This is a genomic window from Ruegeria sp. CDSC045, from assembly GCF_059610725.1.
Genome location: NZ_JBXWOE010000006.1, coordinates 1 through 57671 on the forward strand (window position 1 = coordinate 1; position 57671 = coordinate 57671).

Sequence of the window (57671 nt, forward strand, 5' to 3'; positions counted from 1 at the left end):
CCAATCTCCTGAATCGGCTTCTTCTTCGCCTCACGCGCAATTTCGATGTCAGATTTATAGCTCATTGGGTTTCGGTCTCCCTGCATAAAATAGGCCAATAGTGTTCCAACCAGAACGGCAAGGAGCCGAACCAGATTCGCATATATTTTTCTTTAAAGTAAATATTTATTCCCTAGGGTCAATATGCGAGTTTAACACTCCCTGAAAGTGCTACTCGATTCATCATTAGGAAACAGAGGCTGGCCACAGCGATCAGGCGTATCTTTTCCGACCCGCGCTGAGACCAAGCAACCAATCTTCAACGATGCGCTGCTCTGGGAAAGCTTTGTGAAGAGGCCTTTTTAACAGGTAGTATCCGGACTGTGTTCGCACTGATGCGCCCTGAACCGGTCTGACCAAAGTGCCGCTTTCAAGCAAAGGATCAACAAGATGGGCCCAACCCAATGCAATTCCCAGTCCATCGACAGCTGCCTGCACTGACAATGGATAGGTATTGAACTCCACTGCCTGTTCCATCGAGGAGGTCGATACCCCATTGCCACTGAACCAAGTGCGCCATGTCATCCACTCTGCATGGCCACTGGCCACTTCAATAAGGTCCAGTTCCGGCAGCGCAGATATATCTGCCGCCTTGGGGTTGCTCTTGAGATACTCTGGGCTGCAGACCGGAAATACGGTTTCTCCGAACAAAAGCTGTGCCTCGTATCCCGGCCAATCGCCATCTCCACGCAGGATCGTCAAGTCCATCGAATCCGACAGGCACTCTGCGTCGCTGTCAGAAGAGACCAGCGAAATACGGATGCGGCCATTTGATTTGTTGAACTTGCGAAGTTGCGGCATCAGCCAAAGAGAAGCGACAGAGTTGGTGGCGGAGATCGATACCGTGTTGGCCTGATGTTTGGCCAGCATATCCCGGCTGACATCCCGCATCAGGTCCAGCGACTTCTCCACGGTTGCCAGCAGGATGGCCCCTTGTTGGGTAAGCGAAACAGATCGGTGCCCTCGCACAAACAACGGCACATCATAGTGTTGCTCTAGCAACCGCACTTTGCGGCTGATCGCCGTTTCAGAGATGTTCAGAACCTTACTGGCCTGCGCAAAGCTCTGCGCCTTTGCGGCAGCTTCAAACGCCAACAAATAGTCGAGCGGTGGAAGGACTTTCCCTGTGACTGAAGTTTTCTTTGGCATTTCAGAGCGGATTCCCGAACTGGACGTTATAGCGATCGAAAAACATTTGGCCTCATCTGCTGGCAATCGATCAGGCAACTAATTGTTAAGATAGCAAAAAGTCGGGTTAGCCTCAAGAATTTATAGCCAAAGACCCTCAAATTTCTGTTCTGCGTCTGGGGCGATTCTGCGCAGAATGCACAAATTCGGGGCCGGAAGAGTCCACAACCTAAAAAATGAACATCACTCAGGGAGCAAACATGAAACTTACAAACCTCCTTTCTGCTGCAACTTTGGCAGCAGTAGCGGGAACAGGGGCGACTGCAGAAGACAGCAGCGACCCGATCGTGATCCCAATTCACAATTGGTCCAGCCAGATCGTGATGTCGAACGTTGTCGGCCTGATCTTTGAAGAGATGGGCAACAACGTCGAATACGTCACCACCGACAGCCAGGCGGTCTATGAATCGGTGCGCCTGGGCGATGTGGCGTTGGAGATGGAAGTCTGGGAAGGCGCGTTTGGCGCGTCCTACAGGGCGGCATTGGAAAAAGGTGGCCTGCATGACGCAGGCGATCATGACGCCGTTACACGTGAGGATTGGTGGTATCCCATGTGGACCAAGGAATCCTGCCCGGGCCTGCCAGATTGGAATGCATTGAACGACTGCGCACACCTGTTCGCGACAGCCGAAACCGGCGACAAGGGTCGGTATCTGGATGGTCCAGTTGACTGGTTGAAGCACGGTAAAGAACGCGCCGAAGCACTTGATCTGAACTTTACCGTGATCAATGCGGGTTCCGCCGCAGCCCTTTGGGCCGAGATTGGCGCGGCTGAGGCCGACAAAACGCCGGTACTGGTTTTTAACTGGACGCCAAACTTTGCCGAAGCCGTCTGGCCTGGTGAGTTCGTTGAGTTCCCAGCATGGGAAGACGGATGCGACAAAGACCCAGCCAAGGGTCCTAACCCGAATGCGTTGTATGATTGCGGCAACCCCGCCAAAGGTTACCTGAAAAAGGCAGCCTGGGATGGTATGAAAGACAAATGGCCGGCCGCGTATTGCGCCCTGACAGAGATTTCTTTCACCAATCCGCAGATTGCCGAGATGGCGAAGCTGGTCGATACTGATGAGCTTGAACCGGAAGAAGCCGCCGAAGAATGGCTGGACGCCAACCGCGCTGTCGTCGATCCTTGGATCAGTTCCTGCAGCTCATAATCCCGGCTACATCCACCGAAACTGGCGCGGCCTTGACCATCTGATCGATGCAAGGCCGCGCTCAACAAGAAAGTTAGGCAGCCATGTCCGCCACAGCGCCTGTCATCTCAGCCAAAAATGTATGGAAACTGTTTGGGCACTCGCCAGAGAGCTACCTGAAGTCCATGCCCGCTGGCCGCGGTTTTGATGAAATCCGTGCAGATGGGTATATCGCCGGTGTCAAGGATGTCTCGATTGAGGTTGGCCGTGGCGAAATGCTGGTCATCATGGGTTTGTCAGGGTCAGGCAAGTCGACGCTGGTACGTTGCTTCTCGCGCCTGCACGACATTACAGGCGGAACGATTGAGGTTGAAGGTCAGGACATCATGAGCCTGAGCGAGCGCGATCTGATTGAATTGCGCCGAAACAAGATGGGCATGGTGTTTCAGTCTTTCGGACTGCTGCCACATCGCACGGTTTTGGACAACGTGGCCTTTCCGTTGGAAATGCGCGGACAAGATCGTCATGATCGGCGCGAACGCGCGCTGGAAGTCATCAAGTTGGTGGGCCTTGAAGGTCGGGAAGAATACTTCCCACGGGAATTGAGTGGCGGCCAACAGCAAAGAGTGGGAATCGCCCGGTCGCTCGCCATTGAACCCGATATCTGGTTTCTGGACGAGCCATTCTCGGCGCTTGATCCACTGATCCGCCGCGAAATGCAGGATGAATTCCTGCGATTGCAAGAGATGCTGAGCAAAACCATCGTTTTCATCACGCATGATTTTGACGAAGCACTACGTCTGGCAGACCGGATTGCAATCATGCGCAACGGCGCGGTCGAACAATGTGACACCCCCGACAAGATTGTGATGAACCCTGCCACCGAGTACGTGGCCAAGTTTACCGAAGATGTCGACAAGGCCCGGGTCGTACATGCCAAAGGCCTGGCAAAACCTGTGAACGGTCATGCCTTGGAGGGCGCACCAATCAATGGTGGATCAACCATTCACGAGCTGGCGCGAGTTCTTGTCAACGATAACCGCATTCTTTTGCCGGTGGCGGATGACAAAGGCGTTGTCACCGGTGTTTTGGAACGTGACGCCGCATTGAATGTTCTGCTTGGAGCTGAATGATGGCGGCGCTGTCCACCGAAGTACCGGACACTTCAGACGGGACGTGGGGAAAAACCAGAGTCCTGACTACACTGCTGGCCGCCGCCTTCGTGCTGATCGTTGCCAAAGCTGTCGGAGTTCTGCCCGAATGGCTAAACCGCATCCCCGAAGCCGCGATTCCGCCGACGGCGCAGGTTCTGGATGCAGTCTTCTACTTTATCCAAAATGATCTTGGCCTGATCTATGTCACACGATTTATCGCCGAAGGTCCGCTTGAGTTCCTGCTGGATACGTCAGCGAACCTTCTGGAAGGCAAGCGCCGTTGGCCCAATCTAGGCCCGATCCCATGGTCCGCAATCGCCGCAGTGGCAGCCGTCGTCGGCTACGCCGTAGGTGGTTGGCGTCTGGCCGCATTAGGCGCGGGAACCTTCATCTGGACGGCCGCAATCGGGCAGTGGAAGATCGCCATGCAGACGATGTCTGTCATCGTGGTTGCCGCACCGCTGGCGTTTCTTTTGGGCTTGATACTGGGCATCGCCGCCTGGAAATACCGCTGGTTCGAGCGGATGCTGAAACCCATGCTGTCCGTGCTGCAAACCCTGCCCTTCTTTACGTATCTCTTGCCAGCAGTGATCTTTTTTAAGGTCGGACCGACAGCTGGGGCCGTCGCAACAATTACTTTTGCCATCCCGCCGATGATCCTGATGACCACTCTGGGCTTGAAAAAAGTCAGCCCCGAAGTGATCGAAGCAGGCCAGATGTCTGGATGTACCAAATGGCAGATGTTGCGCCACGTCTACGTTCCAGCCGCGCGGACCGAGGTTCTGGTCGGCGTCAATCAGGTGATCATGTTGTGTCTTGCGATGGTTGTTCTGACCGCCTTTATCGGAATGCCCGGTCTTGGCGCGAAACTGCTGGCGATGATGGGTAGTTTCAAGCTGGGCCGTTCTTTCGAGATTGGCGTAACCATCGTCCTTCTGGCTGTCACGTTGGATCGGATGTCAAAGGCCTGGGTCGTCAAACAGCCAGTGCACTTCGAACGCGGCACCCCATGGTGGAAGCGCCACCAGATTTCGCTGGTCGCACTGGGTCTGTTTGTTGGGTTCACTCTGCTGTCTCAGGTCTTCCCGATCCTGGCCGAAATTGGCCGCAAGCAGCATCTAAGCCAGGGCAAGGAAATCGACGTGGTTATCAAGTCGTTCCTGGCCATCGACATGATCAAAGGGACAACCGAATGGTTGCGCTGGTTTCTGAACGTCAAGGTTCTGATTCCATTCCGGAATACGCTACTCGCCATTCCAACTCCCGCGTTCATCCTTCTGGTTGTTTCCTTTGCTTATTGGGTTGGTGGCCGAAAGCCCGGCATCTACGCAGCAGTCTTCTTTACGATTGTCGCGTTCTCGGGCTGGTGGGATCGGTCGGTTATCACTTTGTATACCGTGATCTCGGCCGTTGCGCTGGCAACCATGATCGGTATCCCCCTGGGCGTTGTCGCAGCGCGGTCCGCGCGTTGGTCCAAGAGCATTTTGCTGGCTTGCGACACTGCGCAAACCTTCCCCAGCTTCATTTACTTGATCCCTGCGATCATGTTGTTCGGGGTCAATGATGTCGCGGTTGTGTTCTCGATTCTGATCTTCGCCGCCGTCCCGCTGATCCGGTACACCATTATTGGCCTCAGCAACGTGCCGCCGGAAATGACCGAGGCAGCAGATATGTCCGGCTCGACCCGCCGGCAAAAACTTATGTCGGTTCAGTTCCCTCTGGCGCTGCCAACTATGGCGGTCGGGTTTAATCAAGCCATCATGTTCGCCTTCTTCATGGTCATTATCGCGGCCTTCATTGGAACGCAGGATCTGGGGCAGGAACTTCAACGAACTCTGGCAGGTACCGAACTGGGCAAGAACTTTGTGCTCGGCATGAATGTCTCGCTGATGGCGCTTACCTTCGACATGGCGATCAGCAGCTGGGCTGATCAGCGCAAAAAGCGGTTGGGGCTCGACTAAGATGGCACAACAACAGAGCGCACGCACCGTTATCCGCTTCGATGACCCCGGATTTGTCCGGATGCGGATGGACGGCCTGCCCGATGCGCAGGTCTGGTGGAAGAATATCAGTTTCGATGAAGAAACCGGACAAGGCAGCTATCTGATGAAGATGGCGCCAGGCACACGTTCGAACCCTCATGTCCATTACGGGCCGGAAGAGTTCTTTGTGCTTGAGGGCGATCTGACCGACCACGACGGGTTTCGATATCGCAGCGGCGATTTTGTCAGCCTTGCTGCCGGGTTCAGCCACTATTCGCGAACCGAGGCGGGATGCCTCTTGGTGGTCACCCATCGCGGTGCAACCGAAGCCATTCAGGAAAACACACTATGAATGTGAAGCCGGCCTTCGAAGTTCCATTCGAACGCAGCGGGGTTCTGGTCCCCGGCCTTCCGATCCTGCCGCATGGAACGGAACGCCACCCGATCCCCGGAATGGGGTCGCGCGCGGTACCGGTGTCCAAAGGCGATACCATCACGCTGCTGGATCGCGATGGGATGCAACCGGCTGAGATGGTCTTCTTTTCCCCTGACCGAAGCTCCGATGCAGCCATGCTGGGCACACAGGGGCATGGACGGCCCGAAGGTTTGATCACAACCCTCGCAAATGGATCAGCATCTGGCAAAAAAGTTCTGCGTGCATTGGAAATCGCGGGCTTCGACATCGGAAAAGGTGACGCAATCCGGGCATTCGCTGGCGGTTCACGCCCGGGCGACATGGTGCATTTCGTGGCGGAAAGCGATGGTCTTTTGATTGTCGCTGCACCAGGCAAGGCTATGCGCCCCGAGGACAACAACCCTCCTACGGATATCATCTTGTACATCCAGCGCTCAGCGCCCGGATTGGAAAAGCCCGATGTCGGACCACCCGATCCGCTGGCCGATCCGCTTAAGGATTTCAATATTCAGCCGGGAAATGCGCACTCATACGAAGTGAAGGCCGGTGAATTCATCCAGATCGTCGATATTCGTGGCCGAGAGTGTTCCGATTTTCAGGCATTCAGCCGCCGCGCACTGGATCAGGGGATCGAGCGTGAAATCGACCCGACAACAACACGCAGCCTGATGGGCAGCTTGTATCCTCAACCCGGGATTTTCTCAAAGTACTGGTCAGTAGATCAAGAGCCTCTGATCGAAATCGTTCAAGATACCTGTGGGCGCCATGACACGTTCGGTCTGGCCTGTACGGCGCGATATTACGAAGACCTTGGCTATCCCGGCCATGTGAATTGTTCGGACAATATCAACAAGGATCTGGACCAATATGGCATCAAGCCGCGCGGTGGCTGGCCAGCGATCAACTTCTTTTTCAACACGATGCTGGATGACACCAACGCCATTGGCATGGACGATCCGTGGTCGCGACCCGGTGACTTCGTCCTGCTGCGCGCCCTGACCGATCTGGTCTGCGTCAGCACCGGCTGTCCCTGCGACATTGATCCAGCAAATGGCTGGAATCCAACCGATATTCAGGTGCGAACTTACAAGGCGACCGAGGATTTCAAAAGATCCTACGGCTATAGAAAATCTGCGGAGGCGGATGTGGAAGAAACCAAGAAAACTGCGTTTCACGACTGCTTTGCACGGCACACCCGTGATTTCGTCGAATATAACGGCTATTGGCTGCCCAACACGATGACCAATCATGGCGCGATTGCCGAATATTGGGCTTGCCGGGACAAGGTTGCTGTCATGGACCTCAGCCCGCTGCGCAAATACGAAGTCGTGGGACCTGACGCCGAGGAACTGATGCAGCTTTGCGTGACCCGCAACATGAAAAAGCTGAGCGTTGGTCAGGTCGTCTATACGGCTATGTGCTATGAGCACGGCGGCATGATCGACGATGGCACCGTCTATCGTTTGGGTGAGACGAATTTCCGCTGGATCGGCGGGAATGATACCAGCGGATTGTGGCTGCAGGAACAGGCCCTCAAACGCAATATGAATGTCTGGGTGCGCAATTCAACTGATCAATTGCACAACATTGCGGTTCAGGGACGGCATAGCCGCGAAATCCTTTCGAAAATCTTCTGGACCCCGCCTCAGCAACCGACGATCGACGAACTGCCGTGGTTCCGGCTTTCGGTCGCGCGGGTTGATAATGTGCAGGGGACATCTGTTGTGATCTCCCGGACGGGCTATTCCGGCGAGCTGGGATATGAAATCTTCTGCCATCCCAAGGATGCCGTCGAAATCTTTGATCGTGTCTGGGAGGTGGGCCAAGAGTATGGCATTGCGCCTCTGGGCCTGGCCGCATTGGACATGTTGCGGATCGAGGGCGGTCTGATCTTTGCCGGGTCAGAATTCGACGATCAGACCGATCCGTTCGAGGCCGGCATCGGCTTTACTGTGCCGCTGAAATCAAAGACCGACGACTTCATCGGGCGGGCGGCGATAGAGGAGCGCAAGGCCCACCCACACCGCAAACTGGTTGGATTTGAGATCGAAGGGGGTACTGTCCCCTCACCCGGTGACTGCGTGCGCGTTGGGAAAGCGCAGGTCGGAGAGATTACCAGCGCGATGAAATCACCCATCCTCGGCAAGGTCATCGCTTTGGGTCGGATTTCGGTTACCCATGCCATCGTTGGAGCGGACATCGAAATCGGGCAGCTGGACGGCCAACAAAAGCGGTTGAAAGCCAAGATCGTGCCATTCCCGCATTTCGATCCAACAAAGGAACGTGTGAAGGGAATGTACGCAGAAGCGACGGTTTCGAACGCTGCAGAATAGCCACGGTGGTGTGACATTAACTTCTACCCGACCAAGGAATGCTGATGCTCGGACCTCATGCAACTCGAGTAGTGGCTTTCCAGGTCAAATGCCTCTGGGCAGTGATATCGGATTGTTAAGACTGAGCGGTCGGCCACGAACCACTGCAAGCCTTATTGCTTGGGTACCAATCAAAATAGTCTTTTGCTTCAGTGAGCTTTCGAACGCGTGGCTTTGCGCGCTTCCCGAGTGTGCCACTGAGATTTTGAAACAACAAATTGGATCCGCTGAAATGCCCTGCGGCATCGCCAACAAAGCGTTTCTACCGGATAGCGTAACATGTAGGGGCTAATTCCACTTGTCCCGTCACAGAATTCATCCGCAAATATAATGACGTCCATGCCGCATTCGCGAGCAAGCTTGGTGAGAATGCTAACCCACCGCCAAACGGTCCTGCATCCTGCCCGAGGCCATCGCGGACAGAGCGACCATTGTTGCGGCTGTTCCCAGAACCATTGCCAAACCACCGATCTGGTAAGTGAGGCCAGACAGCACTGTGCCCAGCAATCGGCCGGCCGCGTTGGCCATGTAATAGAAACCGACATCCATCGTGACCCGCTCGGCCTGAGAAAAGGACAGGATCAGATAGGAGTGCAGCGAGGAGTTCACGGCAAAGATCACTCCAAAGATCAGCAAGCCGATCACCAGCGTAATGGTCAGCCAAGTGGCGGGCCCCGAGGACAAAGCCACAGCGACGGTCAGGGCGGCAGGCACGCAGAACAGGGTTACGGCCCAATCGCGTGCGGCGCGGATTAATTGGGGCTCGGACCGGTCAGAGGCGCGCAGGATCTTTGGGGCGCTGGCCTGAACTGCGCCGTATAGGATGATCCAGGCCGCCATGAATGTCCCGATCATGAAAAAGGCCGCTCGGTTCCCGGTTTCGGACCCGTCGGACAATACCGCATAGAAATAGATCGGAATCCCGACCACAAACCACACATCGCGCGCGCCAAACAGAAACATGCGGGACAGGCACAGCCAGTTGATATTGGGGGATTTCGAAAAAACCTCAGAGAATTTTGCGCCTTTACGCCCTTTGGGCAGGCCCGGCGGCATGAACAAAATCACCGAAATCAAGATGACGCCCAGAACGCTGGCCATGGCCAGGACAGCCCAGTTAAAGCCAAACGTTGCCAACAGACCTGCGCCCAGCAAAAAGCCCAACCCCTTTACGGCATTCTTGGACCCCGTCAGAAGGGCCACCCAACGAAACAGGCCACCATCCTCGGTCGGAGCCAGCAGTTTCACAGCGGATTTCGATGACATCTTGGCCAGATCCTTGGCCACGCCGCTGGCACCCTGAACGATCATGACAAAGGCCACTTTGGCAGGAATTGCCCAATTAGGGTCTAGTTGAGTCAGCAACAGCAGCGCCCCCACCTGCAGGCCAAGCCCCGCATAGAGTGTCGAGGTCAACCCAAACCGAGCCGCTAGCCAGCCCGCCGCCAGATTGGTGCCGATGCCGGCGATTTCATACAGTACAAACAGATAAGCCAGCTGGACCGGAGAGAAGCCCATCGTATGAAAATGCAGCAGCACCAGCATACGGAGTGCGCCGTCGGTCAGCATGAATGCCCAATAGGCCGCCGTGACCGCGATATAGGCGGACAACCCTTCGGGCTTCTGGGTCACAGGGCTGCTCCGACCATCAGGGCGACGTCGACCAGACGGTGCGCGTATCCCATCTCATTGTCATACCAGGCGTAGATCTTCACCTGTGTGCCATTCACCACCATGGTCGACGGGGCATCGATGATCGAGGAGCGCGGGTCATTGGTATAGTCTGTCGAGACCAGAGGGCGGGTCTCATAACCCAGAATACCCTTCAAATCTCCATCGGCGGCTTCTTTGAAAAACGCGTTGACCTCTTCGACGGTTGTTTCCCGCTCCACTTCTAACACGCAATCGGTCAGCGAGGCATTCAGCAGCGGCACCCGGACCGCGTGGCCGTTCAACCGGCCTGTCAGCTCGGGGTAGATCAAGGTGATTGCCGTGGCCGAGCCGGTGGTGGTTGGGATCAGCGAATTCAGAGCCGAGCGCGCGCGGCGCAGGTCTTTGGCGGGTCGGTCCACGATGGTCTGCGTATTCGTCACATCATGGATCGTGGTCATCGACCCGTGCCGAACGCCCAGATTTTCGTGGATCACCTTGACCACCGGCGCCAGGCAGTTGGTGGTGCAAGAGGCAGCCGTCACGATGTGATGCGCGCTCGGATCATATGTGCCTTCGTTCACGCCCATCACGATATTGGCGGTCGGGCCATCCTTGACCGGTGCCGAGACGACAACCTTCCTGACGCCTGCATCAAAATATGGCGCCAGCTTGGTCTCGGTTTTGAAGGCGCCAGTGCAGTCAATCACCACGTCGACCCCATCCAGTGGCAGCGCGTTCAGGTCGCGGGTACCGACAAACGGCAAGCGCATACCCTCTATGGTGACGCTGTCTTTGTCATAGTCAAAATCGGCATCCCAACGGCCATGAACCGTGTCGAATTCCAGCAGATGCGCATGCATTTCCGGATCACCGACCCCGTCATTGATCCAGGCGATCTTCGCGCCTTTCTCCAACAGGGGTTTCAGGGCCAGCTTGCCCATCCGGCCAAGGCCATTCACGGCGAAGGTAGTCATAATGTGTCCTCATCGGGTGTTCGGGCGATATCATCGACGGCAGATTGCAAGGCGATCCGGTCGAGGCTTTCGACCGGCAGAGCGGCAAAGGCCTCAATCCGACGCCTCAGCGCACCATAGGCGTTCTGGAAGGCCAGGCTCTTCTCGGCCTTGGTGCCGGTTGCCTTGACCGGGTCGACCACCCCCCAATGTCCGCTGATCGGCTGCCCATCCCAGGCCGGGCAATCTTCGTTCGCGGCCTGATTGCAGACGGTAAAGACGAAATCCATCTCGGGCGCGTCGGGGGCGGCAAATTCTGACATATGTTTCGAGCGCAGGGTGGATACATCATGCCCTTTGTCCTTCAGGACCTTCACCGCTATGGGGCTGAGCCCGGATGAGGGGTGTGTGCCCGCAGAATATGCGGTGAAACGCTCATCCGCCAGCGTGCGCAGGATAGATTCGGCAAAGATCGAACGGGCGGAATTGCCGACGCACAGGAACAGAACATTATACTTCCGGCCCGCTGGCCTGTCGCTGGTTTTGCCGGACGGGAGGCAGATTTCCGGACGTCCACGGCAGCAATCGTTCAGAAGGTAATCCAGCATGTGTTGCACATTCTTCATCTCGATCGAGTAGAGCAAAGAGGTGCCAGAGCGATCCTGCCGAACCAGCCCCGCATGGCGCAGCGCGTTCAGATAGTTCGACAGCGTGTTGGGCTTGATCCCCAGCCCCGAGGCAAGCTCGCCCGCCGGGACGGTGTCGGGAAAGCGTCGCATCAACATGCGAAACACCGACAGCCGTTGCGGGTGACCCAAAGTCGCCAGTTGTTCTGTTGCTATAATTTCCATATTTCATGAAATATAGAAATATATAACTGCAGTCAACCCGGTTCCTATTTCCAGTGCGCGCCGGACCCTCAATGAACGGTGATAACAAAATGCGGAAACAGGTGCTTCTGAGGTCATGAAACCCGGGGTTTCACCGCTTGCAAGCACCCGCACAAGGGTTTAAACGAGCCTCGCTTGCCTCAATAGCTCAGCTGGTAGAGCAGGTCCTTCGTAAGGACAAGGTCGGGGGTTCGAGTCCCTCTTGAGGCACCATTTTTTCAACTAATTCAATAAATTATGATTTCTTGGGACATCTAAATCATCCTGTCGTGATTAGCTTTGGTTACTCGAACTGTAGACGGTCTCTGACTTTACCTAGCACTCTGTCGTCGCCAGGACAGTACAGCCGCCGCAATATCAGACTCTGGCTCCTCTCCTGCCCAGCGGTCCCAAAAGTCGATGGTTGCACTGTTTGGTTTGTATCTAGGCTCTCCTACTCGGACTCTGGTCGGCAAAAGACTCGCATCACCAACAACTAGAGCTTCACCGACATCGAGAACGGGCAACAGGTCCCCAAACCCGCCTAGACTATCTGGCAATAGTCGTCGGATAACGCTCTGGTCATCACCATTCGTCAACCGCATAGCGACCACGTTGTTGCACTGGCTCAAGACTGTCCTGTTCACCTCCGACGGACGCTGACTAATAACCACGAGCCCAACACCATATTTCCGGCCTTCTTTGGCAAGGCGCTCAAAAATGCCCACGGAGATATCGTCAACTCCGTCGCGTCCCGCTCGTTCAGGAATGTAGAGATGCGCCTCATCGCAGAACAAAGCAACAGGGTGACGCTTCTCCACAGGGGTCCATTGGGTAATGTTAAAAACCAGCCTTGCAAGAAGGCTCACCATCAATGGCAGGATGTCAGAGGGAACTTCCGAAAAATCAATAATCTTGATACCGCCGCAGTTGCCAGCCTGTATTCCTCGGCTTGCAGTCAGTGCGCGGGCCAGTCTTGGCAGCCATTCCATATCCATGCATTCTGCGTGCGGTTGAAAAAGAAAGCCAAGACGACGATCTAGATGCTTTGCCTCAAAACGGGCAACCAAGCGGCTCAATTTACCATTAAAATCGCCGGCTTTCGTTGTATTTGCCTTTGCACCTTCCACGCGTTCTGTATCAAGGAATTTTAAGCGCTCCAGAACTTCGCCGAGTGGAAATGGAACTGGGCTATCAATTGTGAAATTGGCCAAAACTTCTGCGTGATTTCCGTCAGTAAGATACTTACGCTTCGCGTCCGTAATGCTGTTGGCCATCACCATTGCTTGGTTGGGTGCGTTCTGATCAGAACGATCAACAAATAGAGAAACCATGGCTTCATATCCAAGAAGCCAATAGGGTAGGTAGAGAACACCGTCATCAAGCCCTTGATCTTGATCAAGATCGCCCGGGCCAGCAACGCGCAAGTGTCGAAATTCCTCGCCATCGAGCGTCCTATATTCGCCATGAATATCAAACAATATGGCATTGGCCTGATTCAGGTTGGCTACTTGGTCCAGCATGCGTGCTGTCGTGTACGACTTGCCCGATCCAGTGCTGCCAACGATTACGACATGACGCTGAAATAGCCGGTTTCCATTCAGAAATGCTGTTGCATCCTCGTCGAGGGTGTATTTCCCAAGCTCAAGCTGCGGCCCATCACCCGTTACATTAGAGATGACCTGCATGAAGTCTGTCAGACGTTTACCTTCTAAGGCAAAGCAGTTCGCGTCAATTTCTGGCACAGTTTCAAGTGTTCTTCGAAAGATGTTTTCCAGCAACCCCTGCTTGTCAATCAAGGTGCCAATCAATGAAACACGCACCAAATTGTTCTCAGGTAAATCAATGACTTCGTCTGTATCGTCCTTTGATTCTTCTGGCGTGATTTCGGGTACTTTGCGTGTGATCCTCGACACCACCCCGACCAAGTGTTGCCCTGCTTTGCTACTCTGAAGCGCGACCAATCGATTAACCTGAACTCGCTTTAGGCGCTCAAGTTCATCAACTCTCACAACGACTACCGCCGTATCCACGGCAATAATCTTCCCTAAAGCTTCACCATCATCATAGTCAAAAATTGCCACCCAAAAACCTCACAAAGCCATCTTGTTAAAACTATCAAACGACCAAAGATCAGGCTGAGCGATGCTCATTCCTTCGGGGTGCTCCGGCAGAAACACACGAGTTCCGTCGCCGTCCCTCTCTAGCGCCATGTATGCCTGCCCTGCACTATCAGCGAGGAACCCTTTGGCTTCATCCGTTAGTGTACGAGCCAATATCACGATTGGGACATTCCGTTGTCTGCACTTTTCAACGATTTTCGGCTGAATATGCCGATCACGAAAACCGTATCCTACACAGAGGAAGGATTCCGCTTGATCCAGTGCTCTGTCTGCTCCTTGGATGGCAGACCGAAAAGGCTCGTCGTGTGTTCGCTCATATTTACTGACACCTGGCGTCACGATCAGCGGTTCAAAATCCTCTGGCAGCTGTTCAGAAATCGGTAAAGATACGACGCGACCACGATTGTCGACGAACCAATCCAACGAACCATGAACCTTCCATATTCTGACCGTTCTTGCCGCATGCGCGCCTCGTCGAACAGATACGGGATTGCCGCCCTCACGGTTTTGAATGATCCCTGGTGCAAAACCTGTCGCGTGAACGTATCCCGCTAAGTCAGAGGCATACTCAGCCACACGGTCATAATTTGGGGTTACAATATTTGTGACCATGTGAGTGCTCTTGAACATTCCCTGAAGTAAATCAGAGAGGCTAAAATGCTCCTGCCCACGTGCAGCCCGCCCCATCAAAGCAATGTCATCTTCAGCAATGGCCTGCCAAGTAAGCGCTACAATCTTTTCGACAAGACTTAGCGGTGCAGCAGTTTTCAGAAGAGCTTCTTCTAGGCCATCATCGTTGGCTAAAGCGGCTCTGATTAGAACCCAAGCATCGGTTTCTTCGCCTTCGTCAGGCTTGATGCGATCTCGAAGATACTGGGCCAGATCGCCCATGCCTCGTAGACCATGAACAACCGATGCCCCGCTGCCCAAGATGACGACTGGGTGTTGCTGAAGGCAGCCTTGGGCTACTGTTGCAATCCTCTCGATGATTTTCTCTTCTTCGCTCACAATCTGATCTCCGCGTCGGGATTTCCGGCAGCGAGCGCGTTCATCCAGGCAAGACAAAGCTCGCGGCTTCGAAACTCACCGAAGGCGTCTTCCTCTAGTCGTTCAACGATTGGGAAGGTCGAGAAGACATAGCGGACATCGTCACGATCGGTGAGGCCGTATAGAATGAAGAACAGTGCGTCGAGCTTGGCACGCAGCATTGCACGTCTGCTTTCGTCCCAGCCAAACGGTGGGCGGACCACCCCTGCATCATCGATGTGGCCCAGCTCGCGCGCAAACGGGGCAATATCGTGGGAGGTGTAGGTCAGCTCCAATACGGTTTCACATACGATCTGCGACGCGGACTTTCTGCCAAATCGTGTCGATTGAAAATCTGCAGGTGGGATTATCGGAAGCTGTTCCAGTATGTACCAGCTTGCGTGGTTGCTCAGGATCTTGGTCCTGGCAACGAAGTCGACCATGGTGCTGTTAAGCGATGCCGCCAGTATGGCTTGGGCTTCTGCACGTTCTTTTTCGTCTTCGATTTCGATCCGCAGTATTGGGAGGGTGTGTCCGGCGCCGAACGGCGGGATGATGCAGGAAATCAGGGACCGGGCATTCGTCGTGGATGTGACATCCTTGATCGCCAACTCAACGCGCAGATCGCCGGGATTGAGCACAAAATAGCGAGGCGCAATCACGTGGTTCGGGTCACGCCGTTGCTCTTCCGTGGTCGCCGCTCCTTGGCCACTGCGGTGGAGATTTGCATCAACGGTCGTGATGCCGGACGCGCGATGATCGAACGCTTGGACCATCTTGCCTTCGTAAAGGGGCACCCACGTTCCTTGTGAGCTGCCCCAAACACCGCCGCTTTCTGGCCAAGCGCCTTCCTTTTCCTGTAGCTCCTTGGCAGTCCGAAATTGGTCCGAAGAGTTGGCCATGTGATAGAGAGTGGCGTACTGGACTGGCCAGGCTTTGACTTCATCGCCCGACGAGCGATCTACGAGCACGGGAAACCTGTCATAGATCTCAGTCGAGATTTCCCGGTCCCGGGTAGCTCGATAAACCGGTGCGGTCTTCGAGTTCGGATTGACGTGTTTGAAGTGATCGACACCCATACTGAACACTTTGCGGGGGTCCTTCAGTTCGGCGATGTCCCGAACAAAAGTGGCAAAGCGGCATTGGTCGAAAGTCTTGTCCCCTCCTGAGAAGACAAGGACGCTGAACTTGAAGCGGTAGTAGACGTCTGGGAAAAAGAGAGGTCCGGAGGCCCGCTTGTTGAAGAAGTCGAAATAGCAAGACGCGGCATGCCCTTCTATCAGCTGCGAAAAAAACTCCTGCGAGCTGGTTTCTGTGGCGATGCCAGATGGGATCAGCAGCCCGACGATGCCGCCAGGGGCGATTATCTTTCGCGCCCTTTCGACAAACAATGAGTTGAAATTCGTGTCGCCACCGGAAAGGAGAGGGTAATCTCCTCCCTTTCTCGCCATCCGGCTGGTCGTTTCTGCGCGGGCATTCGCTTTCTCGAACTCCGATGCGAGCGGGTCGCCAGCTTTCTGCAGATCGGCGATCAGAACTTTCCGGTCGGAGGCCCGTTGAACCCTTGCTATCTCCGGACGGCGGGCGGCGAACCACTCGACTTGCTGAAGCTTGATCCTGTCCCAAGGTGGGTTGCCGACAATTGCGTCGAACCCACCATTCAGCAGGTCATCTTCCCAATCAGACCAGATTCCAGGGAAAGCGACTTGCCAATTGAGGAAGTTTTCTTCGGCAATCAAAGTTCGCGCTTCTTCGAGTATTTCAGCAAACCGTTGGTCGGCATCACGTTTGATCCGGGGATCGCGTTTGCCCATGGCAATGGCCAAAGGATCACCAAACTGCCCGTCGAAAAAGACCTTCAACGCAGCTTTTCCTGCCTTGTCTTTGACGCCGATCCATTCCAGCGCGTGGATAAATTTCAATAGAGCGTCGAGGGGCGCCGTCATCTCCTGCACCTCGGCAAACACGTCGGCCGAACGATGCGCCTCGGCGATCTCAGCGTCTGTCAGCCCTTCGACGATCTGCATCTTTGAGGCTGCCCGAAGCGCTCGTCTCATGGGCTCGTGCAGAAGGAGCGGTGTGCCGTATGTCGCGGCCTTGTCGATACCGCTCTTGACCCATGATCCAAAAAGGCTGTCCCCGCACCGCAAGTGGTGATCCAGGAAAGACAGTGGTGCACCCACGGTGAAGGTGTGGAGCCACAGAGCTACCTTCGCGAGTTCGACTGCCATCGGGTTCTTATCGACGCCGTAGATGCAGCGCTTTAGGACCATTCGGCGAATGATGTGCCGGTCGTCGAGTTGCTCCTCGTCGATTGTCCAGTTCCGTTCGTCAGCGTTGGCTAGGATGGTGTTGCGGATCGTATCGATCCTCTCGCCAAGCGGAGAAATATAGTCTCCCCATTCCTCGGGCACATCGAGCTCGGCCTCTGCCATGGCTGCAATCACCTGATCGGCCATGAAGTCCACCAGACTTACGAGAAAATGGCCGGAGCCCATAGCCGGGTCACAAATTTTGAGGTCAAGAAGCGCGGTCGCGGGATCGAGGCGCTTAAGCTGCCCGATCTTGCGATGATCTGGCAGATCCCCTTGCCCTAGCTCTTCGATCTTGTCTTTGAACGCACGTTTTCGCTCTTCAACAAGCGGCTCAAGGGTCTCTGTGAGGATGAGCTGCACCAAGTCATCGGGCGTATAATAGCTGCCCGACCCTTTGCGCGCGAAGATGTTGGGCTGAACGGTGATATCTTCGCCGTCGCGCGTCACCTCGTATTCGAGGAGCCGCTCATAGATCGAACCAAGCTGCTGCACCGAGAGGTTGCGGTAGTTGATATATTTGCGCCCCTCCGGCGTCACCTCAAAGGAAAGTGCGTCGATCACACGCGCCATGACCGCATCGGGGATGCGGATATTGTCCAGGATCGCATGGCGCTCCTGGTCAAACAGACCGCCATTGTAGGGCGGCAATCCTATCGACGCGTCGCCTTGATCGATCGCCAGGAATAGGTCGGCCATCGCTCCCCAATAGCGCGCGGCCGTATCCGAGAAGACGTCGTTATTGTCTTTGCGTTCTTTGACATCAAGGCGCACCTTGTTGCGCAGCCCATAATCGTCATAGCGTGTGTCCTTGACCGGCAAGAGGTCGCGGTCTTCGGCATAGAGGATGAACAAGAGGCGATAGAGCAAGATCAGTGCGGCTTCGCGCACCTCTTGAAGATCAACCTCGGGCGCGGACTTGACGATGGCGCGCACCAGATCGGGGAACACCTCCCCGAAAACCTTGTTTGAGAGGTCTTCGGCAACGCGCTCTTCGTAGAACTTGCCTTCTTCGAGGGCTTTTTCATGGAAGGTGCGCGGATCAGCACCCGAAGGCACGAATGCCTCGCGGCAAAACACAAGGTAGAAGACCTTCAGCCAGTGGCGGCGATCAGCCTCATTGAGCGCAAAAAGCCCGTCATTGTGCCCTGGCAAGTCCAGGATCGCGGCGATGTCGAGCTCGAAGAACTGCTCGGATACCGATCGTGCACCTGAAAAATACAGCCGCCACTTCGAGCCGTTAGTCAGAATGCCCCAACGTAGTGCGCCATTGGTGATATCGTCGATGCGGCGCAAGTAGCGGAGCATCTGGGTTGATGGGGCGGTTTCCTCCCCGCGCCGGCCGGAGCGGCGATCGAGTGGGCGGGCCCATCTTTTTGATTCGACCACAGCGCGGCCGAACTCATAGCGCCTCCATTCTTCGGGGAAGCCGTTCGCGTTAGCCTTCGTTTCGGCGCTCTCGAAGAGTAGCCCATCGGGCACGTCTTCGCGGCCCTTTGGTGACAAGTTTTGCTGGCGAAGGGATTCCGTCCAGCCAAGCGCATCGAGGATAGGCCAGATCAGATCGTCTTCTGTCTGGCTTTCATTCGGTGTTTGGGAAATTGGGAAGCGGTCGAATTGACCTCGTATGCTCTCGGCAAACTGGTCAAGATCAACATCACCAAGTGCGTTCCACTCCGAAACGTCCTTAATGGATTCGGTTAAAAAGTCGGAAGTAAATAGACTGCCCTGGCTTGCGATCTCACTACTCAAGTCGAGATTTCCTCTTGTTTTTTATAAAGGTACCAGTTGATTGAACGCAGCGCAGCACAAATGTGGCGATACGGAACATCGCAATGGCTGTTTATGCCGATTGCTGCGGTGCCCTCACGGACAAAGTGACGGTTCGCTATACGCCCTTTTCGTTAGTACAGTTATTTAGATGTGTCTGCTTGTATCCATCAGCTAGATTGATTTCATGAACTTCGTTTTCTACGACACAGAAACCACCGGCACGGACACGACGTTCGACCAGATTCTTCAGTTCGCTGCGATCCGAACGGATCAGGACCTGAACGAACTCGACCGCTTCGAAACCCGCTGCCGCATTCTTCCTCATGTGATACCAGCACCTGGTGCTCTGCTTGCCACGCGTGTCACACCGGCAATGCTGACCGACCCCAACTTGCCGTCGCACTACAAAATGATGCTGCAGATCGCAGAGAAGCTGCGCGCGTGGTCTCCTGCGATCTTCACCGGGTACAACACCCTCTCTTTCGACGAGCCCTTGCTTCGCCAGGCCTTCTACCAAACGCTTCAGCCGGTTTACCTGACCAATACCAACGGCAACCAACGTGCAGATGTACTGCGCTTGGCCCAGGCCACAGCGGTACTGGCCCCCAATGCTATGGCAGTACCTATCAGTGCCAAGGGCAAGCCGACCCTACGCCTCGATACCCTGGCACCCGCTAACGGTTTTGCCCATGAAAACGCCCATGACGCTTTGGCAGATGTGGAGGCCACTATTTACATTGCGCGGCTGATCCGTGACCGCGCGCCTTCTATTTGGAATTCCTTGCTGCCGCTGGTGGACAAGAGCGAGGTCGCTAGTCGCCTGGGCACTGGTGAACCCAATTGCATCGTCGAGTATCACATGGGGGTACCATCCATTCGTGCCGTTATCGGCTGCGGTCATCACCCTAAGAACCCAACCATGCAGGCTGTGTTTGATCTGCGTCGAGACCCTGCGGAAGTTCTGAACTTGGGCGACAATGAATTAGTTGAAGAAACGAAGGGGCCCGACCGGGCGCTTCGCACCATCTATTCGAACAAAATGCCAGCCGTGGTCGACATAGCATTAGCGCCTGACCTTCCAGCCACCATTGGCCTGCCCATGGCCGAGATCGTCCGCCGGGCCGCTGTGGTGTCCGCTGACGGCCAATTTGCTGCACGGGTAGGCAGGGCGATGGAACAGCGCTACCCGCCCTTCGAGCCTGCCCAGATCGTCGAGCTGCGGATGTATGAGGGCTTCCCTAGCCGCGCTGACGAAAACCAAATGCAGTCGTTCCACAAGTCGGAGTGGCCGGAACGTGCGGCGATAGCCGAATCCTTTGAGGACGACAGATACCGCGAACTGGCGCGGCGGCTCGTGTTTGTGAATGCGCCCGAGGCGTTTACCGATCAGCGCCGGACGAAACTGCTGACCTGGTTGGAAAATCGAAAATATGGACGCGACGGCGTTGAAGTTGGCAGAACATTGGAGAATGCACGTGAGGAATTGGCGGAACTAGAGTCAGAACATGATGATTCAGAAGAATTTCTGGAAATCGAACGATGGCTGGAAAGCCTCAAAAGCTAACGGGCCCGCAAGCACAGGCAATGCGCGCGGATAGGCGCCTCACCCCGATCGATTGGCCCAAGTTGTGGAACTGGGAAGTATGGGTTGTATAGGTTTTTTAAAATTTGGGTTGGGGGAACCAGAAGCAACAAGATGCGCTACCACCTGTATTACCTAGCTCCCCCATATCAGCCACTAGAACGGTGTTTCTTGCTCCCAGCGCCCATCTTGTTCCGGTGATTCCTGCCACTCATCCAGATTGTTGGACCATGGAACCCGCTGCCCGGCGTAGAGCTCAAATTCGCGGCGCGCCTTGTTTAGTTCCGGAAAACTATACCGGGTGGAACGCGTCTTCTTAGGCCCACCAGGACCATGAACAAGGTATGTGCCACTTGGCACGGTTTTGACAGAAGGAATCATGCGATTCCGATTCTTTCCGAACGTGGTAACCGGAATATATGCGCCACGCCGATCCCGAGCGCACATGTCCCCATAGAGAGCGCCAATAGTCGAAACTCCTGGGGCGTTTCCGGGTGCGTTCGGTTGGGGCAGGACACCCTCATCCAAGACCTCAAACATGTACCGTAGCACAGGGCCTCCAGCACGTACCGTTTGCTCAAAGAGCCCAGCTGTTTTGATCGTTTTGCGCGGATCTGGCCCCTTCGAGATATCCCGTTGCAAAAGATCGTGAAGGAAAGCCTCGCGCCCGCCGCCTTCGAACTGAACCGCAATATCCTTGAAGTAGGTCTTGTTATCGCGTTGTGTGTCGGCGACCTCAAGCACTTGCCAACGCCGATCTGCTAGGTCGGCGGGTACGGCTGCATCCTCATTCGAGGCCACCAAGAAGATCATGTGGTTTCGAACCTGAACTGGATCGATGCCCTTTTGCTCAAGTACGACGAACGGTTCAGTCAGCCGGGTCTTTATGACCCCGGAATCAGTTCGATCACCCGAAAAGATGCCCTCATCTATGAAGACGCAGCGCTTCCCGAAGAGGTGATTGTTGAAGCGTCCCTTCACGTGTGCCGAATGCGTAATCGTCGTGAAATGGCGCCCCCACAGGCTACCGTACGCATGGGCCAGAACGCCTTTTCCCACCCCGGGCAGACCGAGGAACACCGGCGCGGTACCTATTACAAGTCCAGGCCGCTGCACGCCCAGCGCGAACCAGTTCAGCATCCATTCGGCAATCTCGGTGTCACCACCAGTAATGTTATCCCGGATATGCTCCTCTAGCAGGCTCCAGTCGCCAGGAGCCGGTTTCACGGCAAATCCCGACCAGACGTTCCATGCCGTACCGTTTTTTCCTGGCGGGTTCGCTGGATCAAAGTCGAGGCGATATATGTGATCAGCATCTTTGTGTCCCAGCCAATATTTCGAGAGAGGCATGGGACTTTGGCTACCATCGCTATTTACTACAAAGTGCTTTTGTGCAGCCAGGCGATCTTCAAACGGTCGCTTGCCCAGAAGCGATATCACCGAGTTGCCGTCATCTTCGGGCTTTTTGACGATGATCGTTGTCTTCTGACCGTGCGTAAAGATTGCGTAATTGACATTCATGTCCTCGATGATCGGATCAACTGGGCGATTCCAGCCATTCTCTTTCGCCATATGGTAAATGGTGCCGAGGCTTAGCGAGCCGTCTGGCTCAAGTGTTTCCCAGCGATCCTGGCATTCGTCATCACCCTCAAATTTTGCTGATGAACGCGACCAGGAAAGCCAGACCGAATATCCAGCTTCCCTATGTACGGTTTTCAGAGTCAAGCCGACCTTGATCCAGATATCGTAGTCGTCCGCGGGGATGCTCAAGAGCGCGTCCTCTAGAAGCGTGATACTGCTATCACTCTGGTGCGAACTATTGCTTGGGCTTTCTGATGCACGATTTCTAGTTGGCACATTGGCCTTGGCTTCTGGCACCGGTGGGGAGAAGAATTCGCTCAGCATAGGCGGCTCGAAGTCTTCAAGCGCCGTAGGGTGAAATTCTGTGTCGAGAGGAACAGACGCGCGCGCAAAGGGGAGAGCTACGGCATTGCCGTAACCCCCTTCTTTGATGCGGTCATTTTTCGGGAAGATTTCAACTTGCTTGGATTGCACGCCACGGGCACCGTCTGAGAAACCATGGTGTGCCACGACTTCCTTAAGGTAAGCACGTACATCATATGCCTTTTGAGGGGCGGCCCAGAAGACCCAGGCGTGTAGCCCGGCCCCACCACCGGAACGGCACAGAAGCACATGCATACCCTTTTCTTGTAGGTCGTTGACGATGGGTTCTGCCGCTTTGATCATTTCCGACCAGTCGAGATTTTTGTCATGGTCGTCGAAGTCGAGGACGGCACACCGGGTTTCGTCACCCACGACGAAGTAACATGCTATCGGCGCGCGATTGTTTAGGTGCGCAAGGACAACAGACTCGTCAATCGTCGCAATGATCTTGCGGTATTTGATCGACCCACTGTTTTGATAGGCCGCGTAAGCGTCTGTGCGACCAAGTTCTGCAATCGCGTGAACAAACTGCATTAGGTTAGATGTGCATTTTTGGAAATCAGTCATGACCACCTCCTTGAATGAAGGTGTCAAGCGCCGATTTGCGGTACCTGATCGCCTTTGTTCCGAGGCGAATTGCCTTGGGTCCGCGTTTCTGACTCCGCCACTTTTCGAGTGTGCAGGGTTGCAGGTTCAGATACTTCGCCGCCTCTTTTGTGTTCAATAGGGCGTCGTCGTTGAGTCCGCGCGAAGCGGAATATGTCGAATGAACAGCCATGAGCCATTTCCTTTGCGTGACCTGCGGCTGGACAGAGTCCTGAAGCCGATCAGGCTAATTTTCAGGGAATGACTACGGCCGTGGGCTGGCCCGCTGTGCGGACACTTGACGTTCGTTTAAGGGATCACCACGCTTGCGATCCTACCGACCTGGACCCGGCCTAATCTCACCGGCCTTGGCAAGTGTCACCTTGCCGTTCAGGGCAAACTTTCTTCCAGGCAACGCTATCAGTACGCTTAAACGGCAATTTCGTCAATGCGGGTACGCAAAAATAATACTTAATAGATAAATACTTAAGCGACATTGGGCCAGGATTATGCATCTCCACCAGTAAGTTTGAGTATCTGGTCGGCAACTTGACTCACGGGACCCCTAAGGCGTTCTGCGTTTGAAACAATGTACCCCGTAGTGACGTCTCCCGACAGACGGTGGTTCAAAAGCCGTTTAAGGGCGTAGTGCGGGATGTCTAGGCTCTCAGCGATCGTGATAAACGTTCGCCGCAGATCATGTAGAGTAAAAGCCACGCCGGAGCGTTCGGTCACCCGTCTAGTAAACTTCTTCGTCTCTACCAAGTGGCCTGTGCGGCCGCTGCTGGGGAACACCCATTCAGACTTTCCTACGATTTTCTTACGTTCCAACAACAGTTTTGAAAGGAAGTCAGATAGCGGAAGATCTAGGGGATCACCGTTCTTGGTTCGTGGGATGTGCAGCGCCTGATCTGGTAAATCCAAATATTCCCACCGAAGGCTGGCAATCTCGTTGCGGCGCATGCCAGTGAAAAGAGCGATAAGCAAGAAGTCGCGCGAATAGTCGGGTTCCTTCATGACTGCCGCCCACCACACAGGTAAGTCATGTGCTGTGACAGCCCCACGCCGCCGCCGTTCAGGATACCAAGCTCGCGCCTGTGTAAGGATGTTGACCGGGTTCGGCGGGAACTCGTCATGCGCGGCCGCGGTTACATTGTACACAGATCGAAAATGACGCATTACATTATTGGCTGTCACCTCGCCGTTGGCCTTTGCAATCCGTTGGTGCCGCTTCAGCACCATCTGTCGACTAATGGAAGTGACCGGCGTGCGCTTCCAGTCTTTCAAGTACAAGTTCACAGAGCGCCCGTAGCGATCCCGCGTGCTATTAGCGAGGGTGGTACGTGTGGCAAAGAACCCATCGAAAGCCTGGCTAAGCGTTATATTTTCTTGCGCGGCGCGCTTCTTCTCAGCGTTTGGATCGATACCTGTTGCCATTTCGCTAAGAACGGCCAAGGCTTTTTTGCGGGCGGCATCTACGCCCAACACATCTGCACGACCAATAGAAACGCGGCGTGTCCGGTTCTGTACCTGACCTTCAGCAAAGAAGACTTTTGACTGAGAACCCACGCGCAGGCCGAAACCGCGCAGCATTTCGTCGCGATAGAGAACTTGTCCCTTTTCGGGGTGTGTAAGCGCATCGATGGCGCGTTTGGTAAAACGAAGTGTAGGCATTGAGACCTCCTGTGGCCTCAACTCAACTTAAGCATGAAATCTCGAAATTACAATCATTATCAGAGACTTATCATGTTTTGTCTGGCTGTGTCCTACACGCGCATGCGTGAACCAAGACACCTTTGATCACCGGTTAAATACATAGAGCTTTCGGGCTCATGAGATCGATTCGCTTCAAGCCACTTGGCGCTACCGTGCGTCACGCTCTGTCCTTGAGATGAGAACGTCGCTAAGCTGCAGAAAATTGAGCGGTGAGTGCTGAAGAGTGCGCTCCAAAAGATTGGTATAGGCATGGCAGATATTAAGCTTTTTAAGCTGGGCGCAAATTTGGTGACAGAGCTTGAAGGCCGAGCAGTTGCTTTGGAGAAGTCATTACAGGACATTTTCGAAAACAACTTAGAAGAGTTGCTTGGCGTCCGATTTCTTGCCTCTGAATTTCGCACAACCAACCGCGGTCGAATGGACACGCTTGGAATTGATGAGAATAATTGCCCGGTAATTATCGAGTATAAACGCAGCACCAATGAGAACGTTATCAATCAAGGCTTGTTCTACTTGGATTGGCTAATGGACCACCGGGCCGATTTTCGCCTGCTTGTCCTGGAGAAGTTCGGGATGGAAGTTTCTGACCAGATTGAATGGTCTGCACCAAGGTTGATCTGCATTGCCGGAGATTTCACGAAATACGATACACACGCTGTAAACCAAATGAACCGGAACATTGAGCTGATCAGATATGTTCGGTTTGATGGTGATCTGCTTCTGCTTGAGCAATTGACTGCTGCTTCGGCTGAGCCAGCTGCAACAACCACAGTCAACGGTGGAAAGTCAAAACCCAGCACGGCCGTTTACAAAACTGCATCAGAATACCTGGCTCAAAGCGACCAATCTGTGAAAGACAGATATGAGGCCGTGCGGGCATATCTTGTAGCGCTCGGTGACGATGTTCAGGAAAAAACGCTAAAGTTCTACTTCGCCTTTCGGCGCATCAAGAACTTTGCCTGTGTGGAGGTGCGGCCCCAAACAGGAAAAGTGCTTGTCTATCTTAAGATCAATCCTGACAGCATTGAGGTAGAAGACGGTTTCACGCGTGATGTTCGAAAAATTGGACATTTTGGTACTGGGGATCTTGAGGTGGCAATTTCGAGTGAGGCCGATTTTGAGCGCGCGAAACCGTTGTTCGATGCGAGCTACGAAGCATCCTAGCAGCCGAGAAGGGGAAGATCATTGGATAGACGAACAGCATTTGCTTCTCTGGGTGCGTCCGGAATTTTTCGTCAATGGCACCTGACGGCTGCGGATGGCGTTGAGGTGGTTTCGATCTGGGAACACCTCATAGATGGAGATGATGCGGAAACGCATGTGCATGCTAAGTACTTCGCCGATTTCCAGCCCGGGCAAGAGGTTCGGGCTGTCATTCAGCGCGGGTCGCCGGATCCTGTTACGGGGAATATGCGGACAGAAAACTCAAAACCCGACGAAGGGACATGGGAAGTCGTGTCAAAGGAGACCAGGCCCTTGGAAGGTCAGTGGCTCAAAGAGCTTCATGTCGTCAAACTGAAGCGGGTCTAGTTAGGCAGCAGAATGAAGGTGTTCGTCGCGAATTTTGGTGAGCAAAACTATGCGTGGCCAGACTGTCTGAGCCGCGGAACAATTGCGACGATGAACACGGTTGAGGCTCAGCCGTTTTGGGAAGCGGGCGACCGAGAAGGATACATCCAAAATAGAATGGGCACCTTAACGGCCGCCGGTAACGTGCCAACACGCGCTGTAGCTTCTAGGTGGTTCAATCTGATGACCAACATTACCGAGAGCAACGGCGACATTTGGCTACACAGCGACACGGAGCACCTGTGGTGGACGGAGTCTTCAAACGACGAACCTTTGTTCGAGGACCTCGTAGAGCCGGTCGGTAGGCAGCGCCGCGTTATCATATGTCACAAGCCATGTAAGCCTTGGTCGAACAAGAATGTTAAGGGCAACCTTATGCCTTGGGCAGGACTTCACCCGAAGGCAAAAGACTTCCTGGCCACTGAAGCGACGATGCAGCAGTTGGGTCCTGATTATGCGGGGTATTCGCTCGCTTTGATCCGAGGAGAAGACCTGGAACCTTGGCATGGGCGCGACGACTGGAGTAAGAAGGTTCAGCAGTCGAAGTCCAAAGCCGGAGCCGTCACGGTTTTTAACAATGAGCAGATTGCGGCGTGGAGGATGGCGCGAACAGCGATTCAAACCATAACTCAGTCCAACGGCCAGGTAGCCGAGCGAACTCATAAGATCAAAGATTTGGGTTTTGCGTCTGAAGAAGCACTTAGAGAATACATCGAGGGTCTAATAGCCGACCAAGACCGTCACTGTGCACTGACGAGCTTGCCGATCAATTTCAATGAGACTGACGGAGACGCAGAAATGCGCGCATCGTTGGATCGGATCGACAGTAGTCGCCACTACGAACCAGGGAACCTACAGATTGTTTGCAAGTTCGCAAATCGCTGGAAAGGGGCGGATGACGATTTAGAGTTTAAGCGGCTGGTAGATGTGTTGAAAGCTTTCTCATGATCGGGTTTGTTGAACCCAGTTTGTTTACTTTGCGAAAAGCCGATCGAATTGGGGCCAATATAGCTCTCAAAATCCGTCGAACCAGGCCTTGTCCTGACCCCAATTGGTCACAGAGCCGTCGATGGGGTGGGGTTGCCAGGGTGGTGCGGTTGCTGGCAGCTACACTTATGGTTAGCAAAACTGCGCTCTACCCGCCAAGTTTACATAAGGGCGCTTATGGGAGCTTCACTACCTGCGGTTCATGAGTTGATCTTGTTCAGTCACTCTGGTTGAGTGCTTCGTATGCATACAAAGGAATTAGCGCTCCAGCTTTTGGAAACACACCACCCTTCGTCATATTTCCTAGTTGGGCCAAACGGGGCAGGAAAAAGCAGGTGCTTGAGAAACATGGCACTTGGACTGCGCGGTCGAAAGAACGTGGTCGCAATAAGCAATACGGTCTACGATCGCTTCACCGGCCTGCGTGGTTTAAACAGAATGTCGGCGGCGAAAGGCCCGAACGTGCCGGCCCAGGCGATAAAGCGAGCGATCTCAACTCTCAACGACAAAGAGTATCCAAGTTTTTCCTCAATCTCGTCCATCTTGAAATACTGCGGCTATAATGACGCCGTCGGGCTTTCAGTGCGGCGCGGCAAGCGTTGGAGTTCGGAGATTTACCCGCGCGACCTTGAGGAGTTAGGCATTCCAGGTTCGGATTATGACGAAATTCAACGTGCTTTGACTTTTGCACGTAGATTGCAGACGGAGACCGTATCTTGGATCGAGTTTGAGTTCTTTGGAGACTCTTTTCAGGCATCCTTCCTGTCTCAGTACCTTTCAATTTTGAAATGGGAGGCAGAGCTAAAGAAGCTCAAGATTATCAGGTCAGTTGAGGTACTACTGCAATCGATAGACGGGAATACTGTTCCTATTCGACGGGCCTCTTCCGGACAGCTTACACTTCTGGCAACGATAGTTTTCTTGGCAACAGAGGTTAGCAGAGAGACTGTTATACTGATTGACGAACCCGAAAACAGCCTTCATCCAAAATGGCAAAGCGAGTACTTGGAGAATATCTTGGTTGGCAGTGGCTACATGGAGCCGAATGTAGTTATCGCCACCCATGCTCCACTTGTCGTTTTGGGGGGGGTGCGTGCTGGCAGAAGGGATTCGCAGGTATATAGGGTCTTTGGCGAAAAGCTCGAACTAATTGACATCGGTGAACTAGAGAGAGAGCCGGACAGTATTGAAGAGCTTCTTTGGGAAGCTTTTGAAACAATTACTCCAGCGAACCATTTCCTCAGCCGATCGCTGTCCAGTTCACTTGAACAGCTCAAAGCCGGGAAAATCAGCATCAATGAATTCGATTCCATTGTTGCGTCCTTTAAGGGTGCCAGCTTTGACGAAAAACAAACAGAGTTTCTCGATGCGGTTCAACAACTTGCGGAAAAAGTCGACGCTGGGAATGAAAGCTGATCAATGCCTGACCCGTTCGAACCTCCTTTGACAGATTTCAATGTTAGCGAAGAAGAGCAGAGTGCAATCGACGCGGCTCTTGCAACTTCAAAGCCCTGGGATCATGAACAAGATGAACTATCCGACCACAAAGATGTACTATTGCAATTGAAGGTCAGAGTTCGAGACTTTCACCTTCAACGCCACGGAAATAGTTGTTGCTATTGTGCGAAAAACTTTGAAGGCGAGTTCACGTACGTTCTGGATCGCGAACATGTATTGCCAAAAGACGATTTTCGTTCGCTCGCGTACACGCTCTGCAACCTCGGCGTAGCATGCAAGAAATGCAACATGAGGATCAAAGGACGGGACACGAGTTTTGTTGTCGATATTGACACCATATTGTCGAACTATGATCGATCGGACAGGTATTTATTTATTCATCCCAATTTTGACCGTTTCTCAGATCATATCGCAATTTCAGAAAACATTTTGGACGAGAACAAGTTAATTGCATACAAGGCGCGCAACGGCAGCGTGAAGGGAACTTATCACTACGACTACTTTAAGCTATCCGACCGGGAAATCGAGAGCTTGGACCAAGCACAGGGTCTATCTCCTGAGTCGTCTGACATAGCGAGACATGTTTTTGAGCTTTCCAAGCAGTACCTTCAAAGCCGATAGTTCAGTTCTGGTCGATAGGTGCAGCCGTTATTATCATAATGGACCCCATCGGTTGTGCGTAGTCATTTCTCTCGGGTGCCTAGGCTCCGAAAAATCGTGTTAATCTCCGTCTCCAAATGTTGGCCTCTGTAGACAAATGAAGTCTCATGTCGCGCGTACTTTCCGTGTCGATCGGCGCTAAGCCAGTTGTAAGACCCGATTGCAAGCAGATCGCTGTCAACTGCTACGATCTTGCTATGCAACCTAGGCACTTCGTGAAGTCGAACGCCAATTGTGAAAAGAGTTTCCTTGGCCAATGACATCTGGGTTTGACCTTCATTTGTCGTTTTAGAGTTTAGAAGGGGATCTGAGAATACATCCACCTTGGCACCCCGACTAATCGCCTTCGCGAAAGCAGTTAGGAAGCCGACGTTCTCCATAGTACGTGCAATGATCCACGGACTGACGATTGAGTATTGGCGCCCATTCCCAGCGAGGACATCAATCAAGAACGCGTCGTGCTCAGCAGCGTCGCGGAGCATCTGGAGCTCGCCACTATCATTCTGCAGATCGCTCCTGGGCTCCGTTTCAAACTCAAGTGCATTCTCCGTTGAGCTGAACAGGAAATCACCAAGCATCGAACGAGGTGATCCCGGAGAAGCAGTTGCCAAAACGTCCATGTCTCCGAAGACAAGACAACTGTCTTTAGCGCGGGACACAGTGACATTGAGCATGCTGGCCGAGGCGTCGATGAAATTGCCGTCTGCATGTTTCGAGTAGACAGGGGAGAAGATAACCACAGGTCGCTCTGCCCCCTGTAGTGAATGAACCGTACCGATTGTCATACCATCGCGTAAATCGACGGAGATACCTCTGTTTGCACAGGCTGTCCGAATTTCACGCACTTGTCGTCCAAATGGTGTCACCACTCCAACAATTTGCTCAAGGCGTGCCTGGTATCGACTTTCCAGTTCCGATCTATTGGCGTCCAGCCATGCAGCAATAGTCCGAGCCTCAAGCAAATTTGCGCGACTACTTCCCAGCCGTATTGCTCGTCCATCTACGTGCAAATATCCCAAACCTGGCAACTTGGCGTCATCGGGAACTGGACCTCGAAGAGGACGCAGTTTGCCTTTGTAGCAAAGTGCGTTGCTGTAGCCTATGATCTCGTCATAGCAGCGCCGATGTTCAAAGAGGTAAAGTCCCTTCTCAAGTTCGGCATATGGTGAAACCTTACAAGCTTCCTGCGCAATCCTCATGGCGCTGCCGGACGTGGTGCATAACCCTCTCGCCGACAACTCACTCCAATCTTCATCGTTTTGGAGCAACCCAACTTCTCGTAGGTTCCCGACATCTACCGGCTTCGGCACGGATGAGATGGGTTCAATCTGCTGGGTGTCGCCAATCACAAGAGCACGTCTAGCCAGGGAAAAGCTCGCCCCGGAGACTTCCGGCAAGACTTGCCCAGCCTCATCCACAATCAACAAATCAATAAAGTTATACAAATAGTCTTTCGCCCATTTACCTCCGGTTTTGCGACTGTAAGTTAGTTTTCCCGGCAAACTGGCGAATGTGGCAACAGCGCAAGGTGTTAGCATCATGCGTCTATGCCAGCGAGGAACGAGCGTCGCCTTCCCTCTCTTGTTTGAGGAGCCTGCGATGCCCGCGAGGTCTTCCTCCATAGACAGCAACCAACGCCCTTCCCAATAGTGGGTCGCGAGCTGAAAGAGTCTAAAGCGAATGCTCAAATCGGCGGCGCGTTCCAAGTCCAGGTCATCCTCGGCGCCGCAAACAGAGCATTTTGCGCGATGCCAGCGGTTCTGAGCATTCGCGAATGCGAAACGAAGACGACGAGCATTTTCTAGGTCCTGCTCGGCCTGTTTTGCCAATTGTTCGACAGAACGAAGGTTTCCAGTGACATGAGCTTCAACGTCCGCAACACGATTGAACCCATCAGCGTCCGGCATGAACTCGTGGATCGCCTGTTGGGCCGATAACACCCGTTTTCTTTTGATGGTTGGCAGAAAACCTAAGATCGCCGTTACGGTAGACTCAGCTGCTAGATGCTTTTCCAAGGCAGTTTTTGCGGCTTTGATCCGTTCCTCGTTGTGTTGCGCTTCTGCTACCGCCTCAGTTAGCCTCTCTTCTGTTTCGTCAGGGTTCTCACCGAGAACCGCTTCTACCGCTTGCTTTGCCTCTTTGAGGGTCTTGGCAGCCTCGTCCAGTTCTGAAAGCTTTTGAGCCTCTCTTGCCATTTCATTCTGAATGGTTTCGACAACGAGCTCTACGTTAACTTCTGACAGATCGGAAAATGCGAGCTTTGCTTTTTGAAGATACTCTTCCTTGGCTCGTGAGAAATACTCGACACTTTCGCAGGCTGTTTGAAAATCTTCTGTTTGGTACTTCTTTGCTGCTTCCAACTTACGAGAGTGCGATGGAAGGAATACTCCGAAACTCCAGATATCTGGTAGCCATCGTCCGGCAAATGGACCTTCTCCCTTGGCGAAGTCTTTTCCAAAGGCATCAATGATGTTTGTCACCGCCTGATTGTTGGTGGACGCAGCAACGATGATCGGTGGTTCCTTACCTTTGAGGGCAGCTTTGATCCAGAGACTAGCCACCGCCGAAAGTAGCATTGTCGTCTTGCCCGTGCCTGGCGGTCCATTCACGGCGATAACTTCCGCAGGAGACATGGCGTCAAGGTAGGCCAATACCTGACGCTGATGCTCAGAAAGAGGAAAATGTGGATTAGAGTGGCCTAAGCGGCGACTGAATTCACTCTCAACCTTAGGGTCCGGAGGAGATTTCGATTTGCTCGGTGCAGCGACCTGCCTCAATAGAGGCGCATCTGGCTTCTCACTAAGCAACTTGTCGTAAAGATCTACGATGTTGCGGATTGTGGCACTGGCATCTTCTGCCAACTCGAGAAAACCGAAGCCCATAGACTGGTAGTCTTCGTCGCCATTCGGCCAGCCCTCTGCCACAGCGTCCACCATTTGACGACAGTGCCCGAGGTATTCTTGCCACGCGTTGTCATCGATCATGTCAGGCAAGGGTGTCTCGGTCAGAAAATCATCGAGGTCGTCAACACTACCGATTGAAAATTCTCCGGATGGAAGTGGTGAAAGGACGTCTCGCGCCAGCGCGTTGCGCAATGGGGTGATCTGGCCATCACGGTCCACTGTTGCTTCCGTCACAACTGGTGCAACGATCTCCGGTAAGCCGTCGACACGCGCTGCGCCGTGCGAGGACTTTCGAGCCATAACGAGCGGCCAAAACCTCACGGCAACGTTCTTGGTCGATTTCTGGCCCCCAAAGACCCTGTCCAGGATCGCATCCGGCAGTGTCCCCGAACGGACCGTCTCCCTGGACACCTCTATGAACCGTTTTCGATCCCGTTGGGTGAACTTACCGTCACCTAAGGCACTGTCCGCTAACGAAACACGCCAATATTTGAGGATCTTCTCTGCTTCTTTGTCCATAATTCGCTTTTTCGCCGCGGAACTACGCGGTTGTTTGATTGGGAGCCGAGCCGGTGGCGCAAGTAGGCCAACAAGCCGAACAAAATAACTGAATTGAAATGCTAGCGCATTGTTTTGCAAAGATTATGGCGCGCGATTTTGAACTTAGCTAGAGAGAAAGAACATCGGCTTCGTTCCATCGTCACGAATTTTGAATCATAACAGCCGAATACGAGCGAAAAACAGTGGACCAGGTGGCTGCCGACACCTTGTCTCAAAAGTAGGTGACTATTGACCAATCTACCTATCAATGGCGCTGTATCGGCGGCTCCAGGGCATATCACTCAAGTTCTTCTTGTGGTCGGGTCGTCGTTTCCTTGAGCTCGATGCTAAACCAAAGCTTAGATGCAGCCGCAGAGCGCGATATCCAAAAATCATAAGCCTCTGATTTAAATTTAAAAATTACTGTCGCCAATTCACCGCCTAGTTTTGGAAGAAAGCCTCGTGGATCTTCTCAGTTGTGAAAACAAAGGAGCAATCACATGGCAAAACGAACTTCAATGACCTCCTCCGCAGTTAGCCGGATCAAAAGTGCTACGGCAAAATCTTCTGGCGGAAAAGTGCCCAAAGGTTCCTTCGCGGCAAGGGCGGAATCTGCAGCCGCCAAGCGGGCCAGTTCCAAAGTTTCAAGGCTCAAATAACCAAAACTCATTGTGGCGGACGCCAAGAGTGTCCGCCATTATCAAGGATACAAGTATGAAGTACTGCAACGACAAAGACATCCACAAAATGATTAAAACAGAAGTGAAGCTTGGGTCGGTTTTTTACCGCGGGGGCAAGCATGGAAAGCTTACTCTGCCCAATGGTGGCGTTCTAATCGTGCCCTCAAGCCCGAGCGATCGAAAAACGCTGTCGATATTGAAAGCACAAGTACAATTTTTGAAGTCTCAGGGAGTTTAAGGGCAATGGAGAAAAATGAACTTAGCCCGATCCCTCAGATTAGTGAAATTGTCGCGTTCTTTTTGCAGAATTTCACAGCGCAACCAGACGTAAAAACCAAAAAAGCGATGGATAAAGCCATCGAGAGACTTCGCGATGACACTCCTTTGAGCGTTGAAGATGCCGCGAAAATACTGAGAAGGTACGCTTCCAAAACAGTGGGTCTTTTAGATCCATCAAAGCAACTGATCAACGACCTGCGGATTGCCTTGCAAGGCTATATCGAACACGTGTCGGAAATTGATTGCGGGCCGCTTCCATCACACGAAGTGAGGCGTACCTTTGATCGATACGCGAGAAGCTATTGGTACATGGTTTTTTCCTTGTATTGCCCGCTTCTGGACGACCAACAAGTGCGGACGTTGATGAACGACCCGAATTCCGCGGTTCCTATTGCTTGGCGTGCATTTCGAGAGGGAAAATCTTGGAGCGAAGCGCTGGTTAAAATTTCCACTCTCAGGTGTTCAAAACGACAAGAAACTTGGGAAGAACAAGTAAAGGGCTGGGAAAACGGAACGGAAATGCGCGTTTCTACAATCTTGGAAATTGCTACCGTAGAGCGTGAGCAAGCCGTGGCGCTTCTTTTGGCGAGGGCTTACGCGCGCTACTGCCAACAAAACCTCGCTGCGAATTCCGCATACATGCCTGCCTATATCATCACGATTGAGCAAATTCAGCCAGCGCTACAGTCTCTGCTAGCCGGACCCTATGCGGACTTAGAAACATTTGATCCAATTGCAGAAAATTCCGTGCTTGAGCTGCTAAGATTACTGGATCCAAACCGCCGTAAGGAATTGGGTGACCTAACCAGGGCAAGAGAGTGTTTTAAAGCCATCGAAGCTACACCAGAAAGCCACCTAAGGCTGCCTGAGTTACACATTTTCCAAGGATTACTTGAAGTTCAGTGTGGAAACTTTGAACAAGCGATGTTTGAGTTCGAGCAATCTGCAACATGGTTCAAGTGGCGCAGCCCACATCAGTTCAGGACAGCACTATATCTCATCCTCATCACTGCTCCTGCTCTCAAAAGAAAACAAAAAAGCATTTTCAAAAAATGGCGAGGTTGGGCTGAAGCCTATGGTTTAGCCACCGTTGAGTTTGAGCAAGCCGGAAAGCTCGTAGAAAACTTTCCTTTTCCTTTCTTGGAGACAAAACAAAGGCAAACAAAACCCACTATGGAAACCCGTAAGAGTCTCGTGACGGTGCAAGACGTAATGCGCGCCATTATGGAAACAACAGGGGATAATGCTGATCTCCCTGCGCGTACAATAATAAACCAAAAGGATAAAAGCGGACGAACGTGCTTGCATCTGGCGGTTTGCCTTTGCAAGCCAACTTGGGTGCAAAAACTGATCGATGCAGGTGCTGACGTTGAGGTGCAAGGCAAGTTTGGCCAGACGCCACTCTATGATGCTGTTTCTATGTTCCGAAAATATTGGGCTGGAAGTTCGCGGTGTCCAAAGACGGAACTTCAAAACGCAGTGGGTCTATTGCCGACAAGATCACAAGCGAGCGTATCGCCGTTCTTGAGCGATGAGATCAAAGCACTGCTGTCGTCCCGTCCCGAATTTGCGCGATTTCTGAATGTACTTAACGAAGAGTTCACGCCCAAGTTTCCCAAGGGCGCCTCTAGGAGAATTGTGATGACATTGCTCCACGACGGAGGGGCCAACCCTAATACGCGCGTGGCAAATGAAGAGGATGGTCTGACGCCATTCTTGTGCGCAGCGGAGATCGGGGACCCTTGGTTGATCGAAACCTTACTGAACGAAGATGCCAACATATGCGATGCTAGCCAGGGGGCTAACGCTTATGATCGCCTTGTGAACTTCGGGCACGTCGATGTGGCGAAATGTTTCGAAGATCGACTAAGGGATACTGACCAGAGTAATGACGCGCAGCCCGAACGCATGCATTGATAGTGCGCTGGCGTATCGAATGTTGCCACGCGATTCTTTTGTGTCTCTTCGATGATCCACGCCGGCTGCAGGCGAATGGCCGCTGTGCCGGTCGCTTCCGGTGGTCCAGGGTTGGTGGTCTGAGCACCAATACGAGACCTCTCTGTGAAATGGAGAAAAACTTAGGGCACCGGTCACCAGAAGCACGGCTCACAACTTACACATTAGCCGCACTGTGGCTAACGCTCTCCAATTCCGTCGGAACGGGAAAGACCAGTGGGTGAACTTACTCGAGAGCCGTCGATGGGGTGGGGTCACTAGTAGGGCGTTGTTTGTGATTTAGTAGGGGATTAGTAGGGGATGTACGTCAAACGTTCGCGGGTACCATCCGACGCAATCCAAGACCTGGACCGGAATTAATCAAATATTTGTAGTGCGTTATCCAAATCGAGGCGGTTTGAGCCGGTCACGTCCAACCCATGGACGCCAAAATTCGTAAGGACAAGGTCGGGGGTTCGAGTCCCTCTTGAGGCACCATTTACTTTCAGAGGTAAGCAGAAATCGCAACCACTTGAACGTAAAGTGATTTCCGCACTTCGAAGGGCTTTGTCCCGTCAACTTGCCGTTTGGTTTCTCACACCCGTTATTGGACGAAGGTGACATCGAAGAAGCCATCGCCGATCAGCTACAATCGCCACGGATCTCCTCGGCAGATCATCGCACATGCGGTGTGGTTATACGTTCGCATCAATCTGATCCTGCGTAACGCCTTGGTGCTATGTAAAAAGTGGTGAGCCGTGCAGGATTCGAACCTGCGACCCACTGATTAAAAGTCAGAAATACTCTTCTCTTAACCTTGAATCTGTCTTCGTCCACAATCGTCTACTGGCGCCCCTAAAACTTTATATTTCAAAAAGGCCTGTGGCCGGTTGTATGTTGTGCCCCAGAGAGAAAGCATCTATCTTTGTCCGTAGTTGTCCGCCAAAATCCGACGAATTTTGTCCCCCAAGTGTCCCCCAGAGGCTAAAGCGTGAAGAAAGAGCTTACGAATGCTTTCCTGATGAAGCTTAAGCCCCCGGCCCAAGGGCGGGTCGAGGTTTCCGACACTAAGCGCATTGGGTTACGGTTGCGGGTGTATCCCGCTCGTGCGGTATGGATGTACGAAAAGCGCATCAAAGGCGGCGCGAAGCGCAAACACACATTTGGAACCTATTGCACATGGTCGCCCACTGGAAAGCGTGAGGATGGGGCGCTTGGTCTGGGGGAAGCGCGGGCGCTGGCCCTAGAGATAGAGGCAGAGGCAGCCCGTGGGTTTGACCGCGTTCTAGAAGCCCAGCAAGCCCGTAGGGATCAGGAGCGCGCCGCTGCGACGGCCCAAACCCTTCAGGAAGTTATGGACGTGTACGACGAACTTCACCTTTCCACGCTGAAAAGGAAGGGAGAGCGTAAGCGCCAGCTAGAGGATGCATTGCGCAATCACCTAACCCGGCCAATTGGTGACCTGACCCGAGCCAGCTTACAAAAGCCGATTGATGATAAGGCGAAGGAAGGCAAGATGTTCATGGCCAACCGGATCAGGGCCGCTTTGAAACACTTCACACGCTGGGCATGGCGTCGGGAATATCTGAGTGAGAATGTTGGCGACCGACTGGAACGCGCCATCAAAGAGCAAATCCGAGATCGAGTGCTTAGCCTGGATGAGATACGGGCAATCTGGAAACAAACTTATGAACTCGGGGATCTCTGGGGTCCGCCGGTGCGCGTTCTGTTGCTAACAGTTCAGCGCCGCACTTCAATCAACAACCTGTGCAAAAGCGAATTGGAACTTTCAAAGTCCCGATTCAAAAAAGCCATTTCTCAGGAAAAGAATGACCGAGGACACATCACCCACCTATCGGCCCCGGCAATGGATGAGATTGAACAGGTTCTAGCCCGCCGCGAGCAAGCTCAGGCAGAAGCTAAGAAGAGTAAAAGATCCGGAAAGACCCCTGCTACATCCGCTACATCAGATTTCCTGTTCACGACCACGGGTCGCACTCCGATATCCGGGTGGAGCAAGATGAAAGCCCGGCTTGATGAGCTGCTTGGCGATAATTTCGAGCCATGGCGTCTTCATGATTTCAGGACGGCGTTTGCAACCCACATGGCTGAACGCGGAATATCTGAATCTGTGGTGGATCGGGTATTGAACCACGCCGCTACAGCTTCAAAAGCCAGTGCTGTGGCCCGTGTCTACAATCAGGCTGAACTGTTATCTGAGCGCGCGGTCGCATTGAACAAGTGGGCAGAACTGGTGACTCAGGAGAGCGAGGATGTAGTTTCAATTGGAGTTGGCCTGTGATTGACACCGACTTAGAGGAATTGATTCAAGACTCTGAAATTCTATTCAAAAGGTTGATTGAAATGGATAACTCTATCGATGGCAATCGGGAGTTGAAGGCAAGGTTGGTACGCGATTGGTGGTTAGTCTCCGCAAAGATATTGCGCGCCATAAACAACAGAGGCGCAAAAAACGAAAAAATTAACCCATTTCCGACAGCTCTAATCGCAAGGCTTGCAAAAATAGCCGAGGGTCTTGCCGGCGGAAGCATTCACCCGGTTGTCACGGACGCCAAGAAAAAAGGCGCGTTTTCCTTGGGTGAGCGTCAGTGTATTGCGGTTGCGATCCGCTACAAGAGTGCGGCGCAGGCCGGTGTTATTAATGACAAGCGGCACACTCGGACGGTCTGCGAAGCATTTGGCGTCCAGCCCCAAACTGTTCAAAAGTGGATGCGAGAAAAAGACAAAAGACTTCGTGGGGTCCCCGACCCGAGGCTGATACCCGGACAGCTAAGGGAAGAACTCAGGCGCGCAGGTGAAGCTTACCGGAAGTGGGGATACTACGGAACCGACAAGGATGGAGTGTAGCAGAGGCCAACGGAAAGCGCCGGTAATGTTGGTCCTCTCAAAGCAAATTTAGAGGCTTAGCTTCCTCCGTATCGACTCGGATACGGAGAAACGAGCATGGATATTATTGGAAAACATGAAGTCCGCCCACGCGCAACGGATGTGTCAGGGGCGGTTACTTACACCGGAATGTCCCGGAGTACCCTCTATGAGGAAATGAAAGCCGGGCGCCTCAAATATGTAAAAATCGGCAACTCCACTCGTATCGAATATGGCGAGTTAGACCGCTGGTTTGATGCCAAGTCGAAAGAGGCCGCCGCATAAACGAAACCCGCACCCCAATCTGGGCGCGGGCGGTATACGATTGCGGCTAGTGGATTAGTTGTGAATGTAACCGTTTATCGCCCTTGGTGCAACGACCAAGGAGAATAAACATGAATACCGAGCAGAACCCGGAGTCCGAACTCCCCCCATCCAACGCACTACGTATTTACTGTTGGTCAGACCTCCCGAACCTGACGGCTCCGGCACTGTATCGGACAACTGACCCAGGTCAGGAACCGCGTGAATTCTACGCGTCCAAGCATAAGCGCCAAGTTCTTGAGGGTCTGATGCGATCACCCCTCTACGCGGCCAGCTATTGCCGCTTGTCGGACAAAGTACTGCCGCTGCGCCGTGATAATGGAGTGAAGATCCAGTGTAAATTATATCGCAACGACCCTGAAACCGGGCACGAAAGATTCGGCGTCTATTTCCTCATCAGCAAGGTTGAACTGGTCGAAGCTAGCGAGGTGGCAGCATGAGAACCCGCGAACTCCAGGTCCACGTCATTCGCCGCAAGCATGGTCTCTCTGAGGCCGCAGCACGCCTTGTTGCAACCCTACACTTTGGGGAGGGCTGCTAATGGTCCTCATCACACAGATCCCGAAGAACAGCTGCGAGGAATACCGTATCAGCCGGGATGAGTTCCGGGGACACGACCTCATCAATATCCGAGTCTACTACATAACTGAGGATGGTGAGATGCGTCCTGGCAAACAGGGCGTGTCGTTCCGGGCCTCATTGCTACCTGAATTCATGGGCGCGCTCAGCAAAGTGGAGGCCGCGTAGATGGGACAGAAGGCATTCACACAGATCAATTCCAGCATCCTGAATTCCAAGAAGCTCAGGCAATGCAGTCACGAAGAAAAGTGGGCGTATTTGTGCGCCCACCTATCCCCGCTCGGCAGTTATACCGGACAGTTCGAGTATCCGTTGGTTATGTGGCAGCGTGATGCCCAAGTCACGGGTATCGAACCCGTCATCGAGCGTCTGAGCGAGGTGGGGTTAATCCAATTCGACAACGACGAAGAGTTTGTCAGGATAACCGGCTTTCTGCGCCAGAGACCGCCCGAGAACGCCTCTCGTGCACTCTCGCTGGCCATGGACCTGAGCTACACAACGCCACTTGAAGGCAAGCGGGCTGACATGCTCGTTGGCGGGGTTGCTGAATTAGTGGTCGGGGCGATTCAACGAGCTCAGAACTGGAAGCCTGACAGCAGTGATTGGCCCAAGTTGCGGGACACAATCAAGTCGCTGTTGAACGCCACTTGGCAGCAATATGAAGACGCCCTTTGCGAAGGCCTGACCAGCGAATTGGAGACCGCGTCCGTCGCAACAAAGGCAGAAATCGGCTCTCTGTTTGCCCCTCTCACGGCCTACGGACGGGACACCGTGTCAGCACCCTCTGGACACCCTGTCGACACACGAGACGTAGACGAGACGATACTTATACGAGACGAAAACGAAACTAAGACGAAAACTTATACGGCGCGAAATTCCGATTTTCCCCAACCTCGAGAGTCGGGCCAGGAGCAAAGGTCGGATTGGCAGAGAACAGGGGAGTCCGTGTCCAGGGCAGCGCTGAATAGCACCCTGGCGCAGTCGGCAAGGGCATCGAGATAAGGAGGTTTGAATGAGCAGTAAACAGAACCGTAATAACGGAACCAATACGGACGAACGAAACCAGGACGGCACATTCGCAACAGGCAATCCCGGCAAACCACGTGGAACCCGGCACAGGGTCACACGGGCAGTTGAGGAGCTGCTTGAAGGTCAGTCCGAAGCAATCACACAAAAGGCGGTTGAGATGGCGCTTGAGGGTGACAGCACGGCGCTGCGTCTTTGCCTGGAACGGATAGCTCCTACCAGAAAGGATGCGACCGTTTCGTTTGACCTCCCGCCCATCGGATCGGCGCAAGAAGCATCAGAAGCGGCCCAGGCGGTTCTGCAGGCTGTATCTGAAGGCGAAGTAACCCCGTTGGAAGGAGCAACTGTCATGGGGCTGGTGGAACAATACAGGCGGGTACTTGAGATCACAGAGCTAGAGCGCAGGATATCTGCATTGGAGGCAGAAAAATGAGCTTGAAAAATCGCATGAAGAGACTCGAGCAACTAAATGGCTGTGTGAAACCCAAAGTCACCATTTTCAATACTCTGTTTGAAGACAAAGAAGGGAACGTGAATAAGGAAGCGGGGGTTGTTTACGCTCTTGTTGATTGGGGACAGGGTCGCTGTGCAACGGTTAGCCGCACTGAATCTGAGACCATTTTCGCGTTTGAATTGCGGCTTGACCGTATAAGCCGACTCAGTTGGGAAGAGGCGAAAAAACAGAATGTAGTGCAAAAGTGGGGTGACCAATTAGCAACCAACTTTAGCTATTAGCCCACGACGTCGAAAATCTAGAATGGCCATTGGAATAAGGTGTCTTTTTCCAGTTTTCTCAGAGTTTTAACGGAACACAACACCACACTGTGTACCCTTTGGTCGAGGGACTGGCGTTACCCACAAGTAGTAAGCCGAGCCCGTTCGACAAAGTGGAAGAGACGTCGCGGACCTGGACCGAGGTCTTCGGGAATCTTTCTAGGCGCAGTCTCTGTTACTTTGTTGATTTGGCTTCTGTTAGGGCGGACTTTCGATATCTTCCAGGGTTGGCCCGGTCGGATCGCAATATTCATACTGGGTGTTGGAGCGATTTACCTCTAGTTCCGCTTGAGGCCCTGTTGCTCAGTCCCCAAGCATCACAGTCTTCCAGGTCTGGATCACCCGGGCCGGTCGCCTGATTGCCACGCGGCCAAGATCCTCTGCCGTTGGCGACCAGACCTTGACGTCGAGATATTCGCGACCGTGCTTGTTGCAGGGAAAAGGGGCGTGATTCAGCGGCCAATCCGGCCCCACTATCTCAACCAGATCCGAAGCCAGGTAGTTCATGCGCTTGTGGCAGAGGTTGCAGCGCAGCGTGATTAACTGATGAGCGCGGGCAGCATCTGCCATCTTTCGAGACGGCTTTGCTGGGTGTTCTCGTATCGGCGGATTCGCGGCGGGCATGATGAGAACATTTAGAGAACATTTTCAACTTGTCCAAATCGATTTTTAAGGCTCCTTATTGTCGAGTTTCGATTGTCAGCTCTGTGCCCAGAGCACCAAATGCAGCGGCAGGACTGTGCAGGAAGCAGACTTTGCAAAGCCTCCAAACCGTCCCGTTCCGAGTTGTTGTAGTGTCCTCACTCGTTTCTGTGCGGCTTCACCAAACCGGACCCTGAGATTCTGGTGGCCAACACCCATTTCAGATGAGTGGAAGTTTGGGGCCTACAGAACATTGATGATCGAAACGATTGCTACACTCATTACAAATCCGTTGGTGAACCTCTTATTGAAGGTCGCATGGATTGCTGGCTGGACAATTGGCATTCTTGCCCTCATAGCGGCGAGCGCTGTTAAGCCTCTTAACCAAAAAGAGTGCCTCTCAGTTAATTGCACCGAACTCTGTCGTCTGCTCCAGAAAACTCAGAAAGTCCGCACCCAAACCGCGGCAACAAGTTTTGCTCCGAGAAAGAGGAGATGAAAGGTCCGAGAAGCTTGTGGGTGTCTTCCGCATCCGCAGATAACAGACTATTCAACGTAGCGGCATCACAGAGTTCAGTAGCATTGCAGGCTCCGACCTCATCAAAGAACTGCGTTAGTGACAATATAGCCTCTAGCAATTCTGCATCAGAATCGGCAAGCGAACCAATATGGGAAGCCAATTGTAACTCAGAAGGACCACTTAAAAACAACACCATGCTTTCAGGCGAGGACAGCGCTGAAATGATTAAAAGGCGCTTCTCAAGAAGCGGTTCGTCATTCAATTGACTTGCATATGCAAGCGATCTTTCAACGCGCAAAGAGTGATTTTCAAGATACTGGCTGTAGAAGAATGCTGGAACGCCAAATAACGCGATCGACAGTCCAAGTACATCGACGACCTTCTTGAATGTCGGGACGTCACTCACACACATTACTCCTGACCACTTGCAGGTCGACCAACCCTTCTGACGGAATACTCTCGAGTAATCTCTCTGCCCTAGTTCGAAAACATGTAATGTCCGAACCATCGAGCGACAGCACTCTTTGGACCTTTTTGGGGTCTGTGGGCCTGATCGCGACAGTATTTTCAGATAACAGTCTAATGTCTTTCACACTAATTTTGGGGTTCGGTGCATTTTCAAGAATGATGACCATCGGAGGTTTTGGATACTCAGCTATATATCCGGCAAAATTAGCGACCACCAAGCGTAAGTCCTTGGCGTCAACAAGCAACTCAGTTTCAGCTTCAGATCGACTAGCAAATGCGGCAGCAAAACATGTGACCAGCAAAAGCTCCACTCCCCTCAAGAGCACAAAGGACATAACCCTTCTTCGAAACCGAAATACCATTATCGTTGCCCTAAACCTTCTAGATGTCCAAACTCGCCCTAGTAGAAAGCGTTTCAAGTCCTTGAACAGAGTGTGCAGACATGACCCTTCGCTATCTCTTTTGTTACATAGCTGTGTTTTGCCTTCAATCCTGCAGTTTTAGCGCGGATACCGATGAAAGCGACCATCCGGCAGATTTCTTCGAGCGGGAGTTTCGGTCGTTCGAACCCGGGGTATTCAACTTTGATGAAAAGGAAATCGAAGTAATTGAGAGGGCGTGGAACGACTCGGGCAACCTCACCGAAGAAGAAGCCCGCTTATTCTTCGCCCAGCTTGAGCCAAGGCTAGAAAGAAACGATATTTTCAGATGCGATGTTACTCTAGAAGGACGTATTACAACTACAAAAATTCGCCAAGTAATAAGGGAGATTGAGAGTTTCAAACGCGATATTCGTCCACCATCTTTGTGCCTTAACTCAAATGGCGGATCGCTTGAAGCGGTTTTGGAACTTGCGGAGAATTTAGGACCTAAGAGTCTAGGAGGGTTGACGACCCTTGTCAGGGATGGAGACAAGTGCCTCTCATCTTGCGCTTTGATCCTAATGCTCGGCCATGATTGCACAGCAGCAACGTGTGGCCTCAGCCGATACATTGAGCCAGGTGCAGTCGTTGGGTTTCACGCTCCGTATCTAGATAGTTCGGCGAAACTCTTGCCTGAAGCGCTCGTTCCAGAAGCATATTCAACAGCTCTTCTGCAATTTTCTGAGCTCCTCTCATTTGGAAACAGCGAGCTATTTCCAAGTTCTACAAGTGTCTTCCCACCGTACATAATTCAAGAGATACTAAAATTCGGCCAAGACGAGTACTTTATTGTAGATACGATCGAAAAGGCGCTACTTGCCAAAATCCAAATCACTGGACAGATGCGCTTAATAGATGACCCCTATCAAGCCTTCTCTGACTTGTGCACAAACACATCTCTAACTCACTCACCTAACCCCTACTCATTTGTCGGCCCCCTTCCGTTCAACAGAGTTGAAATCCGCGAACTGAAAGGAGTTCCGGTTAGCTACACGCTTTACTTCCCGATAATACAATGGGCCAATAGTTCGCCATATAGTTGTTCGATTTCCACCAACAACTTTGGCTTTGGTAGTGATCAAATCCAAACACTGTTCGGACCGGTGGACATATTTAGCGTTCACGAAGAACGTGCCTCAGATGAGGTCGGTCAATTGGCAAGGATCTTTGCGGCCGATGTGACAAAGTACAGGCGATTTGAGGTGCGTGAGCAGTCACTCGAGGACGGCATGTCGGAAGTGTCAAGTTTGATATCTTGGGTGCAGCAGGACTTTAATTCCTGGCTTTTTTGGCCAAGAAGCACGCAAATCTCAGATTTGAGACTATAACCACCCAAGACCGACTTCCACTGTCGAGTTTTCTGTGACCGTGTTACCCGCGTTACGGTCAACGAGACCAGCTGATGAACGACCGCTTTGGGCTGCCTGCGGTCTTTAACCCCAGACAGGCGAAGGGCGACAAAGTCCGCAGAGCCGACATCAGGCGCTCCTATTTGTCGTCTACAATTTTCAGGGCGCGCACTTCTTGCCTCAGGATCGTTTGCCCCCGATCACCAGGATACCGTTCGACCGGGCCGTGAGCACACCACGCGGGATTTCGGGAAGCGAAAGCCATAAGTCGGCGGATCAACCGGCCCTCGGTTCCGGCTTCAATGTGTGCGATCTTCTGACCTTTCAACAACTCCATGGTTCTCGCCTCCTGTTTAGTGCTCACCCGCCCGACGCGTCCGTCGATTACCCAGAGTCGCTAACTCGGTTTTGGCACCCCAGCCGCTGAGCTGCCATGTGGTGGGTGAATTGCTCCTTTTTGTGAACTACAGGCTGTACTGCAACTATCGACTGAAAGTCCAAGCCGCAAAAAGTAGCAAAAACAAAACCACAAACAGGGTAAACTTAACAACCAAGGGTCGGTCTTCATCGGGGATGTAAACTCCCCCTCCGCACATTGGGCAGCGTTTAGTACTGATAGCCCTAGCGTTGGGATGTGCTGTCCAACCACAATCCACACACTTTCCCCTGTAGCGACCCATTTGCTCGCCCTCCTTACTGTCAACTACAGTTCCACTTATTGTTCTTTTGCTCGGGAGTAGAATGCACCGAGAGTGGACAGTCCTTGGGCAATAAGAAGTGGAAGCACCAACATTCCCATCATTGCCTCCGCCATTGCCACACCTCTGCACTGACCCACTGGGACTACGTTCCCATACCCTAGCGTGGTGAATGTCGTAAAAGAGAAGAACTCGAAGTCCATCTCGTTTATTGGATCTAGGCAATCACCAACTTGAGACAGGACCTCATATGCTCTGGCAAATGCCTCTGGAACAGCAAAGCTGTAACCAAGGCAGGCGCATAAGACCAAAAGGGCCAATTTTGGTTGCAAGCTTTTGTTGGCTCGGTCTTTACCCGCGACATACCTTAGAAACCGTTCAAGGAAACTTTTCAAAACACTACGAACAATCAGATACACTACCCCCAACACGGTCAAACTATTGAGGAGAATACCCCGTATTAGGTGTTCGTCACTTGCTGAGGCTTGCCACAAAATAATTTCGGTCAGCAGGCTTCGAACCAGAACGATTGAGAGTACAACAATGATTATCCCCAAAACTAAAATGGCCGTCGACGCAACAATTCGGCCGAATTGCGCCCGATACTGCGAAAAGTCCGTCAAGAAAATTTGTCCTCCCTATTGTGAACTTCATCACTACAAATCAGTAGCCACTTTTGACCCAGAAATCTCTTTCTTGATCGTAGCGGTAGACATCCATATTTCGAGTTGTAACGGCGTCCTTCCTTATGGCGATTGCCTCACGATCAAACCACTCAAGAATGAGTGCACCCGTCATTTCAGATTTGTTTTCGCGCCATTCAGCTTCAGCCGCGCTTTTCCCCTCTGGAAAAACTCGGGCTGTTCCATCCGGCAACATCAGGACAGCGAACCGGTATATTACAGATCCTGATAGTGAGTTTTCACCAGGCACTGAACGATTGGCAGCAGCGTTCAATTCAGCCTGACCGCGCCAGTAATCTACTTGCATCTGCAACAGCTCAATCTCGTGTGCCGCCTCAGTTCTGAGCGGTGATACAGTCCCACTGGCGATATTCACCTCATGGCGCAATCGATCAACTAAATCAGCCATTATCCATGCTCCTCATTGTGATCTACAGATGCGCCGGGATAAGCCGTGCTGCCACCCATTCCCGACCCAAGTCCAATTCAGCTATGCGGTCAACGATGCAGGTCGCGCACAGCAAACCACTTTCGTCTTTTCTTGGGCTGATCCGCTTCCATAGATCGTGGGGAATGACGGTATCCATGACAATCTCTCGACTACAGCTTTCGCACTGGCATGCCATATGTCCTGCCTCCTTATTGTTGATCTACATCGCTGCAAAACAACTCTCGCAGCTTGCCGATGATGCGATTCGACCCATCGTCGGCAAGCCCCAAATTTCTCCTAGCGACGTCCTGCATATCTTTGAGGCAATTTCTGTAAGCGCCTTGTATGTCAGCAAGCTGCTTTCCAAAACTCTGCGTCACACGTCCGGGTAACTCACCAGCCTCATCAAGATCACTCTCAAGTAAATTAGTCCTATCTAAGAATTCTTTTGAAAACTTGAGCGAACCTATGATTTTTGCCTCCGACAAACGGTCACGAAACTTCTCCATCTTGGCTTGGTGTTCACGATCTACACCGTCTGTAATTCTTTTTCCCGTTGCCTCTGCTTCCAATGTTTCGTTGACAGCTTGGAGTGCCTCGTATGCGGCAAAAATAACTGCGTCATAGGCGCTTTCACGTTTTTCCCACCATTTCTCTTTCACAAAGCGTCGAATCCCATACTTGACTGTAAGAAAAACACCCAATCCTACAGTCGAAAGAGACTTAAATAGGTCAACAAAATTACCGTCTAAATCGTTAACCCATGAAAAAAATCTACAATACTAATCAAACGCTGTTGCTCCCTATTGTTGAATTTCGATTGTCCGCTCTGAGTCCTAATGAATAATGTCGAACCGTAGATGAATGTCCGCTTTCTTCAGCAAAATGGCGAACGGTCATTGACGTATTTACGAAAAAAGGGATTGTTGTAAGGTCTAACCCAAGGTCTCTCTGCATTTGAGGGTGATGTAGAGAAAATAAAATTCGACTACTTTATCAATGTCTCGTATTCTGTTGGGCAGCCTTCTGCGGATTGGTTGGCGTTCTTTGCCAAGGGCGCAAAATTCATTTTGAAAGTTTCATACATGGTCATTGTTTGAATGTTGGGAACAGCGACCGAGTTGAGCAGGTTGAACGCGCGTTCGCGCAACTGTATTCCGCACAGCCAATCTCCCGATGTCATCTCAAACAACGCCCATTCTGCAATGCTGTTTGCTGACTGATGTCGAAAGGGGTCCGAATTGAAAGACCGCAAGCTTTCAACTGCGAGAGCATAGTTTTCTCGAACCCTGCTGATGGTAACACCAGTCGGCTCGCTATAGGCCAAAGCTCCCTTTAGCCTGTAGACGTCAGAAACCAGGGATGGATTTGCCTGAAGCTCCGCCTTACTAGCTGCTATGTCGTAGAGTTCATCTGCATATTTTACTTGCGAAGTTTGACCAAAGGTGTAGGCCAAAATCACAATCTCTTCGGCCTCAAGCTCGTTCACATAATTTCTTACTCTATCTCTATTTCGTGATAGCAGCGTGACTTGCTTTGTGCTCATTGCCCTAATGTAGATGTTTCGGGTTTCGGCGTCCAATATCTGACTGACGTTTGATGCTGTGGTAGCAGTTACGTCGGAAAGTTCGACAACGAGTTCCTTAAGCGCTGAAACTTCAGAAGCTCTTCGTGCCTCAGCGGATAATATGAAGCGATCCCATACTCCTAGTGGGAAAGTATACAGCAACGCCACAATCAGTGCCGCCACGCCACCCCACTCCTTGAGCGAATCTAGTTTTGACTTCTTTGCGCCATCTACGATTTCCTCCAATTGATCAATTCGTACTTCCAATTCATCGTGTTGAAGGTGTTTGCGTTTTTGTGATTTCCTTAGCGCAATGTGTTTTTTCCGTGCTGGAGTTTTCATAGCTGAGTTATCATCTAACAGACTTCGTAGGCATCTAGCATTACGGCACACCGTTGCGGTCCGGGTAGATGATACCAAGAACCTGGAGACGGAAGGGCGACCTGACAAACTTGCAAGATTCCCTGAGGGCTCAACCAACCTTGTTGCTTGCCAATGCATACAGCAAATTGATCGGCTGCGGTTTCGTTCATTTGGCCCAAATGATGCGCACACTCATGCGCATAGAGGAACGCGATAAATGCCGTAGGATAACCAGCGAGATCTGACCGAAGGTATATCGGCCCGCCGGGACTGGAACGGCCGAGGTTATCTAGCTGGGGGGTGACTATTGTCCAAGCTCCCTGGCAGCTAAAAGGGTATCCATCAATTTGGAACGACCCTGGTGGATAGTTCTGTGCATTTGCGACTGCATAATTTGACACAAAAATCAAAGCCGCCAAAAACCGTATCACAACAAATCTCCTAGAAGATTAGATCCTTATGGCAAATCAAGTTTTTACTAATTGTCAGTTGTTGTAATGGGAAAAGTACACTATTCGGGCCTCACTTTCTAGACAAATGCTACCGCTTTCATAATAGCCAGTTACTATCAAAGGAATTTTCCAGAGTGGTCATGCACTTAGAGCCTCACGCATTCAGTCGGTGCGGAAAGCGGACCATCACTTCTTTGCAGCGAAAGGTAGCTTTCTCCCGTAGAGCAGACATCGACACTCCCTATTGTTGACCTTCAGTTAAGCCAAATTGGATTTTAAAATCCGCCGTATCGTTTTCTTCGTCGACGCTGTATAACAGTGATCCGCCAAGAAAACTCAAAGCCTTTGTGCGAAGAATAGCAGCAGCAGATTCACTCAAACCGCCTTTTTCAGACAGGATATCCACTGCCCAATTTCGAAGCGCATCACTTTCATCGCCTTCTGGTTCAACACTAAGGATACCGACCGCGATCTTTACCATTTCTGCAGATTGTTGACGCTCGCGAATTTGCGAATTGAACCAGATAGTAGCGCCGCCGATTACTATAGGCAGAGCAACCTTGCCTACAATCTACAGCTTGTCCCAAAACCACTTTTCGTTTGAGTCTACGTCGGACATCGTCTGCTCCTTATAGTGGATCTTCCTCCGCGTTCCGCTTGATAGCGGACTTCATCAACTTCGCGACCCGGTCCAAGTCGTCTTTCAGCGCTTGAATATCCCGGTCTATCGCCGCCTCAGAAGTGCACAGAGAGTGCAAAGGCTGTCTTGCGGCAAAAACACCAACACCTTGGATTCCATTGTTCTCATAGTCGAAAGGCTTCATGGTCACTCCTTAGTGTGAACGCGGCGAATCAAGTAACGAAGAAACGCGAATTGGCAAATTCCTGTCGAACTTGTGAGTTGTTTCAGTCACCGCTTCGGCGACCCAATTTGGTGTTTGAGGGGCTAATACGACTTCGCAAACAAGATCTCGCACCGAAACTGGCAGGTCCATGCCGACAGATCCTTGAACGAGGCTTGGCCCTCCAAGCTGTTCGTGTAGATTCTGCATGTAGACAACCCGCACCTCGTTTTCGTGAGAAAACTCACTCCTCTTATGAAAGTACGGCGCTTTTGAATTATTGGGTGACTCGAAACATTCAGTGTCCCAATCGATATAGTTAACAAAGGTGAACGCGACATGCTTTGGGAGCTGACAAATCAATTTGGCAACATCTGAGACAATAGCGATGCAATAGTCATTGTTAGAATACAACTTCCACATCGCTGCGGACTCTTTCTTGTTCCAATGCCAACAGTTTACGTAGGTTGACTGCCTATCTTCTTCTAATTGATCTGCAAATTTCCGCGCTTGTTCAAACGGCTGAGGAGTGCCGGGGGTAATGCTTTGCATTGCCTGAACAGTGGAATCATTGATTAAACCCTCAAATGGGTCCTCGAACATGTCCGCCCTCGTCAGCCGAATGCTGTTAGAGTTCAAGAATGATAGATACCTCGCCAAGTCCATGTATCGCCAGATACGCAGAGAGGTATGTTCATTTATGCCTTTTGGCATCCACCACTTTTCGCAAACAGATTCCACGTATTCCCTCAAACTATCGTGTACAATACCCTGCCCGCTTGAGCCGTGACCTAGCCGCGCGCGTCTCTAGGTGCCTGTACCGCCCGCCCGAATAGCGGGCGCAATCCAGAGCATGACCGGCGGCAATGACTGCCGCGCCTATATCCTGTCCGTCAGCATAGCAGACACCCACCCAGCGGTCGTGTGTGCGTTCGCCGTTCAGGTCGCAGGAGATGGACTTGCCGCGCAGATAGTTCACCATCCACCGTTTCGCGTTCTGGCCAGATCGAGTGCCGAGTTCGGGCGCATCGACGCCGTTCAGCCGGACGGGTGTTCCGTCAACAACGATAGTGTCGGCGTCCCGAACGTGTAGGGTGCCAGCATGCGCAAGCGGGGCGATAAATATCGCAGCTATGAAAAGGTACTTCATCGGATAAGAACTTCTTCTTGCCTATAAATTCTTCCGCCAATCTATCGGCTACACACCAAGGAGCAACCCGTTTGCGCTGAACGAATACTCCTGTTCTTTACCGATGATGACGTGGTCATGAATCATAACCCCAAGTGTGTCACAGGCCGCCTGTACCCTCTCGGTCATTTCTATATCTGACCTGCTAGGTGTAGGATCTCCGGACGGATGGTTGTGAACAAGGATGAGAGAACTTGCGTTCAGTTCAAGTGCGCGCTTCGCAATCTCACGCGGATAGACGGGCACATGGTCTACAGTTCCTTTGGCCTGTTCTTCATCCGCAATCAAAACGTTCTTACGGTTCAGGTACAGAACTCGGAATTGCTCAACTTCGCGGTGCGCCATTGCCGTGCGACAATACGTGACCAACGATTCCCAGGATGAAACGACATCCCGCTGCAGAACTTTCGCTTGCGCCATCCTTTGCCCAAAGGCCTCAACAAGGCGCAGGTGATAGTAGACCCATTCGGTTGCACCATCGACTTGCAGAATACGGTGCCTCGAAGCTGCAATCACCCCATTCAAATCTCCGAACTCAGCCAGCAAACGCTTTGCCAATGGCTTGACGTCGATCCTGTGAATTGCGTTGAACAGCAGAAGTTCCAGCAGTTCGTATTCGGGCATTGGTGCATGCCCACCCTTGAGAAACCGAGTCCTCAGACGCTCACGATGCCCCCAATAGTGCGGTCTTTTCACCCCGTCATCGCCCTTTACAAGACCGCCCCCTGCTGCGTTCGTTGGCGAGAGGCGGTTGCGGTAAGCATAACCGGGCGCGTGCGCCGTTTCAGTGATTGATTCAGGTGGCGGCGTTCGTGCTTCCAGATCCTCAAGCCCCTGCATCGCCTCCTCTGAAAAACCATTCTGCCCGTCGTATTTGACCAACTTGCCAAACCTCGTTTTGTCCCGGCCGATGACTTCCTTCAACTGTCCCAATATCTGGTTTTTCATCACCGTACCTTCCTGCACACAACAACAATGACGGCGGGTTGGTTAACGGATGGTAAACAGCTCTAGAGTTGCTTTGGCTGCTCATCTGTCGACTTGGATCTAACCTGAACCAATTGTAGCGTTATGTTCCTATCTTGTTCTTGTTTTTATGGGGTATTATGATACCGTATACTTGAATAGGTAATGAGGGCGGAAATGCAGGTGGCGCAGGAAGAAAAGAAGGATTCACAACCAAAGGCGGTACGCATATCGCTGGCGCATGAATTCGGACAAGACAAGTTTGAAGAATTGGCCGGTAATGCCGCAGAGATGATCCGTAGCGGATTGGTTCAGTATTGGAGGCTGAACGGCACTTTCGGCATTTTCTCCCTGAGCCACATACAAAACGTGTGGAATCTGGAGACGCACTTTTTGGGCGACACCAGCGAATGCCCTGACGAGGAACTTAAAGCTATCGTCAACGCGTTCTGGGACGAAGAATGCCCCGAGTACATCACTGCGGTAAGCCCCACGGACTGGCCTAACATCTGGCTACATCAGCAAGCGGGCTTTCATCAAACCGGGTTGCTGCCCCTTTCGCACGGTCCCGCAATCACATGGGGGTATCGCAAATGTCACTGAAAGAAACACGGATTTGCGGCGCAAAGCTGCGAGGCGGTACACGCTGCATGTCGGAGCCAGTGCAGGGCAAGACACGCTGCCGCCTGCATGGCGGCGCGTCCACTGGGGCTAAGACTACGGAAGGTCGAAGAAAGCAATCAGAAGCGGCAAAGGCCCGCTGGGCGGAAATCAACAAAGCAATGGCCATGATGAAAGCCAGGGGTCAAAAATCAAATGAGGTAAGGCCATGATGAGGCTACCAACTAAAAAGCAGACGGGGTTCGTCTTTGGTGGCGATACTGGAGTATCGTATGATGACTTGCAGCGTAAGCGACAGGTTGTAGACGCCTTGATGGCAAACTCAAACCGGATGCCACAAAATCTTGGTGAAGGTCTTCACGCTATCGGGAATGCCTTGATGGTGCGCGGATTGAACAAGCAAATCAAACGCAGCGAAACGCAGGGCCAGGAAAAGGCGCACAGCCTTATAGCCGCCGCCCTGTCAGGTGGTAAGCCCGCTACGTCTAATACGGGCTTCGGTGTATTCGATTCATCCAACCCAAGCACAGGTGTTTCTTTTACTCAGCCGCGCTCAGAGGCGCAGGCAATCGGTGACGATGCCATGGCGGCACTCGGCAAGCCCAACGCCATGTCCCTTCCCGGCTTGTTCGAGAGCTTGGAGCAAGAGCACAGCTTGCCAGCGGGATATTTGGAACGAACCGCCCAAATTGAAAGCGGCATGAACCCCAATGCGCAGAATCCAAATTCCAGCGCCGGTGGAATTTTCCAGTTCATTGACAGCACAGCGCAGCAGTACGGGTTGACAGACAAGACCGATCCGCAGGCGGCCGCACGAGCCGCGGCGCGACTGGCAGCAGACAACGCGGCGCATCTGCGCAATGCACTGGGCCGAGAGCCCACATCTGGGGAATTGTACCTTGCCCACCAACAGGGTGCGGGCGGTGCGGCCAAACTTCTATCAAACCCCAAAGCAAGCGCCGCAAGCATTGTGGGGAATGACGCTGTATCCTTGAATGCTGGTGAAGCGGGCATGAGCGCGGGCGACTTCGCAAATCAGTGGGTAAGCAAGTTTGGTGGCGGTTCTCCACAACCTTCACAACCTCCGCAGTCTGATTACAGCGCGCTTTATGAGGCGCTTTCCAGCCCCTGGTTGGATCAGGGCCAGCGGGCAATGCTCATGGCGGAACTAAAAGACCGCAGGGCGGCAGACGCCCGTGCCTATGACCGCTGGGAGCAAGCCAATGACCCAATGCGGGAAATGCAGATAAAGCGCGCGCAGCTTGAACTTGAGAAGTTGCAGAACCCGCAGCCCGGCTACTCCCTCCTGACCGATGAGCAAGAAATCCAGATGGGCCTTGATCCAACGGGTAACTATCAGATTGGGCCGAACGGCAAGGTTTCCCAGATTGGCGGCAGCGGAACGAATGTCAGTGTTTCGACCGAAGCCGCGATCCCGAAAGGCTACCGTGCAATTAGGGATGAGCAAGGCAGATTATTGTCCTATGAGCCGGTACCGGGTGGGCCTGAGGACACTAGCGCTGCAGACGCCAAAGCGGCTGAAGCCAAAACCACATCGGCCAACATCGTCATGGATGAAATCGGCATTGCTAAAGAACTGATTGCGGGACAATCAGCCTTGTCCCCAGCAACAGGGCTGACTGGCAGTATTGCGTCTACCATTGACAACACCCGTGCCGGCGCACTGAAAAACAGGCTGACAACCGTCAAAGCCAACATCGGCTTTGATAAACTTCAAAGCATGCGCGACGCCTCACCCACTGGCGGGGCGCTTGGTCAGGTGTCCGAGTTCGAAAACCGTTTGCTACAGTCAGTTTTCGGCAGCTTGGAACAGGCACAGAATCAGGAAGATATCCTCTATAACCTCGATCGACTGGAACAACTCTATTCCCGCGTCATTCACGAGGGCATTCCGGAAGAAGAGGCGCGCGAGATGTACCGCCAAATAGAGGTTGGCGGATTGGCGCCAAGCGGATCTGGTACCCAGGTTGGTGTCGCCGAGTATTCCAAGATGGGTCTTAACGACCTCATCAACCTTGACTTAGACACCCTCACGCCTGCCCAGCAAGAGGCCTTGTCGCGTCGCTTTCAGGAGTTGGGATATTGAGTAACGATCCGATTTCAGACCTCAGACTGCGCCAATTGAAAGCGCGGCAAGCAGCGGCAAAGGCCGCACAGGGCACTCCACATGGCGACGGCTCGACAGTTGCCCCCTATGACCCGTCTTTCTTCGAACGGGCAATGACAGGCCTGCGCCAGAGCGGCATTGTACCGCGCGCCAACATCCGCGACTTCGAAAGTATCGGGGCCGGTGTTCGCAGCGCGGTTGATACCGCAATGTTCGGGTTCGGTGACGAAGCCCGCGCACTATCCGAAACGCTTGGTCCGGTTGCATATGGAATGCCCCCCGGCTTGTTTCCACACGAGACAGACAGTTTCGGTGAAAACCTTGGCGAAGAACAGGCGCGCTCAAAAGCTACGCGGGCTAACAACCCAACGGCCTCGACAGTTGGTGATGTGGCCGGGCTGGCAACTGGTGTCGCGGGAATTGGCAAAGCTGGGCTGAGTCTCGCGGCTAAGGCTTCGACACCGGGTAAAGTGGTCGCTGGGTCTGCGGGCGATGGCTTGCTGTATGGTGGCCTAGCAGGCGCTGGTCACACAGACGGTGACTTGGCGCATCGTGGCATAGGAGCTTTAGAAAGTGGCGGTATCGGCGCGGCTACTGGTGGTGCTGCAGCGGGCGTCTTTTCTGCCGCCCCTGCCGTCCGTGGGTATGTCGCCCGCAGAGCCGGTAAACCTGCTTCTCAGGCGCAAGCACGTATCGCACGGGCCCTGACACCTGATACGTCGGCTAAGCTGGATGACCTTGGCCCCGAAGGTATGCTGATGGACGCCATGGGCGAACGTGGGCGCGCCCTGGCGCGTTCTACGGCCAATTCCAGCCCAGAGGCCCGTGAGTTGCTGGAAAGCGCATCCAGGGCCCGGATGGCGGGCCAGAGCGATCGGATGACAGATAAGCTGCTTAGAGCATCGCGCATGGATCAACCGCAAACGGCGGACGATTTAATCCAAGGCATTCGTGCACGTGCTAAGCCTGACATTGACCGTGCATATGCCGAGGCGCGTTCTCTGGGTCACGATATTGATATAACGGCGTTTGATGATCTGTTGCAGACCGATATGGGTCTCAAGGCGTTCCAGCAAGGAAAACGTCTAGCCGGGGATCGTATGGCCGCTGAAGGGGCTTCCGGTGAACCCTCCGCTCTTGCCGTGCTGGATGAAGCCAAAAAAGCATTGGACGACATGGCTCGGCCCGCACTCGGGCAGGGACCGACCAACGAGCAGGCGGTTGCAGGGATGCTGGCAAAGCGGCTTAGGGAGCGAACAGACGCCCTGACACCGGCGTATGGTGGCGCACGGGATATGGCCGCCGAAAGATTTGCCAAGGAGAGCGCGGTGCGTCTTGGCGCAGAAGGCGCGAAACCCCGGAGCTCTGCGAACTATGCGGATCGGGCCCGGGCAGCGACAAAGTCCAATCCTGTAGAGGTCGCTCAGGGCTACGCCGCTGGCAAAATAGACGCCCTGCAGAACCGCAGGGACACACCCGGCGCGCTAGACACTCTGTTCGGCCCGAGACGGCAGCAGGACGCCATGCAGTCCGCATTGGGGCTGGAAGGAGCCCGAACGGTACGCAGTCAGATTGCGAACGAGCGCACCTTCGCTGATACCCATCGAGCGCTGACAGCGAATTCCACTACAGCGCGCCAGCTCATTGAGCAAAGCCTGTTAGGTGGAATCGGCGGCGGTGCGGGGTTTGCAACCACGGGTGACCTGCAAGGTGCTGGCGCAGGTGCAGCTGCTCTGTTGGCGGCACGACACGGCGGGGCAGCGGCAATCCGAAAGGCCACAGCAGGCCGGGAAGCAAAGGTTGCTCCGGTGATTGCTAAAATGCTGACTGAGGCCGGTGTGCCAGCACAACTGCAAAGCACAATATCCAAAGCTCCCTATAAGGTTCGGGAAACGATTGTTCGCGCTTTGATGATGAATGCTACGGGGCCTCAGTTAAGTCCTGAGTAAAGTATCCAGGCCCCGTATAGCACGGGGCCTACTACTCCAATCATCCCGGCACAGCCCAAAGCACCCCAACCGAGTAAGGAAAGTTGTCGGTCGTTGTCACTAGCCAAAGTCCACAGTGACCAGCAGATGAAGGCATACAGGAAGACCGACGCAGCTACGACACAATACAGTTCAAAAATGGATAGGTCGGCAACTGTCATACAGACAAGATGGATACAGACATCCCGACTGTAAAGGCCGCTCAGGGGTCTAATGAGTTACATGCAGAAGAGCACTCTGCCGCCCTTGATAGATGGCTAAACTCCGAAAAAATGCCGTCCAACCCTGTTCATCGTTGGCGTAACTTCGTTCTCACGAAAACGCAATTCACGAAGAAAGTCGACTGAGAGCTGAAAACTCCTTACCGGACAGTGTGGCGGCTGCGATTCGTATTGTCCGCAGGCGCCCAACTCTTCATCTGGATTATTTAGCAGGTCTGAGAACAGTCGCCCGTGAACAAACAATGCTGTCTCAGCGGGCTTTGTAGACTTTTCTCTGCACGCATCAACGAGCATCACGACACTTCCTGATAGCAGGCTTAAAACTTGGCAGGAATAAAAGAGCTTTTCGCTTGTATTGAAGGATGGAACCAGAATGTAATCGATGTATTCGAGTCCTCGGCTCGCCTTGTTTCTCAGAAGCGACATAACAACTGTTGGGTTGTAGGCATCAACGCATATCAGAACAGCTATGTTTCCCAGATTGGTATCGTAGTAAGTTATGTGAGGGCGGTCAGGTGGTGAAATTCTCTCGTCAGTCCGCTCGGCAGCATGAAGTTTGTCGTGAAGGATGGGTATTTCAGGGCTATCTGTACGTTCGAAACTTAAAAGCTCTCTGTTTGGGAATATCCTGGCTCGATTGTGGCAGGTGTGTCCGCTTCCTGTATTCTCATGGTCGTAGCCTGTTCCTGCAACTAAGAAAACT

51 protein-coding genes and 1 tRNA gene (1 of these 52 running past the window's edge) are annotated in these 57671 nt (G+C 52.9%); 26 read left to right on the plus strand and 26 right to left on the minus strand.

Annotated elements, in window-relative coordinates:
- Positions 1–252 precede the first annotated feature (252 nt).
- Positions 253–1188, minus strand: a complete 936-nt coding sequence (locus AC2FH6_RS11815) for a LysR substrate-binding domain-containing protein (RefSeq protein ID WP_142640206.1) — start codon at positions 1186–1188, stop codon at positions 253–255.
- A 239-nt stretch (positions 1189–1427) separates the two neighbouring features.
- On the opposite strand from AC2FH6_RS11815, the gene AC2FH6_RS11820 reads away from it, so the two are divergent.
- From AC2FH6_RS11820 to AC2FH6_RS11840, 5 genes are all read left to right on the plus strand, one after another.
- Positions 1428–2381 (plus strand): ABC transporter substrate-binding protein, encoded by a 954-nt coding sequence (locus AC2FH6_RS11820; protein WP_271951752.1) that lies wholly within the window; start codon positions 1428–1430, stop codon positions 2379–2381.
- Between the two features lie 83 nt (positions 2382–2464).
- Complete coding sequence (locus AC2FH6_RS11825) at positions 2465–3493, plus strand: quaternary amine ABC transporter ATP-binding protein (RefSeq protein WP_496702734.1); 1029 nt, start codon at positions 2465–2467, stop codon at positions 3491–3493.
- Positions 3493–5475: an ABC transporter permease gene (locus AC2FH6_RS11830; protein ID WP_271951749.1), complete on the plus strand. Its 1983-nt coding sequence runs from the start codon at positions 3493–3495 to the stop codon at positions 5473–5475. The genes AC2FH6_RS11825 and AC2FH6_RS11830 overlap by 1 nt, the downstream gene beginning before the upstream one ends.
- Position 5476: 1 nt before the next feature.
- Positions 5477–5848 (plus strand): cupin domain-containing protein, encoded by a 372-nt coding sequence (locus AC2FH6_RS11835; protein ID WP_142640214.1) that lies wholly within the window; start codon positions 5477–5479, stop codon positions 5846–5848.
- Positions 5845–8244 carry a trimethylamine N-oxide demethylase gene (locus AC2FH6_RS11840; protein ID WP_496702735.1) on the plus strand — a complete coding sequence of 800 codons (2400 nt, stop codon included), beginning with the start codon at positions 5845–5847 and terminating at the stop codon, positions 8242–8244. The genes AC2FH6_RS11835 and AC2FH6_RS11840 overlap by 4 nt, the downstream gene beginning before the upstream one ends.
- Positions 8245–8655: 411 nt before the next feature.
- Here AC2FH6_RS11840 and arsJ read toward each other — a convergent pair whose 3' ends face one another.
- From arsJ to AC2FH6_RS11855, 3 genes are read right to left on the minus strand one after another with little or no spacing between them, the layout of a single operon-like run.
- Positions 8656–9915: an organoarsenical effux MFS transporter ArsJ gene (gene arsJ, locus AC2FH6_RS11845; protein WP_496702736.1), complete on the minus strand. Its 1260-nt coding sequence runs from the start codon at positions 9913–9915 to the stop codon at positions 8656–8658.
- On the minus strand, positions 9912–10910 hold the full coding sequence (locus AC2FH6_RS11850; protein ID WP_496702738.1) for an ArsJ-associated glyceraldehyde-3-phosphate dehydrogenase: 999 nt from the start codon (positions 10908–10910) through the stop codon (positions 9912–9914). The genes arsJ and AC2FH6_RS11850 overlap by 4 nt, the downstream gene beginning before the upstream one ends.
- On the minus strand, positions 10907–11740 hold the full coding sequence (locus AC2FH6_RS11855; RefSeq protein ID WP_496702739.1) for an arsenate reductase/protein-tyrosine-phosphatase family protein: 834 nt from the start codon (positions 11738–11740) through the stop codon (positions 10907–10909). Before AC2FH6_RS11855 ends, AC2FH6_RS11850 begins: the two co-directional genes overlap by 4 nt.
- Positions 11741–11916: 176 nt before the next feature.
- Between AC2FH6_RS11855 and AC2FH6_RS11860 the strand changes: the two genes are divergently transcribed.
- A tRNA-Thr gene (locus tag AC2FH6_RS11860) sits at positions 11917–11992 on the plus strand.
- A gap of 98 nt (positions 11993–12090) precedes the next feature.
- Here AC2FH6_RS11860 and AC2FH6_RS11865 read toward each other — a convergent pair.
- Genes AC2FH6_RS11865 through AC2FH6_RS11875 form a run of 3 tightly spaced genes read right to left on the minus strand, consistent with a single transcriptional unit; the run spans position 12091 to position 18971 of the window.
- Positions 12091–13842, minus strand: coding sequence for an ATP-binding protein (locus AC2FH6_RS11865; protein WP_496702740.1), 1752 nt, complete (start codon positions 13840–13842; stop codon positions 12091–12093).
- Between the two features lie 9 nt (positions 13843–13851).
- Positions 13852–14889: an SIR2 family protein gene (locus tag AC2FH6_RS11870; protein WP_496702742.1), complete on the minus strand. Its 1038-nt coding sequence runs from the start codon at positions 14887–14889 to the stop codon at positions 13852–13854.
- Positions 14886–18971: an Eco57I restriction-modification methylase domain-containing protein gene (locus AC2FH6_RS11875; RefSeq protein WP_496702743.1), complete on the minus strand. Its 4086-nt coding sequence runs from the start codon at positions 18969–18971 to the stop codon at positions 14886–14888. Before AC2FH6_RS11875 ends, AC2FH6_RS11870 begins: the two co-directional genes overlap by 4 nt.
- Positions 18972–19176: 205 nt before the next feature.
- Here AC2FH6_RS11875 and AC2FH6_RS11880 point away from each other — a divergent pair, with 205 nt between their 5' ends.
- Positions 19177–20556 carry an exonuclease domain-containing protein gene (locus AC2FH6_RS11880; protein ID WP_496702744.1) on the plus strand — a complete coding sequence of 460 codons (1380 nt, stop codon included), beginning with the start codon at positions 19177–19179 and terminating at the stop codon, positions 20554–20556.
- Positions 20557–20730: 174 nt separating this feature from the next.
- Here AC2FH6_RS11880 and AC2FH6_RS11885 read toward each other — a convergent pair whose 3' ends face one another.
- From AC2FH6_RS11885 to AC2FH6_RS11895, 3 genes are all read right to left on the minus strand, one after another.
- Positions 20731–23085 carry a DUF5906 domain-containing protein gene (locus tag AC2FH6_RS11885; RefSeq protein ID WP_496702746.1) on the minus strand — a complete coding sequence of 785 codons (2355 nt, stop codon included), beginning with the start codon at positions 23083–23085 and terminating at the stop codon, positions 20731–20733.
- Entirely contained in the window at positions 23078–23296 is a 219-nt protein-coding gene (locus tag AC2FH6_RS11890) for a helix-turn-helix transcriptional regulator (RefSeq protein ID WP_480854708.1), read from the minus strand. The genes AC2FH6_RS11885 and AC2FH6_RS11890 overlap by 8 nt, the downstream gene beginning before the upstream one ends.
- Before the next feature lie 314 nt (positions 23297–23610).
- The gene (locus tag AC2FH6_RS11895; protein ID WP_496702748.1) at positions 23611–24777 is read right to left on the minus strand and encodes a tyrosine-type recombinase/integrase; all 1167 of its coding nucleotides are present in this window, start codon (positions 24775–24777) and stop codon (positions 23611–23613) included.
- Between the two features lie 291 nt (positions 24778–25068).
- Here AC2FH6_RS11895 and AC2FH6_RS11900 point away from each other — a divergent pair, with 291 nt between their 5' ends.
- From AC2FH6_RS11900 to AC2FH6_RS11920, 5 genes are all read left to right on the plus strand, one after another.
- The gene (locus AC2FH6_RS11900; protein WP_496702750.1) at positions 25069–25983 is read left to right on the plus strand and encodes a DUF5655 domain-containing protein; all 915 of its coding nucleotides are present in this window, start codon (positions 25069–25071) and stop codon (positions 25981–25983) included.
- A 21-nt stretch (positions 25984–26004) separates the two neighbouring features.
- Positions 26005–26349 carry a hypothetical protein gene (locus AC2FH6_RS11905; protein WP_480854711.1) on the plus strand — a complete coding sequence of 115 codons (345 nt, stop codon included), beginning with the start codon at positions 26005–26007 and terminating at the stop codon, positions 26347–26349.
- A gap of 12 nt (positions 26350–26361) precedes the next feature.
- Positions 26362–27336 carry a hypothetical protein gene (locus AC2FH6_RS11910; RefSeq protein WP_496702752.1) on the plus strand — a complete coding sequence of 325 codons (975 nt, stop codon included), beginning with the start codon at positions 26362–26364 and terminating at the stop codon, positions 27334–27336.
- A 387-nt stretch (positions 27337–27723) separates the two neighbouring features.
- Entirely contained in the window at positions 27724–28791 is a 1068-nt protein-coding gene (locus AC2FH6_RS11915) for an AAA family ATPase (RefSeq protein WP_496702754.1), read from the plus strand.
- A 3-nt stretch (positions 28792–28794) separates the two neighbouring features.
- Entirely contained in the window at positions 28795–29454 is a 660-nt protein-coding gene (locus tag AC2FH6_RS11920; protein ID WP_496702756.1) for an HNH endonuclease, read from the plus strand.
- A gap of 62 nt (positions 29455–29516) precedes the next feature.
- On the opposite strand, the gene AC2FH6_RS11925 is transcribed toward AC2FH6_RS11920, so the two are convergent.
- Together AC2FH6_RS11925 and AC2FH6_RS11930 are read right to left on the minus strand one after the other, a co-directional pair.
- Entirely contained in the window at positions 29517–32915 is a 3399-nt protein-coding gene (locus tag AC2FH6_RS11925) for an AAA domain-containing protein (protein ID WP_282022315.1), read from the minus strand.
- A gap of 517 nt (positions 32916–33432) precedes the next feature.
- Complete coding sequence (locus AC2FH6_RS11930; RefSeq protein WP_282022316.1) at positions 33433–33606, minus strand: hypothetical protein; 174 nt, start codon at positions 33604–33606, stop codon at positions 33433–33435.
- Positions 33607–33859: 253 nt separating this feature from the next.
- Here AC2FH6_RS11930 and AC2FH6_RS11935 point away from each other — a divergent pair, with 253 nt between their 5' ends.
- The 9 genes from AC2FH6_RS11935 to AC2FH6_RS11975 all read left to right on the plus strand — a co-directional run bounded on the left by AC2FH6_RS11935 (position 33860) and on the right by AC2FH6_RS11975 (position 41380).
- Entirely contained in the window at positions 33860–35812 is a 1953-nt protein-coding gene (locus AC2FH6_RS11935) for an ankyrin repeat domain-containing protein (RefSeq protein ID WP_282022317.1), read from the plus strand.
- 1009 nt (positions 35813–36821) lie between these two features.
- Positions 36822–38132: a tyrosine-type recombinase/integrase gene (locus tag AC2FH6_RS11940; RefSeq protein ID WP_496702759.1), complete on the plus strand. Its 1311-nt coding sequence runs from the start codon at positions 36822–36824 to the stop codon at positions 38130–38132.
- On the plus strand, positions 38129–38698 hold the full coding sequence (locus AC2FH6_RS11945) for a hypothetical protein (RefSeq protein WP_496702761.1): 570 nt from the start codon (positions 38129–38131) through the stop codon (positions 38696–38698). Before AC2FH6_RS11940 ends, AC2FH6_RS11945 begins: the two co-directional genes overlap by 4 nt.
- A gap of 96 nt (positions 38699–38794) precedes the next feature.
- Positions 38795–39001 (plus strand): helix-turn-helix transcriptional regulator, encoded by a 207-nt coding sequence (locus AC2FH6_RS11950; protein ID WP_496702763.1) that lies wholly within the window; start codon positions 38795–38797, stop codon positions 38999–39001.
- Between the two features lie 110 nt (positions 39002–39111).
- Complete coding sequence (locus AC2FH6_RS11955; protein WP_496702765.1) at positions 39112–39480, plus strand: hypothetical protein; 369 nt, start codon at positions 39112–39114, stop codon at positions 39478–39480.
- A gap of 100 nt (positions 39481–39580) precedes the next feature.
- Complete coding sequence (locus AC2FH6_RS11960) at positions 39581–39787, plus strand: transcriptional coactivator p15/PC4 family protein (protein ID WP_496702767.1); 207 nt, start codon at positions 39581–39583, stop codon at positions 39785–39787.
- Positions 39788–40621 carry a hypothetical protein gene (locus tag AC2FH6_RS11965; RefSeq protein ID WP_496702769.1) on the plus strand — a complete coding sequence of 278 codons (834 nt, stop codon included), beginning with the start codon at positions 39788–39790 and terminating at the stop codon, positions 40619–40621. It abuts the gene before it with no gap.
- Between the two features lie 10 nt (positions 40622–40631).
- Complete coding sequence (locus AC2FH6_RS11970) at positions 40632–41078, plus strand: DUF5681 domain-containing protein (protein ID WP_496702771.1); 447 nt, start codon at positions 40632–40634, stop codon at positions 41076–41078.
- Positions 41075–41380 (plus strand): hypothetical protein, encoded by a 306-nt coding sequence (locus tag AC2FH6_RS11975; protein WP_496702773.1) that lies wholly within the window; start codon positions 41075–41077, stop codon positions 41378–41380. The genes AC2FH6_RS11970 and AC2FH6_RS11975 overlap by 4 nt, the downstream gene beginning before the upstream one ends.
- Positions 41381–41722: 342 nt before the next feature.
- On the opposite strand, the gene AC2FH6_RS11980 is transcribed toward AC2FH6_RS11975, so the two are convergent.
- Both AC2FH6_RS11980 and AC2FH6_RS11985 read right to left on the minus strand, forming a co-directional pair.
- Positions 41723–41989 carry a hypothetical protein gene (locus tag AC2FH6_RS11980; RefSeq protein ID WP_496702774.1) on the minus strand — a complete coding sequence of 89 codons (267 nt, stop codon included), beginning with the start codon at positions 41987–41989 and terminating at the stop codon, positions 41723–41725.
- Between the two features lie 476 nt (positions 41990–42465).
- On the minus strand, positions 42466–42987 hold the full coding sequence (locus AC2FH6_RS11985; RefSeq protein WP_496702776.1) for a hypothetical protein: 522 nt from the start codon (positions 42985–42987) through the stop codon (positions 42466–42468).
- A gap of 504 nt (positions 42988–43491) precedes the next feature.
- Here AC2FH6_RS11985 and AC2FH6_RS11990 point away from each other — a divergent pair.
- The gene (locus AC2FH6_RS11990; protein ID WP_496702778.1) at positions 43492–44799 is read left to right on the plus strand and encodes a hypothetical protein; all 1308 of its coding nucleotides are present in this window, start codon (positions 43492–43494) and stop codon (positions 44797–44799) included.
- Between the two features lie 160 nt (positions 44800–44959).
- Here the strand turns inward: AC2FH6_RS11990 and AC2FH6_RS11995 are convergent, their stop codons facing one another.
- The 11 genes from AC2FH6_RS11995 to radC all read right to left on the minus strand — a co-directional run bounded on the left by AC2FH6_RS11995 (position 44960) and on the right by radC (position 51992).
- On the minus strand, positions 44960–45157 hold the full coding sequence (locus AC2FH6_RS11995) for a hypothetical protein (RefSeq protein WP_496702780.1): 198 nt from the start codon (positions 45155–45157) through the stop codon (positions 44960–44962).
- 378 nt (positions 45158–45535) lie between these two features.
- Positions 45536–46141 (minus strand): ion channel, encoded by a 606-nt coding sequence (locus AC2FH6_RS12000; RefSeq protein ID WP_496702782.1) that lies wholly within the window; start codon positions 46139–46141, stop codon positions 45536–45538.
- A gap of 40 nt (positions 46142–46181) precedes the next feature.
- A complete protein-coding gene (locus tag AC2FH6_RS12005) occupies positions 46182–46610 on the minus strand; it encodes a hypothetical protein (protein ID WP_496702784.1) in 429 nt (142 codons plus the stop codon).
- A gap of 22 nt (positions 46611–46632) precedes the next feature.
- Positions 46633–46788 carry a hypothetical protein gene (locus AC2FH6_RS12010; RefSeq protein ID WP_496702786.1) on the minus strand — a complete coding sequence of 52 codons (156 nt, stop codon included), beginning with the start codon at positions 46786–46788 and terminating at the stop codon, positions 46633–46635.
- Between the two features lie 52 nt (positions 46789–46840).
- Complete coding sequence (locus AC2FH6_RS12015) at positions 46841–47293, minus strand: hypothetical protein (protein WP_496702788.1); 453 nt, start codon at positions 47291–47293, stop codon at positions 46841–46843.
- Positions 47294–47619: 326 nt separating this feature from the next.
- Entirely contained in the window at positions 47620–48540 is a 921-nt protein-coding gene (locus AC2FH6_RS12020) for a hypothetical protein (RefSeq protein ID WP_496702790.1), read from the minus strand.
- Between the two features lie 714 nt (positions 48541–49254).
- The gene (locus AC2FH6_RS12025) at positions 49255–49494 is read right to left on the minus strand and encodes a hypothetical protein (protein WP_496702792.1); all 240 of its coding nucleotides are present in this window, start codon (positions 49492–49494) and stop codon (positions 49255–49257) included.
- A gap of 148 nt (positions 49495–49642) precedes the next feature.
- Positions 49643–49837: a hypothetical protein gene (locus AC2FH6_RS12030; protein WP_496702793.1), complete on the minus strand. Its 195-nt coding sequence runs from the start codon at positions 49835–49837 to the stop codon at positions 49643–49645.
- A gap of 9 nt (positions 49838–49846) precedes the next feature.
- Positions 49847–50458, minus strand: a complete 612-nt coding sequence (locus AC2FH6_RS12035) for a DUF2971 domain-containing protein (protein ID WP_496702795.1) — start codon at positions 50456–50458, stop codon at positions 49847–49849.
- Positions 50459–50609: 151 nt separating this feature from the next.
- The gene (locus tag AC2FH6_RS12040) at positions 50610–51005 is read right to left on the minus strand and encodes a thermonuclease family protein (protein WP_496702796.1); all 396 of its coding nucleotides are present in this window, start codon (positions 51003–51005) and stop codon (positions 50610–50612) included.
- A gap of 48 nt (positions 51006–51053) precedes the next feature.
- Positions 51054–51992, minus strand: a complete 939-nt coding sequence (gene radC / locus AC2FH6_RS12045) for a RadC family protein (RefSeq protein ID WP_496702797.1) — start codon at positions 51990–51992, stop codon at positions 51054–51056.
- A 195-nt stretch (positions 51993–52187) separates the two neighbouring features.
- Here radC and AC2FH6_RS12050 point away from each other — a divergent pair, with 195 nt between their 5' ends.
- From AC2FH6_RS12050 to AC2FH6_RS12065, 4 genes are read left to right on the plus strand one after another with little or no spacing between them, the layout of a single operon-like run.
- Positions 52188–52613, plus strand: coding sequence for a hypothetical protein (locus tag AC2FH6_RS12050; protein WP_496702799.1), 426 nt, complete (start codon positions 52188–52190; stop codon positions 52611–52613).
- Positions 52604–52843 (plus strand): HGGxSTG domain-containing protein, encoded by a 240-nt coding sequence (locus AC2FH6_RS12055; RefSeq protein WP_496702801.1) that lies wholly within the window; start codon positions 52604–52606, stop codon positions 52841–52843. The genes AC2FH6_RS12050 and AC2FH6_RS12055 overlap by 10 nt, the downstream gene beginning before the upstream one ends.
- A complete protein-coding gene (locus AC2FH6_RS12060) occupies positions 52840–54738 on the plus strand; it encodes a transglycosylase SLT domain-containing protein (RefSeq protein ID WP_496702802.1) in 1899 nt (632 codons plus the stop codon). The genes AC2FH6_RS12055 and AC2FH6_RS12060 overlap by 4 nt, the downstream gene beginning before the upstream one ends.
- A complete protein-coding gene (locus tag AC2FH6_RS12065) occupies positions 54735–56708 on the plus strand; it encodes a hypothetical protein (protein WP_496702803.1) in 1974 nt (657 codons plus the stop codon). The genes AC2FH6_RS12060 and AC2FH6_RS12065 overlap by 4 nt, the downstream gene beginning before the upstream one ends.
- A 296-nt stretch (positions 56709–57004) precedes the next feature.
- Here AC2FH6_RS12065 and AC2FH6_RS12070 read toward each other — a convergent pair whose 3' ends face one another.
- Positions 57005–57671, minus strand: partial view of a hypothetical protein gene (locus AC2FH6_RS12070; RefSeq protein WP_496702805.1) — the 3' portion only. 554 nt of this gene lie beyond the right edge of the window; 667 of the gene's 1221 nt are visible here — the last part of the coding sequence; its start codon lies off the right edge, out of view; the stop codon is at positions 57005–57007.

Bases quoted from the DNA above. Each gene is read 5' to 3' on its own strand.
- AC2FH6_RS11815 (WP_142640206.1), bottom strand. From the start codon at position 1,188: ATGCCAAAGAAAACTTCAGTCACAGGGAAAGTCCTTCCACCGCTCGAC.
- AC2FH6_RS11820 (WP_271951752.1), top strand. From the start codon at position 1,428: ATGAAACTTACAAACCTCCTTTCTGCTGCAACTTTGGCAGCAGTAGCG.
- AC2FH6_RS11825 (WP_496702734.1), top strand. From the start codon at position 2,465: ATGTCCGCCACAGCGCCTGTCATCTCAGCCAAAAATGTATGGAAACTG.
- AC2FH6_RS11830 (WP_271951749.1), top strand. From the start codon at position 3,493: ATGGCGGCGCTGTCCACCGAAGTACCGGACACTTCAGACGGGACGTGG.
- AC2FH6_RS11835 (WP_142640214.1), top strand. From the start codon at position 5,477: ATGGCACAACAACAGAGCGCACGCACCGTTATCCGCTTCGATGACCCC.
- AC2FH6_RS11840 (WP_496702735.1), top strand. From the start codon at position 5,845: ATGAATGTGAAGCCGGCCTTCGAAGTTCCATTCGAACGCAGCGGGGTT.
- AC2FH6_RS11850 (WP_496702738.1), bottom strand. From the start codon at position 10,910: ATGACTACCTTCGCCGTGAATGGCCTTGGCCGGATGGGCAAGCTGGCC.
- AC2FH6_RS11855 (WP_496702739.1), bottom strand. From the start codon at position 11,740: ATGGAAATTATAGCAACAGAACAACTGGCGACTTTGGGTCACCCGCAA.
- AC2FH6_RS11880 (WP_496702744.1), top strand. From the start codon at position 19,177: ATGAACTTCGTTTTCTACGACACAGAAACCACCGGCACGGACACGACG.
- AC2FH6_RS11885 (WP_496702746.1), bottom strand. From the start codon at position 23,085: ATGACTGATTTCCAAAAATGCACATCTAACCTAATGCAGTTTGTTCAC.
- AC2FH6_RS11890 (WP_480854708.1), bottom strand. From the start codon at position 23,296: ATGGCTGTTCATTCGACATATTCCGCTTCGCGCGGACTCAACGACGAC.
- AC2FH6_RS11895 (WP_496702748.1), bottom strand. From the start codon at position 24,777: ATGCCTACACTTCGTTTTACCAAACGCGCCATCGATGCGCTTACACAC.
- AC2FH6_RS11900 (WP_496702750.1), top strand. From the start codon at position 25,069: ATGGCAGATATTAAGCTTTTTAAGCTGGGCGCAAATTTGGTGACAGAG.
- AC2FH6_RS11910 (WP_496702752.1), top strand. From the start codon at position 26,362: ATGAAGGTGTTCGTCGCGAATTTTGGTGAGCAAAACTATGCGTGGCCA.
- AC2FH6_RS11915 (WP_496702754.1), top strand. From the start codon at position 27,724: ATGGCACTTGGACTGCGCGGTCGAAAGAACGTGGTCGCAATAAGCAAT.
- AC2FH6_RS11920 (WP_496702756.1), top strand. From the start codon at position 28,795: ATGCCTGACCCGTTCGAACCTCCTTTGACAGATTTCAATGTTAGCGAA.
- AC2FH6_RS11925 (WP_282022315.1), bottom strand. From the start codon at position 32,915: ATGGACAAAGAAGCAGAGAAGATCCTCAAATATTGGCGTGTTTCGTTA.
- AC2FH6_RS11930 (WP_282022316.1), bottom strand. From the start codon at position 33,606: ATGAGTTTTGGTTATTTGAGCCTTGAAACTTTGGAACTGGCCCGCTTG.
- AC2FH6_RS11935 (WP_282022317.1), top strand. From the start codon at position 33,860: ATGGAGAAAAATGAACTTAGCCCGATCCCTCAGATTAGTGAAATTGTC.
- AC2FH6_RS11950 (WP_496702763.1), top strand. From the start codon at position 38,795: ATGGATATTATTGGAAAACATGAAGTCCGCCCACGCGCAACGGATGTG.
- AC2FH6_RS11955 (WP_496702765.1), top strand. From the start codon at position 39,112: ATGAATACCGAGCAGAACCCGGAGTCCGAACTCCCCCCATCCAACGCA.
- AC2FH6_RS11960 (WP_496702767.1), top strand. From the start codon at position 39,581: ATGGTCCTCATCACACAGATCCCGAAGAACAGCTGCGAGGAATACCGT.
- AC2FH6_RS11965 (WP_496702769.1), top strand. From the start codon at position 39,788: ATGGGACAGAAGGCATTCACACAGATCAATTCCAGCATCCTGAATTCC.
- AC2FH6_RS11970 (WP_496702771.1), top strand. From the start codon at position 40,632: ATGAGCAGTAAACAGAACCGTAATAACGGAACCAATACGGACGAACGA.
- AC2FH6_RS11975 (WP_496702773.1), top strand. From the start codon at position 41,075: ATGAGCTTGAAAAATCGCATGAAGAGACTCGAGCAACTAAATGGCTGT.
- AC2FH6_RS11980 (WP_496702774.1), bottom strand. From the start codon at position 41,989: ATGGCAGATGCTGCCCGCGCTCATCAGTTAATCACGCTGCGCTGCAAC.
- AC2FH6_RS11990 (WP_496702778.1), top strand. From the start codon at position 43,492: ATGACCCTTCGCTATCTCTTTTGTTACATAGCTGTGTTTTGCCTTCAA.
- AC2FH6_RS11995 (WP_496702780.1), bottom strand. From the start codon at position 45,157: ATGGAGTTGTTGAAAGGTCAGAAGATCGCACACATTGAAGCCGGAACC.
- AC2FH6_RS12005 (WP_496702784.1), bottom strand. From the start codon at position 46,610: ATGGCTGATTTAGTTGATCGATTGCGCCATGAGGTGAATATCGCCAGT.
- AC2FH6_RS12010 (WP_496702786.1), bottom strand. From the start codon at position 46,788: ATGGATACCGTCATTCCCCACGATCTATGGAAGCGGATCAGCCCAAGA.
- AC2FH6_RS12020 (WP_496702790.1), bottom strand. From the start codon at position 48,540: ATGAAAACTCCAGCACGGAAAAAACACATTGCGCTAAGGAAATCACAA.
- AC2FH6_RS12025 (WP_496702792.1), bottom strand. From the start codon at position 49,494: ATGGTAAAGATCGCGGTCGGTATCCTTAGTGTTGAACCAGAAGGCGAT.
- AC2FH6_RS12030 (WP_496702793.1), bottom strand. From the start codon at position 49,837: ATGAAGCCTTTCGACTATGAGAACAATGGAATCCAAGGTGTTGGTGTT.
- AC2FH6_RS12035 (WP_496702795.1), bottom strand. From the start codon at position 50,458: ATGTTCGAGGACCCATTTGAGGGTTTAATCAATGATTCCACTGTTCAG.
- AC2FH6_RS12040 (WP_496702796.1), bottom strand. From the start codon at position 51,005: ATGAAGTACCTTTTCATAGCTGCGATATTTATCGCCCCGCTTGCGCAT.
- radC (WP_496702797.1), bottom strand. From the start codon at position 51,992: ATGAAAAACCAGATATTGGGACAGTTGAAGGAAGTCATCGGCCGGGAC.
- AC2FH6_RS12050 (WP_496702799.1), top strand. From the start codon at position 52,188: ATGCAGGTGGCGCAGGAAGAAAAGAAGGATTCACAACCAAAGGCGGTA.
- AC2FH6_RS12055 (WP_496702801.1), top strand. From the start codon at position 52,604: ATGTCACTGAAAGAAACACGGATTTGCGGCGCAAAGCTGCGAGGCGGT.
- AC2FH6_RS12060 (WP_496702802.1), top strand. From the start codon at position 52,840: ATGATGAGGCTACCAACTAAAAAGCAGACGGGGTTCGTCTTTGGTGGC.